We start from the raw sequence: 57,671 nt of genomic DNA, 5'->3' as shown, positions 1-57,671 counted from the left end.
GCTTCAACTCGGTCCGCAAACACATCAAGGTGGAACCCGACCGGTGGTTCTACTGGGCGGACAAGCTGGGCTTGATGGTGTGGCAGGACATGCCGTCGACGAGCGCGGGACGCACACCGGACACCGCCGCGCGAGCCCAGTTCGAGCGCGAGATGAAGCAGATGATCGACGAGCACTCCAACAGCCCGTCCATCGTCATGTGGGTCACCTTCAACGAGGGCTGGGGCCAGTACGACATGGGCCGCATCGCCGAGCAGGCCAAGGCCTGGGACCCGACACGCCTGGTCAACGGCATGTCCGGGCTCAACCTCGGGGCCGACGGCGGCAAGGGCGACCTCATGGACGAACACGGCTATCCGAGCCCCGCGCTGCCGCCGTCACCGGACGGCAGACGGGCGCTGATCAACGGCGAGTACGGCGGCCTCGGGCTCGCCGTGCCCGGCCACGCCTGGTCCGTCCAGCAGAGCTACGTCGACGTGGACCCGGCCAAGTACACCGAGGAGTACCTCACCAAGCTGCGCGAGGTGCGCGCCCTCGCCTGCAAGGGCGGCAACGGCGCCGTGTACACCCAGATCTCCGATGTGGAAGGGGAGTTGAACGGACTGCTCACCTATGACCGCGCGGTCGTCAAGCCCGATGTGCCGCGGCTGCGCGCCGCGCACGAGTCCCTGATCAAGGACGCTTCGCAGGCGCCTGTGCAGGGTTGTCCCTGATGGTGTGACCTCCTGCGGCCCGGTGGCCTGACGGATTGATGCGCTCCGGTTCGCTCCCTGACGGGCGGGCCGGGGCGCGTCGTCGTGGCCGTGTCCGGCGCGGGCCGGGGAGGCGCAACCCTTGATACGACCCTTGACGAGTACACGCGGCCGCCCGAAGAATGGGCGCGCCCGATGCAGTGACAACGTTGTCCAAGGAGGCGTACCCACCCATGAGATGGAACCGACGGCTGCGCGGCGCGGGGACGGCTGCCGTGGCGGCCGCGCTCCTCGGCGGGGCCCTCGCCGTCCCGTCGGCCGACGCCGCCCCGCGCGGCGAGCGCCTGACCGACCTGGTCAACCCGTTCATCGGCACCGAGAACGAGGGCAACACCTATCCGGGCGCCGCGGTGCCCTTCGGCATGGTGCAGCTCTCGCCCGACACCGGCCACAACACCGGCTACGACCACTCCGACACGCACATCCGCGGCTTCTCCGCCGTGCATCTGTCCGGTGTGGGCTGCGGCCTTGGCGGGGACCTGCCGGTCCTGCCGACGACCGGGGACGTGGCGGAGACGGACTACGCGAAGTACGCGGCGGAGTTCAGCCACGACACGGAGAAGGCGCGCCCCGGCTATTACAAGGTGGGCCTGAAGTCCGGCGTCGACGCCGAGCTGACCGCGACCGAGCGCACCGGCGTACAGCGCTACACCTTTCCGGCCACGGACAAGGCCAACGTCCTGATCAACGCGGGCCAGTCGCTGCACAAGTCGGTCCGCACCGAGGTCGAGATCCTCGACCGCCGCACCGTCCGCACGAAGATCACCGGTAGCGGCTTCTGCCAGGACACCAAGCCGTACACCCTCTACACCGTCACCCGCTTCGACCGGCCGTTCAGCTCCTCCGGGACCTGGAAGGGCGGGACCGTCACCGCGGGCTCCGCGAAGTCCTCGGCGGACGGCGAGCGCAATGGCGCGTACGTCCGCTTCGACACGGCGAAGGACCGCACCGTCGAGGCGACGACCGCGCTCTCGTACGTCGACGCCAGGGGCGCGGCGCTCAACCTCCGTGCGGAGGGCGGGCGTTCCTTCGGCCGCGTCGAGCACGCGGCGCGCGCGAAGTGGGAGGACCGGCTCGACGACGTACGGGCGCAGGGCGGCGGGGAGACGCTGCGGCGCACCTTCTACTCGTCCCTCTACCGCTCGTTCCTCGCGCCGAACATCGGCAGCGACGTGGACGGCCGCTACACCGGCTGGGACCAGAAGACCCACCGCACTGCTGATCACGGGGGATTCACCTACTACCAGAACTGGTCGTTGTGGGACACCTACCGCACCCAGGCCCAGCTTCTCGCCCTGCTCGCGCCGCGCGAGTCCCGCGACATGGCGCTGTCCGTCCTCAGAATCGACGCCGAGAGCGGCTGGCTGCCCAAGTGGGGCTACGGCACCGTCGAGACGAACATCATGACCGGCGACCCGGTCACGCCGTTCCTCACCAACGCCTACCAGCAGGGCCTGTTGAAGGGGACTCCCGGCCTTGAGGAGAAGGCGTACCGCGCGCTGAAGAAGAACGCCGACGGCGTGCCGCCGGCCGACTCCGCGCCGGTGGGCCGCGAGGCCAACAAGGAGTACATCGCCGAAGGTTTCGCGCCCTACATCAAGGGCCGCCCGCACGCCAAGCCGGGCGACTCCGACTACGACCACGGCGCCTCGGCCACGCTGGAGTACGCCCTGTCGGACGCGATGCTCGGGCAGATGGCGCGCGAGCTGGGGCATGAGAGGGACGCGGCCCGCTATGCGGCGCGCGCCCAGAACTACCGGAAGATCTTCGACAGTTCGACCGGGTTCTTCCGCGCCAGGGACAAGGTGGGCGCCTTCACAGGACCGGCCGATCCGGCCAAGAGCGAGGGCTTCCACGAGGGCACGTCCTGGCAGTACCAGTGGCTGGTGCCGCAGGACCTGCCGGGCATGGTGGACCTCATCGGCGGCAAGCAGGCCACGAACGCCCGCCTCGACTCCTTCTTCGCGTACGAGCAGCTCCTGAAGGACCCGGCGAAGACGGCCCGCGAGGTGTGGGTCAACGGCCCGTACGACTACTACAACGCGGACAAGTACAACCCGCAGAACGAGCCCGACCTGATCGCCCCGTACACGTACCTCTCCACCGGCCAGCCGTGGAAGACGACCGACGTGGTGCACGCCGCGCTCACGCTCTTCACGGACACCCCGACCGGCATGACCGGCAACGACGACCTCGGCACCATGTCCGCCTGGAACGTCCTGTCGTCCATCGGGATCTTCCCGGTGCAGCCGGGCACGGACACCTGGGGCCTGTCGACGCCCGTCTTCGAGCGCGTCGACCTCAGCCTGGACCGCCGCTACTACCCGCGCGGACGGCTCACGGTGAAGGCGCCGGGTACGTCGCCGGAGCGGCGGTACGTGCAGTCTGTGAGCGCCGACGGGGCGGACTACGGGCGGACGTATCTGCGTACGGACGACATCCGTGGGATGCGGGAGCTGTCGTTCGCCGTGGGGGACGAGCCGTCGGAGTGGGGAACGTCACCCGAAGCGGCGCCGCCCGTGGTCAGGTGACGGGGCAGCGGTCGTGAGGTGACCTCAGGCGTCCCGTGAGGCCCGCCCTTCCCGGCGATTTCGGGGGAGGGCGGGCCTTAATCTGTTGTTAACTGTACGTAGCTAGATCGTACTTGACCGTAATTATCGGCGAGTGATTGGCTGCTGGCTCCCGTTGCCGAGCGCACGACTGCCCAGCACGCAACTGCCCAGCGCACGACTGCCGATCGCCGACTGCCGACACGAGAGCGAGTCATGACCTCTGAGAGCTCGGACCTGCTCGCCCCGCTCGATCTCGCCTTCTGGAGCATCGAGTCCGCCGCACACCCCATGCACCTGGGGGCCCTGGGCGTCTTCGCCGCGGACTCGCCGTCCGCCGCCGGGCACGCCGCCGACCTGCTCGCCGCCCGCGCCCCCGCCGTCCCGGGCCTGCGCATGCGGATACGGCACGTGCTGCTGCCTCCCGGCGGCGCCGAGCGGCAGCCCGCGCCCGGCTTCGACCCGCTGGACCACGTGCACCTCGCCCCGCCCGCGGCCGACTTCCACGCGGCGGCGGGCGCGCTCATGGAGCGGCCCCTCGACCGGGACCGGCCGCCGTGGGAGGCGCACGTGCTGCCCGCCGCCGACGGGGATTCGTTCGCCGTCCTGTTCAAGTTCCACCACGCCCTCGCCGACGGGCTGCGCGCCCTCACCCTGGCCGCCGGGGTCATGGACCCGGTGGAACTCCCGCCCGCGCGCGAACCCCGCCCCGCCCCCGAGGCGCCGTGGTGGCACGCCCTCGACCCGAGGCGGCTGCCCGGCACCGTCGGCTCCGCCCTCTCCGGGGCCCGCTCCGCCGCCACCGACGTCGGCCGTGCGCTCGACATCGGCGCGTCCGTGGCGCGGGCGACCTGGGGCGTGCGGTCCTGCGACGCCCTCACCTCCCGGCCCACCGGCAGCCGCCGCACCGCGGGCATCGCCCTTGACCTGGACGACGTGCACCGCGTGCGCAAGACGGCCGGCGGCACCGTCAACGACGTACTGATCGCCGTGGTCGCCGGGGCGCTGCGGCGCTGGCTCGACGAACGCGGCGACAGCAGCGACGGCGTCGCCCCGCGCGCCCTCGTCCCCGTCTCGCGGCGCCGCCCGCGCACCGCCCACCCGCAGGGCAACAGCCTCTCCGGCTATCTGGTCCGGCTGCCCGTCGACGACGCCGACCCGCTCGCCCGGCTGCGCGCCGTGCGCGGCGCCATGGACCGCAACAAGGACGCGGGCCCCACGCGCGGCGCCGGCGCCGTCGCACTGCTCGCCGACCACGTGCCCCCGCTCGGCCACCGCTTCGGCGGCCCCGCCGTCGCACACGCGGCCCGGCTGCTCTTCGACATCCTCGTGACCAGCGTGCCGCTGCCCAGCCTCGGCCTGCGCCTGGCAGGACACCCGCTCACGGAGGTCTACCCCTTCGCCCCGCTGGCCCGCGGGCAGGCGCTCGCGGTCGCCGTCTCCACGTACCGCGGCCGCGTCCACTACGGCCTGGTCGCGGACGCCGCCGCGGTGCCGGACCTGGACCTTCTCGCGCGCTGCGTACGGGTGGAGCTGGCCGCTCTGGTGGCGGCGTGCGAGGACGCGCGACGGGTGGCGGTCGACCGTTCGGGTTTGGTACCGGGCGCCCGGGCTACGTAAAGTTGCGCTTTTGGAGCATCCGCGGTCACCCCAGACGAGCCGCGGCACTAGCGCGGTGAGGGACGACAGCGGCGATGACCGTGACAGAGGACAGCCAGGAAGGCGCCGTTTCGTACGGTCCGGGCACTGACGCCGAAGCAGTCTCGTACGGATCGGACGTCAACGCCGACGCCGACGCCGTCTCGTACGGACCGGGCATCGACCCCGAGCGGCTCGCCGTCTGCCTCAGCGTGCTCGACGAGCTGGACGAACTCGACGTCGACCACCCCGACGCGATCACCGTGCGCCGCGCCACCGCCGGGATCTACCGGACCGTGAAGCAGCGCCGCCGCCAGGACCGCAGGGCCGCCAAGACCGCCCACGACAAGGCGGTCACCGAAGCCACGGCCACCGGCTCCGCGCAGCGCATCGACGACGAGACCGAGGGCATCCTGCCCTCGTCGGCGACGGCCAAGGGCGAGATCGCGGGGATACTCCAGCGCCCCCGCTCCTGCTACACCTGCAAGGCGCGGTACGTCGAGGTCGACTACTTCTACCACCAGCTCTGCCAGGAGTGCGCCGCCGAGAACCGGTCCCGGCGTGACGCGAGCGCCGACCTCACCGGCAAGCGCGCGCTGCTCACCGGCGGCCGCGCCAAGATCGGCATGTACATCGCGCTGCGGCTGCTCCGCGACGGCGCGCACACCACCATCACCACGCGCTTCCCCAAGGACGCCATCCGCCGCTTCAAGGCCATGGACGACTCGGCGGACTGGCTGCACCGCCTTGAGGTCGTCGGCATCGACCTGCGCGACCCCGGCCAGGTCGTCGGCCTCGCCGAGCAGGTCGCCGAGCAGGGTCCGCTGGACATCCTCATCAACAACGCGACGCAGACCGTGCGCCGGCTGCCCGCCGCCTACGCCGCGCTCGTCGAGGGCGAGAGCGCCCCGCTGCCCGCCGGGGAACTGCCCGCCCACCACGTGATCGGCGCCTTCAACTCCGGCGCGGTGGACCGCCTCGCCGCGCTGCCCGTCGGCGTCAGCGGCCTGGACGCGCAGCAGGTCGCCGAGCTCGCCCTGGTCGCGGGCCACGCCAGCGTCGAGCGGCACCGCGACGGCAGCGCCATCGACGCGGGCGGCCTGATGCCCGACGTGGTGGACAGCAACACCTGGGTGCAGACCATCGAGCAGATCTCCCCGGTGGAGCTGCTCGAGACCCAACTGTGCAACTACACCGCGCCGTTCATGCTGATCAGCCATTTGCGGCCGATGATGGCCGAGGCCGCGAAGAAGGCGGAGAGCGGGCGCGCCTACGTCGTCAACGTCTCCGCGATGGAAGGCGTCTTCGGCCGTGGCTACAAGGGCGCCGGGCACCCGAACACCAACGCCGCGAAGGCCGCGATGAACATGGTGACGCGGACCAGCGCCCAGGAGATGTTCCAGACCGACGGCATCCTCATGACCTCGGTCGACACCGGCTGGATCACCGACGAGCGCCCCCACTTCGACAAGCTGCGCCTGGCCGAGGAGGGCTTCCACGCCCCGCTCGACCTCGTCGACGGAGCGGCCCGCGTGTACGACCCGGTCGTGCGCGGCGAGGCGGGCGAGGACCTGTACGGGGTGTTCCTGAAGGACTACAAGCCCGGCAAGTGGTGACTCGCACCCAGTGAGTGCGGGCATGTCCGGATTCCTCCCTTTGGGGGAGCGCCATCGAGCAGACCCGCGCTCATTTGGTTAACCTAGTGCGAACGGACGGCCACAAGGCGCACACCGGCGCCCCTCCACCGTCCCGGGACAGGCTGAGACCCACGGCCGCGATCCCGCCAGCAGACGGCGCCACCGCGACCGAGCAGCGCATTGCAAGCGCGACCCTTGTTCTTTCGTTTCGCGACACGAAGGAGTGCGCGGTGACACCAGATCTGACCAAGCAGGAGAAGCGGTCGGCCGAGCGTGGCGGTGAGCGGGCCGGACGGCCCCAGAAGCTCCGCAACCTGGAGGCGTGGGCCCACGCGGCACCGATCCGGCTCGCCGGATACGAGGACGACCTCGCGGAGCCGCACATCCTCCCCGGCATCGACTGACTCCCTGCACGCGTGCGCCCTGCGCCCCTCGTCGCGATCTCGCGGCGGGGGGCGCGGCATGTCCGGGTGGTGCGGATCATGCGGTGACGGCGAAGGCCGAGAGGAGCGTCGCGGCGGTGAGGCTGCCCCAGAGCGCGGCCGGGCCGTGGGGCGCGAGCGCGGTGATCACCGCCGGGGAGACGGCCAGGCCGAAGCCGGTGGAGAGCTCGAAGCGGGCGAGGGTGCGCCCCAGGACCCCGGGCGGGGCCAGGGCGGTGACGAGCGCGGTGGCGCTGCCCGCGTAGATGATCTCGCCGATCGTGCAGACGACGGACACCGCGGCGACGGCCGGGGCGCCCAAGGCGTGGCCCAGCGAGGTGGCCGCGAGGAAGCCGAGGTAGGACACGGCGAGTACGACGCCGGAGAAGGCGAGGACGGTCCGCCGGGGGAAGCGGGACAGCGCGACGGTGACCGGAACCTGCAGCGTGACCACCAGCACCGTGTTGGCCACGAAGATGGCCGCCGACCACACCGGGGACGCGTGCAACTGGGTCACCAGGACCAGGGGGAGCGCGATTTCGGGGACGTTGAGGCAGAAGACGTAGATCACGTTGGCGGCGAGCAGGGCGGGCATCCGGGGTGCGGGCTCGTCGGCCTTGCCCTTGGCGCTGTCCTTGCCGCTCTCCTCGGCCTTGTCCTCGGCGCCGCCGTCCTTGCCGCTCTCCTCGGCGCCGTCCCCGGTCGGGGCGGCGGCCGGACGCGCGTGCAGCCGCACCGACCACGCCAACGCCGCCGCGGCGAGATAGGCGAGCCCGGTGACGGCCGCCAGCGCCTGCAACGCCGTGGTGCCGCCCGCCAGGCACACGGTGGCGATGAGCGCGCCCACGCCCAGGCCCGCGTTGCGCAGGGCGCGGCTCGCAGCGAGAGCGGCGTCGCGTTCCCGGCCGTGGGCGACCGTGGCCACGAGAGCCGCGTGGGCGGCCGGCCAGGCCTGATTGCCGATGCCGAGGAACAGCGCCGCCGCCCCGAACAGCCAGACGTGCCCCGCGGGGGTGGCGAGAAGCAGCGCCACGCCGAACACCCGCACCAGCATCGACGCCGCCACGACCGTGCTGCGCGCGCCCCGGTCCAGCCATCGCCCCACCGCGGGCATGCACACCAGACCCACGACGATGCCGACCGTCATGGCGACACCGGTGGCCGGCGCCGAAAGCCGCAGCACCGTCACTCCGTACAGCAGCAGAAAGGGCCGCAGCAGGCCCGTGCCGAGCGCGTCCACGGCCAGGGCGACGGCATAGCGGGGGCCTCCGGAGGCGCGCACGAGGGCGCGGGGCCGGATCTTGGTGGTGGTTGCCATGGCGACAACGGTGCGGTCGGCCGCCGGGACGGCCGCGTCGCTTGACGGACACCGTCAAGCGACGCCGTCGCAGGCCGTCCGGCCAGCGATGATGTGCGGATGACGCTGCGCATCGACATCAGCGGACTGCCGTCCGAGCGACTGCGGTTCGCCGCATCCCCGCTGGCCGAACTGACCGCGATGCTGCACGTACTCGCCGAACCCGGGCACCATCCGCAGTTCGACGACTGGGCCGCCGACGTCTGGGCCGCGCTGCCGCCGGAGCCGGCCGAGCGGCTGCGGGAGGCGGAGTTCCTCTGGCGCTCCTCGCAGGCCGACTTCCTGTTCCCCGCCCGGCCCCGGCCCACCCTCGCCGAGGAGCTGGACGACGTGGACCGGATCGACGACGAGACGTACGTGACCGCCGCGCTCGTCACCACGTGCGGCGGCGGCCGGACCCGGCTCGCCGCGCCGTCGCCGCTCACCGACGCGACCGCGCGCGAGCGGGCCCTGGACCTGGCCCAGGCACGCGGCGCGCGTCAAGAGGCCTTCGCGGAACGGCTGCTCGCCGACCCGGCCGCCGTGCGGGCACGGGTGCGCCACACCCTCGAACAGTGCGCCGAGGCCTTCTTCGACGCCGCCTGGACCGGCGTCGCCGCACGGCTCGCCGCCGACCTGCGCCTGAAGAACGACCTGCTCAAGCGCCAGGGCGTCGGGGCGGCACTCGCCTCGGTCTCCGGCGCCGTCGCCCTGGCACCGGACGGCGACTGCATCGTCGTGGACAAGCTCCAGGACAAGGCCACCGCCGCCCACGGCACGGGGGTCACCTTCATCCCCAGCGTCTACGGCAGCCCGCATCTCGTCGTGGTCCACGCGCCCGGATGGCAGCCGGTGGTGCAGTACCCCGTGGCCGAGCCGGGCCCGGCGGAGCCGGTCTCCCTGGAGACGGTCACGCTGCGCCTCGAGGCACTCGCGCATCCCGTGCGGCTACGCCTCCTTCGCACCCTGGCCCGCGGCCCGCACACCACCGGCGAGCTGGCCCACGCCTGGGAACTCTCGCTCCCGGAGGTGTCCCGCCACCTCGCGGTGCTGCGCCGCGCGGGCCTGCTCACGGCCCGGCGGCACGGGCGCTACGTACGCCACACCCTCAATGTGCCCGAGCTGACGGCGCTGGGGAGCGATCTGGTGGCGGCGGTGCTGCGCTGAGCCCAGTTTCCCAAAGAAATTCTGCAAAAGTACTTTTGCTAAGTGTGCCGACCGTCCTACGCTCGCGGTATGGCAGACGAAGAACGCCCCCAGAACGGGACCGGAGAAGACGTAGCCGGGACCGGAGAAGAGCGGATCCTCCTCGGGGAGTCGCGGCTGCGGCGGCTCGACCCCGAGCGGGAGCCCGCCGCCATCAAGGCGCTCACGCACCCGCTGCGGATCCGGCTGCTGGGCCTGCTGCGCATGGACGGGCCCGCCACCGCGAGCGAGCTCGCGGTGAGCACGGGGGAGTCGTCCGCCTCCACCAGCTACCACCTGCGGGTCCTCGCGAAGTACGCCTTCGTCGCCGAGGCGGAGCACCGCGACGGCCGCGAGCGCCGCTGGCGCGCCGTGCACGCGGTGACCACCTGGGACCACTCGGCGATGGACGCCTCGCCGGTCGGCCGCGACTTCGAGGGCATCATGGCCCGGCGCCAGATCGAGAATTTCGGGGCGACCCTGGCACGGCACGAGTCGGACATCGCCGACGGGCGGCTCGGGCGCGAATGGCTCGACCACGCCGGGATCACGGACCTGATGCCGCGCCTGACGCCCGAGTCCCTGGGCGAGCTGAAGCAGGCGTACGAGGACAAGCTGGAGGAGCTCGCGGCCCGCGACGCGGGGGACGCGCGGTCCGAGCAGGTGATGGTGTTCTACGGGATGCTGCCGGTCGCGGGGCGGGCGGATGCCTCTGCGGCGGCGGACAGTTCCCCGAGGCCCGACAGCCCTCCGAGCGCTCACGCCGCCGCGGAAGCCGAGCCCGCGAAAGCCCACGACCCCGTGAACGCGAACGCCGCCCCCAGACGCCTGACGGGCTACACCCATGACTGACCCCCTGGACCCCCGCACCGCCCGCCGCCGCTACGTCGTCGTCAGCGCCCTGTTCTGGCTGCCCCTGGGCCTGGCCATCGCCCCGATGGTGGCGCTCATGACCGAGCGCGGGCTCGCGCTCGCGGCCGTCGCGGGCTGCGTCGCCGCGCACTCCCTCACCGCCGCCGCCCTCGAACTGCCCACCGGGGGACTGTCCGACGTGCTCGGGCGCCGCGCGGTCCTCGCCGCCGCCGGGGCCTTCGACCTTGTCGCGCTGATCCTGCACGCGCTCGGCACCACGGCGTGGGTCCTGGCCCTCGGCATGGCCCTCAAGGGCGCCGGGCGCGCCCTGTCCAGCGGCCCTGCCGAGGCCTGGTACGTCGACACGGTGCACGCGAGCGCGGGCCCCGACGCCGAGCTGCGCACAGGCCTGGCCCGGGGCAGCGCCGCGACGTCCGCGGCGCTCGCGGCCGGGGTCCTCATCGGCGGCGCCCTGCCCTGGCTCCTCGGCCTCGGCCCGGACCTCGGCGGCCGCCTGCGCGAGGCCACGTCCGGTCTCGTCATCCCGCTCTCCGCGCCCGCGCTGCTCGGCGCGGCGATCGAGGTCGTCTTCCTCGTGTACGTCCTGACCGCGCTGCCCGAGCCGCCCCGGCCGCGCGCCACCTTGCGCGGAGTGCTGCGCGGCGTCCCGGCCACCGTCGTCGCCGGGGTGCGCCTCGGCGGGCAGGACGCGATGGTGCGGCGGATCATCCTCAGCGCGGCGGCCGCGGGCAGCGCGCTGGTCACCGTGGAGATCCTGACGCCGGGCCGGGCCGCCGACCTGATGGGCTCCCCGGAGTCCGGGGCGGTGCTCTTCGCGGGCCTCGCCTGCGCCGGATTCCTCTGCTCGATGGCGGGCAGCAACTTCGCGCCGCTGCTTGCCCGGCGTGCGGGCGGCAGCGAACGGGCCGTCCTCGTCGGCCTGGGCGCCTCGGCCGCCGGACTGCTGCTGCTCGGCGCCACGGCGCTGACGAGCCTGTCGGCCAAGCCGGTCCCGGTCGCCCTCGCCGTCCTCGGCTACGCGCTCGTGTACGTCGGGCTCGGCGCCGCGGGCCCCAGCGAGAACGACCTCCTGCACCGGCGCGTCGGCAGCGCGGGCCGCGCCACCGCCCTGTCCGTGCAGTCCCTCTCCCTCCAACTGGTCGGCGCCACCACGGGGTTGGTCCTCGGCCACCTCCCGGCGGGCCCGCCGCGCTGGCTGCTCGGCGGCGCGATCCTGCTCGCGGGCGCCCTGTTGTGGACGCGCCGCCCCGGTGTGGCGAAGGAGGCGGAAGTGCCACAGCAGGCGTCCTCCCTCTTGAGCACCGGATCGCGTACCGAAGCGAGTACGCCGAGGGAAGGCACCCCCTGATGCGCACCATCCACGTCATCACCCACCCGGAGGCGACCCACCACGTCGAGAAGGTGGTCGGCGGCTGGCACGACTCGGACCTCACACCGGCCGGGAAGGACGCGGCGGGCGCCATCGCGCGGGCGCTGCGGGCCGACATCCCCGCCGGCGCCGACGTCGAGCTGATCTCGTCGGACCTGCGCCGCACCGTGCGGACGGCCGAAGCGGTGGGCGAACTCCTCGGCGTGCAGCCGATCCTGGACCGGCGGCTGCGGGAGAAGTCCTACGGCGAGGCGGAGGGCGGCCCGCAGGAGTGGCTGGACCGGCGCTTCGTGCCGCCGCCGGCGGACGGGGACCGCATGGGGCACCACGAGGGAGTGCCGGGCGCCGAGACCTGCGGGGAGTGCGCGCGCCGCGTCTACGCAGCCATGGACGAGCTGCTGCGCCGCCCCCGCGAGCACCAGATCGTCGTGACGCACGGGTTCGCCCTCACGTTCGTGGTGGCGGCCTGGATCAAGATGCCCTTGGAGTCGGTGGGCTCCGTCAGCTTCCCCGCGCCCTCCGGCAGCATCACCTTGCTGCGCGAGGACGACTTCTTCCACAACCGCCAGGTCGTCGCCGTGGGGGACGCCCGCCACCTCACCCGTCCGTAATTCATCCGATGGGTAAGGGGAGTTGGTTCTCCTCCGTCGCGTCAGGGGCATTGACATGGCCCCGTCGCGCTTCAATCATCGGACCTCATGACTGTGTTTCCCGAGCAACCTGAGCTTCCTGAGTCTTCTGAACCTGCCCGGCGTCATGCACTCGGAGTCATAGGAGCCGCGGCCGGCGCGGCCGCCGTCGCCGCCCTCGTCCCGTCCTCCCCGGCGGCCGCGGCCCCCGCCGCCCCGCCGTCCGGCCCCTCGGAACAGCGCGCCCCCGACCGCGCGGACGACGACGGCTGGGGCACGGTCCCCGCTCCCGTCCCCGTCGCCCTGGAGCGGTGGTTCGACAACGACGGCATCGACACGGCGTCGGCGCGCGGCGGTGACTTCGACGGCTCGGGCCACACCTTCCCCGGCGAGGAACTGCCCGCGGGGCACGTCGAGGTCGACGGCGTGCCGTACCGGTTCCCGTCCTCCGGCGCCGGAGCCAAGAACAACGTCGTCGCCCTAGGGCAGCGCGTCGACCTGCCCAAGGGCCGCTACCTCTCGGCCCTGTTCCTGACGGCGGCCAGCTACGGCAACGCCGCGGGCCCGGTCACCGCGCACTACGCGGACGGCTCCACGTCGAAGGCGACGCTCGGCGGTTCCGACTGGTACGCGGGCAGCGGCGCGCTGTCGGCGACGTACCGCATCAAGCCCGACGGCACGAAGGACGAGCACACCGTGTCGATCGGCACCTCCGAGGTGTGGCTGGACCCGCGCCGCGAGGCCGTCGCGCTCACCCTGCCCACCACGAACCCCGCCGAGGCGAACAAGCCGTCCCTGCACGTCTTCGCGCTGTCGCTGCAACCGGTCGCCGAGGGGCGGGCGTTGGTGCTGCGCGACGCGCACTCCACCGTGTCGCTCCTGGAGTCGAACGGCGCGCAGAGCGTCGAGGCGACCGTCGTCAACGCGGGCACGGTCCCCGTGCTCGCCGCCGACCGGCTCGCCGTCCGCGTCGACGTGGACGGCGCCCGCACGGTCGCGCCCGCGCCCGTGACCCGGCTCGACCCGGGCGAGCAGGCCCGCGTACGCGTCGGCATCCGCAACCGCACGGGCGTGCAGCCGGGCACCCGGCGCGACGGCGAGATCGTCGCCGCCGGACGCGGCGGCCAGGCCGCCGGCGCCCGCAGACCGCTCACCCTCGGCGTGCCCGACTACCGCCCGACGGCCGACTCGCTGGCCACGCACCAGGCCCCGTACTGGTTCCACACCGCCAAGTTCGGCATCTTCATCCACTGGGGCGTCTATTCGGTCCCGGCCTGGGCGCCCGTCGGCAAGCAGTACGCCGAGTGGTACTGGCGTCACATGCAGGACAAGAACAACGCCACCCACGCCCACCACCGCGACACCTACGGCGAGGACTTCGCGTACGACGACTTCATCCCGATGTTCAAGGCGGAGAAGTTCGACCCGCGCGCCTGGGTGGAGCTGTTCCGGGACTCGGGCGCCCGCTACCACGTGCTGACCTCCAAGCACCACGAGGGCTTCGCGCTGTGGGACACCAAGGTCAGCGACCGCAACTCGGTGAAGATGGGCCCCGAGCGGGACCTCGTCAAGGAACTCTTCGACGCGTCGCGCCGCCACACTCCCGAACTCCACCGCGCCCTGTACTTCTCCATGCCGGAGTGGTTCAACCCGGACCAGCCGTGGATGGGCGAGCTGTGGCCGCCGCGCAATCCGTACACCCTCGAACCCGTCCCGTACACGGGATACGTCTCCGGCAAGGACTACGTGAAGGGATACCAGGCAGCGCAGATACGGGAGTTGATCCAGGGCTACGACCCCGAGATGCTGTGGTGCGACATCGGCGGCCCCAACGACAGCCTCAACGTCGTCGCCGAGTACTTCAACCACGGCAAGAACCGCCCGCGGCCCCGCGAGGTCGCCGTCAACAACCGCTCCGGGATCTCCTTCCACGACTTCACGACGCCCGAGTACGAGACGTACGAGAACACGGTCGTCGCCAAGTGGGAGTCCAGCCGGGGCCTCGACCCGTTCTCGTACGGCTACAACAAGGCGACCCCCGACGACCGTTACATGACCACCGAGGAGGTCGTGCACAGCCTCGTCGACATCGTCTCCAAGAACGGCAACTTCCTCCTCGACATCGGCCCGCGCGCCGACGGCACCATCCCGGAGATCATGCAGACCCGGCTTCGCGAGACCGGCCGCTGGCTGAAGGTCAACGGCGAGGCGATCTACGACACCACGTACTGGTCACGGATGGCGCAGCTCGGCGAGGACCTGCGCTTCACCGTCCGCCAGAACAAGGCGTTCTACATCCACTCCCTGGCCGAGCCGGGCGCCAGGCTCACGGTCGAGGCGCCGGTGCCGATCCGGCCCGGCGACAAGGTGACGATGCTCGGCCACGGCCGGCCGCTCACCTGGCGGACGACGGGCGGCTCCCTGGTGATCGACGTGCCCCGGGCGGCGCGCGCGGCCGGGCGGCACGTGTGGGTGTTCAAGGTGGAGTGGAGCCGGTGACGGCCCGTCAGCGGTGGCGCGGTCTTACCGGTGTCGCGGCGGCTCTGCTGCTGCTCGCCACGCCGGTCGTTCCGTCCGCCGCGTCGGAGCAGGGCGCGGATCCAGGTCCGCCTCGCACGCTTCCGGCTCTCACCAACTGGACGGCGGAGAGCGGTAGTTACGTGTACGAGGACGGGGTGCGGCTCGTCGCGCGGGATGCCGCCGCCCGGCGCGTCGCCTCCACCCTCGCGGACGATCTGCGGGCGTCGGGGCGCGGGAGGGTGCCGGTCACGTCCGGTGCGGCGCGCCCCGGCGACGTACTGATCGACGTCGAGAAGCAGCGGAAGTCCCTGGGCGCCGAGGGGTACGAACTGCGGGCGGGTGAGCGCCTGGAGATCACCGGTGGCACCGAGGCGGGCGCCTTCTACGGCACGCGCACCTTCCTCCAGCTCCTCGCGCAGGGCGACCGCATCCCGGCCGGACGCACTGTCGACGTGCCCCAGTACAAGGAGCGCGGCGTCGGCGTCTGCGCCTGCTACATCAACATCTCCATGCCCTGGCTGGAGAATCTGATCCGCGACATGGCGTACCGCAAACAGAACCAGCTCCTGCTCGAACTGAAGGTGAAGAGCGAACGCCACCCCGACGCCAACTCCTGGGGCTACTACACCAAGAGCGACATCCGCCGCCTGGTCGCGCTCGCCGCCAAGTACCACATCACCGTCATCCCGGAGATCAACTCGCCCGGCCATATGGACCCTTGGCTGGAGCACCGCCCCGACCTGCAACTCACCGACACCGACGGCAGGAAGCAGCCCTCGCGCCTGGACGTCACCAAGGACGAGGCCTTCACCTACTACACCAGCCTTGTCGACGAGTACGCGGACGTCTTCCCCGCGAAGTCCTGGCACATGGGCGCCGACGAGTACATGCTCGGCTCCGACTTCGCGAAGTACCCGCACATCCTGGACTACGCCCGCCGGAAGTACGGCGAACGGGCCACGCCCCAGGACGCGTTCGTCGACTTCGTGAACCGAGTGGAGGCGTACGCGGCGGGCAAGGGCAAGCGGCTGCGCATCTGGAACGACGGCCTGACGGGCGACAACACCGTGCCCGTGGCGGCCGGGACGACGGTCGAGCACTGGCTCGCCGTGCGGACAAAGCCCAGCGAACTCATCGCGCAGGGACACCCGTTGATGAACGCCGCCTACTCGCTGTACCTGGTGCGCGGCGGCTTCCACAGCGACACCCGCAAGCTGTACGAGCAGCGCTGGGACCCGCGTGTCTTCGAGGGCGAGACGCTCACCTCGCGCGAGGGTGTCACCGGCGCGAAGATCAGCCTGTGGCCCGACAACGGGCGCGGCGAGACGGAGAACGAGGTCGCGGCGTCCATGCGACTGCCCCTGAGCCATGTGGCGCAGGTGACGTGGGGCAGCCCGCACCCGGACGCGACGTACGCCGACTTCACGGCGCGCGACACGGCCGTGGGGCACGCCCCCGGCCGGCGCGACCTGACGAAGCCGCCGGTGCCCGACGGCACGTACACCCTCCGCGACACCGAGGGCGGTGTGCCGCCCGCCGACTACGAGATCCGCCGCACCCCGGACGGCTACGTCACCCTGAAATCCGCCCGCACCGGCGCCTGCCTGGAGACACGCAGCGGCAAGCTCACGCTCAACGTGCCGCTGGATCCCGGCAGTTCGGTCACCCAGGAGACGTGCGACGCGAGGAACACGCTCCAGCGCTGGCAGCTCACGCCCGTCCGTGGCGGCCACCGCCTCACGAACGCGATCACGCGCATGGCCGCGCACGTGACGGACGACGGGCGCCTCGTGCAGTACCCCACGGACCAACAGCCACCATCCACCTGGCAGTTGACGCCCTCGAGCTGAAGGGAACACCCGCACATGACCGTCAGCAGACGACTCTTCATGGCCGCGTCCGTCGGTACGGCGGTGGCGGCGTCGAGCGCCTCGCTCGCCGCCGCGGCGTCCCGCACCCCGGAGGCCGGGCGCGCCGTATCGGCCGGACCCCAGCCCCCGTACCGCATCGCCATCAGCGCCACCGACACCCCCGACGAGGTGGTCGCCAAGGCGGCCCGGGTCCGGCCGACGCGGCGGCAGGTGGCCTGGCAGCGCCTGGAGCGGACCGCGTTCCTGCACTTCGGCGTGAACACCTTCACCGGCCTGGAGTGGGGCACGGGCGACGAGGACCCGGACGTCTTCCAGCCCGCGGGCCTCGACACCGACCAGTGGGCGCGCGCCCTGCGCGACGGCGGCTTCGAACTGGCGATCCTCACGGTGAAACACCACGACGGCTTCGTGCTCTACCCCTCGCGCCACACCAAGCACTCGGTGGCGAGCAGCAGTTGGCGCGGCGGCAAGGGTGACGTCCTGCGTGACTTCACCGCCTCCCTGCGCAAATACGGGCTCAAGGTGGGCGTGTACGTCTCGCCCGCCGACGAGAACCAGTACCTGCACGGCGTGTACGCCAACGGCAGCGCGCGCTCGCCCCGCACCGTCCCGACACCGGTGCCCGGCGACGACCGGCCCGCCGCCGACACCTTCACGCTGGACGCGACGGACTACGGCGCGTACATGCTCAACCAGCTCCACGAGGTCCTCACCGAGTACGGACCCGTCGACGAGGTGTGGTTCGACGGCGCGCAGGGCCGCATCCCGCCGGAGAAGGTCGAACGCTACGACTGGGACAGCTGGTACGCCCTGATCCGCGCCCTCGCGCCGGACGCCGTGATCGCCGTGCGCGGGCCCGATGTGCGCTGGGTCGGCAACGAGGGCGGGCTCGCCCGCGAGGACGAGTGGAGCGTGGTGCCGGTCAAGGACTCCGGCAACGGCAGCGTCGACTACGCGCTGCCCTACGACGCCCCCGACCAGGGCAGCCGCGCGGCACTCGCCGAGGCGCGCGCCGTGGCCCAGTACGTGCAGTGGTGGCCGGCCGAGTGCGACGTGTCGATCCGGCCCGGCTGGTTCTTCCACGAGGACGAACGGCCCAAGTCCGTGGAGCAGTTGACGGACATCTGGTTCCGGTCGGTGGGCCGCAACGCCGTACTGCTCCTGAACATCCCGCCGGACAAGCGTGGCCTGCTGCCCGACGCCGACGTGGCGCGGCTGCGGGAGTTCCGGCAGCGGATCGACGCGGAACTGCCCGCCGACCTCGCCGCCGCCCCGGGCGCGCGGGTGGTGCGGCGCGGCGGCGTGGTCACCGTCGACCTCGGCCGCGAACGGGAGGCCGACCGCGTACGCCTCGCGGAGGACGTGCCGCGGGCCGGGCAGCAGATCGAGTCGTTCGTGGTCGAGGCCCGGTCCGGCGACGGCACGTGGACGAAGGTCGCCGGGGCGGGCACGGTCGGCGCGAGCCGGGTCCTTGTCCTCGCGGCCCCGGTGCGGGCGCGGCACTGGCGGGTGCGGGTGACCGGGGCGCGGGGGAGGGTGCGGTTCGGGGAGGTGGGGCTGTACCGGTCCGAGGCCGGCTAAATAGAACGATCGATTTAGAGCGGACAGTAAAGGGCGGCGGTGGTCCGCCCGCTCCGGATAGCTTCGCCCGCATGGCTGATGAACACTTCCAGGACCCGCGCCTCGCCGCGCTCTACGACCCGCTGGATCCCGACCGCGGCGACCTCGACCCGTATCTGCGTCTCGCGGAGGAGTTCGGCGCGCGCCGGGTCCTGGACATCGGCTGCGGCACCGGGGTGTTCGCGCTGCTGCTCGCCGAGCGCGGGATCGACGTCGTCGGAGTCGATCCCGCCCTTGCCTCCCTCGACGTGGCCCGGGGCAAGCCGGGCGGTGAGCGGGTGCGGTGGATCCACGGCGATGCGACGGAGCTGCCGCCGCTGCGGGTGGACCTCGCGACGATGACGGCGAACGTCGCCCAGGCGATCACCGACCCCGGGGCGTGGCGGGCGACGCTGAAGGGCGCCCACGAAGCGCTGCGTCCGGGCGGGCATCTCGTGTTCGAGACGCGGGATCCGTCCCGGCGGGCCTGGGAGACGTGGAACCGGGAGGCTTCCCATGGGGTGACCGAGGTCGCGGGCGTGGGGGCCGTCGAGAGCTGGGTGGACCTGGTCGAGGTGGACGGGCCGTTGGTGAGGTTCCGCTGGAGCTATGTGTTCGCCGCGGACGGGCAGGTGCTCACCTCGGAGTCGACGCTGCGGTTCCGGGAGCGGCAGGAGGTCGAGGGGGACCTGCTCGCTCAGGGGTTCGTCGTGGACGACGTGCGGGACGCGCCGGACCGGCCGGGCCGGGAGCTGGTGTTCGTGGCGCGGCGGCCGGAGGGGTGAGCCGGGGTGGCACCGGCGCCGCCGAGCGGGGCGGCGGTGGCCAATAGGCTCTGCTGTGACACCAGTACACGCTGTGTCCGAACGAACGGGGAACCGCATGCCCGCTTACGCCGTCGTCAACGTCGATGTGCTCGACGAGGAGGCCGGCTTGGCCTACGCACGCGTGGCCCAGAGGTCCATCCTCAGCCACGGCGGCCGTTACCTGGTCGCGGGCCCCACGCCCAAGCCCGTCGAAGGCACCTGGGACTCCTCCCGGTTCATAGTCATCGAGTTTCCCGACATGGACCGGATCCGCGAGTGGTACGACTCCCCCGACTACCGGCGGGCCCGGGAGATCCGGGAGGGCAAGGTCCGGGTCGGGATGCTGTTCGTCGAGGGCGCACCGCCCGAGGGCTTCTCCCTCCCGGACTGAGAAGGGATCATGCTCGGCCGGCTCGATAGTCTGTGTGGATGAAGAGTGAGTCAGTGACCGAGCTGCCGCAGGCCGAGTACCGAAGCGTCTGGAACCGCTTCGACGCGGAGTTCGCATTCCAGCCGAGCATGAACCCGGCCGAGTGGCCTGCCATCAAGGAGCCGGCCGATTCCGTCACATGGAGCCTGGCGGCGCTGGACGAAGATCCGGGCGATGTGCGCCTGGACCGCTTCGTCGCGGTGGTCAAGCAGGGGCTGACCGCGTGCGTCGAGCCGGAGGACAGGCTGTACGCGCTCGACTGGCAGCACACGTCCTACTCCTTCGCGCCCCATCGCGTCAGCGGCCGTGGAGAGAATTCGTGGCCGCTGAGTCCTTACCCCAACGGCGACTACTACATCTACCTCTCGCAGGACTTCCGGCTCGGCAGCTTCGGGCACCCCTGGGAGTCGTCGGTGTGCCTGTTCGGGCAGAAGCTGCTGGATGCGGTGGCCGCCGAACTCGACGATGTCCTGGGACCCCCGTTGCGCGGGGGCCCATCGCTCACGTAAAGGGCCGCTCCACCCACCGCCGGATCACCCCCGCTGCCGCGTCCGCGACCTCGTGCCCCGTCGGCCGGGTCACCAGGTCGCTGAGGGCGAACATGTCGAGGACGCGGCCCAGGTACTCCCAGTCCTCGTCGGGGAGTGCCCGTCCGTCACGGAACCCGTGGCGGAAGCCGTCGAGGAAACCGTCGGGGTACGTGTCGCCGAACCGCAGCATGTTCGCCGCGTCGCCGTACGGGCAGCCGGAGTAGCTGAACTCCCAGTCGAGGACGGCGTCCACGCGCCAGTCGGCGTCGTCGGCGCGGGAGACGAGGATGTTCTTGGGGTTGATGTCGGCGTGCACCAGGCGGGCCTGGTCGTCGATGGCGGCCAGCGCGGGCGCGTGGGCCTCGCACAGCTTCACCCAGGCCCGCCGCGTGGCGAGGTCGAGCCGCGAGGCGGGCACCGCGGCCACGCACGCCTCGGCGACCTCCGGCAACTGCCGTGACCACGGTTGTTCGTCCCGCCCCACGGTGAGCCGTGCGTCGGTGAAGAAGCCGGGCCGGTCGAAGGTCACGGTCCCGATCCGGGCGACGACACGGCCGACTTCGGCGCCGAGCGCGGCGAGGGAGCGGCGGTCCACGCCACCTCCGTCGAGTACGTGACTGAGCGGTGTCCCCGGCACGTACTCCAGGACCATCGCGGCGCGGGCCTCGTCCGGTTCGACCACGGCGGGCAGCACACGCAGCACCTCGGGCACGGGCACACGCGTCCGGCCCGCCGCCATCACCGCGGCCTCCACGGCGGGAGCGGCACCGCCGAGCCGCGCGACCGCACGCCCGCCGCCGGCGAGGCTCAGCAGCGACGTCTCGTGGGAGAACCCTCCCGCCAGCGGCCGCGCCCCGACCACCGCGCGGCCCAGCGCCTCGCCGATCCGCAGCGTCTCCGTCAGCTCCATCGCCCCAGTGTCCCCGACGCGACGGACGCACCGGGCCGCCGGGCCGCCGGGCCCCGACCTCACCCGGGCGTCGGGCCCCGCACCGTCCCCGTGCTCTCCCGCTCGATCAGCCGGGGCAACGGCACCTGTACCGTCCCCGACGGCCCGTCGTCGAGGAGCCCGAGCAGCTCCCGCGCCGCCGTCCGCCCGAAGGACACCGTGTCGCGGGACAGCGCCGTGAGCCACGGGTGCACCATCCGGCACAGCGCCGAGTCCTCCCAGGCCACCACGGACACCTCGTCCGGCACCGCGAAGCCGAGGGACGCCGCCGCGGCCACCCCGGCCACGGCCATCACGTCGTTGTCGTACACGAGAGCCGTCGGCGGCGACTCGGCGCTCAGCACGCGGCGCGTGACCGCCGCGCCCTCCGCGTCCGAGTAGTCCGTGGTGACCGACCGCACCTCGGTGAGCCCGCGCCGGTCGGCCTCCGCGCGCAGGGTGCGGATGCGGCGCTCGGTGTGCGCGAGACCGGGCAGCCCGGCGATGTGTACGACACGGCGGTGGCCGAGCGTGTGCAGGTGGCCCACGACGGACTCCATCGCGCCCGCGTCGTCGGCCCAGACGGTGGACTGGCCGGGGCGCAAGGGCCGTTCGGGATCGGGCACGCCGCCGGTGACGACCGCGGGCAGGCCGAGCTCCTCCAGGAGCGCGGGCCGCGGGTCGTCCGTGCGCGGGTCCACGACGAGGACGCCGTCGACGCGGTGCTCGGCCCACCACCGCCGGTACACCGCGCACTCCGCGGCGACGTCCTCCACCACCTGGAACAGCAGGCCCAGTTGGCGCTCGGCCAGGACCTCCTGGACGCCCGAGATGAGCTGAAGGAAGAACGAGTCGACGCCGAGCGTGGCGGCCGGCCGGGCCACCACCAGGCCGACCGTCGCCGCGCCCTCGCCCGACAGAGCGCGCGCCGCCGTGCTGGGCCGCCAGCCCAACTGCTCGGCGACCCTGCGCACCCGGTCACGGGTGATGTCGGAGACCCCGGGGCGGTCGTTGAGCGCGAAGGACACGGCGCTCTCGGACACCCCGGCGCGGCGCGCGATGTCCTTCATGGTCGGCCGGCGAGCCGGTGACCGTTTGCCTTGCACGCGTTGCCTCCTCGGCGACGTACGTACTAATGCGCTTGAGCCGGATCAGCCTAAAGCGCATTAGTCATCTCTGGCAAGGTATTCAACAAACCTCTCTGACCAGGGAGTTCGTACCCGCGAACGCCAGCGATCCCAGCAAATTGTCACCAATCCATTGACTTTTTACTTCCGCTCCATGCAGGGTCTGCCTCGGTGCGATGCGACGCGGCCGATGCCGCCGCCGTCCCCTCGCAGCCGCCCCCGCCGGGCCGAGCAAAGGAGCCGTTCACCGTGCGTGTTTACCAGAGTTCCCGGATTTCCCGGAGTTCGCGGATATCCCGCAGTTCCCGCAGTCCCCGCAGGGCGGTCACCGCCGCCGCCCTCGCCGCCGCCCTGCTCGGCCTGAGCGCCTGCGGCGGCGGTGACGACAGCGGCTCGGCGGACGCCTCCGGCAAGGTCGAGGGCGAGATCACCTTCCAGACCTGGAACCTGAAGGCCAACTTCAAGTCGTACTTCGAGGGCCTGGTCGACGACTTCGAGAAGAAGTACCCCGACGCGAAGGTGAAGTGGGTCGACCAGCCCGGCGAGGGCTACGCCGACAAGATCAGCGCCGACGCCGCGGGCGGCACACTGCCCGACGTCGTGAACGTCTCGCCCGACCTGGTGGCCCCGCTCGCCAAGGCCGGACTCGCGCTCGACCTGGACAAGTCGGCCGGGAAGTACGAGAAGGAGTACCTGCCGGGCGCCTGGAAGAGCCACCAGGTGCCGGGCATGGAGGGGACGTACGCCTTCCCCTGGTACCTGAACACCGGGCCGCTGTTCTACAACAAGCGCCTGTTCAAGGACGCGGGCCTGGACGCGAACAAGCCGCCGAAGACGTACGACGAGCTGTTCACCGACGCCGAGGCGCTGGCGAAGAAGAGCAAGGGCGACGTCGCCACCCTCGCCAACGTCCCGACGATCGAGGACTTCGGGCGCTACGGCGTGCCCCTGATGAACAAGGAAGGCACCGGCTTCACCTTCAACGGCGCCAAGGGCGTCGAACTCCTCACCAAGTACAAGGAGTTGTACGACGCCAAGGCGCTGGACGGCCAGGCGCTCACGGCGACGCCCGAGTCGACCGGCAAGAAGTTCCTCACCGAGGCCGTCGCCATGAACCCGGGCAGCGCCCTCGACCTGGAGAAGTTCAAGAAGGACGCGCCGCGGCTCTACGAGAACATCGGCATCACGCCGCAGATCAGCAACACCGGCAAGGACAACATGTACGTGATGGGCGTGATGGTGAACACGCGCACCAAGCGCACGCCCGCCGCCGTCGCCTTCGCGCACTTCGTCACCGACGCGCAGCGCCAGATGTCCTTCGCCAAGAAGGTCGCCATCTTCCCGAGCACCAAGGGCTCCCTGGACGACCCGTACTTCACCAAGGCGGACGGCACGGACGAGACCCGGGTGCGGATCGCCGCGGCCAAGTCCCTGAAGACGGCGGTGAATTACACGCCCGTGCTGTTCAGCGAGCAGATGAAGGTGGAGCTGCGCAACGCCGTCGCCCGCGCGCTGCAGGGCAAGCAGAGCCCCGAGGAAGCGCTTGACAACGCTGTCAAGGCCTGCGACCGGCTGCTGAAGCAGAGCTGAGCCCCGCGCACATGAAGAGCACAGCAGCAGCATCCGCATCGGCCACCGCGGGCCCTCCGGGGCCACCGGTCAAGGCCCGCCCCTCCGGGACACCGAAAGCCGCCGCCCCGCAGGGGCGCCGCATCCGCCGTCAACTGGTCACGAGCCCCTGGCTGTTCGCCGCCCCGGGCCTCGCGATCGTCGGCATCTTCATCCTCTATCCGTTCGTCAGCACGGTCATCAACTCCTTCACGGACAAACGGCAGTTGATCGAGGGCAAGTACGTCGGGCTCGCCAACTTCCGCGAGCTGCTGCACGACGACATGTTCTGGATCGGCCTGCGCAACAGCACGCTGTACGTCCTCGTGGTGGTGCCCGCGCTCGTCGTGCTGCCGCTGCTGCTCGCGCTGCTGGTGCAGAAGCAGATCCCCGGCATCACGTTCTTCCGGTCGGCGTTCTACACGCCGGTGGTCGCCTCCATCGTCGTGGTCGGCCTGATCTGGGTGTGGATGCTCGACGAACGCGGCCTGGTGAACGCCGTCCTGGAGGCGGTGGGCGCGGGCAAGGTCGGCTTCCTCAGCGACCAGTGGCTGCTGCTGTTCTCCGCCATGGGCGTCACGGTCTGGAAGGGCCTCGGCTACTACATGATCATTTATCTCGCGGCGCTTGCGAACGTGCCCCGTGAGCTGCACGAGGCCGCCGCCGTGGACGGCGCCGGGCCGGTGCGCCGCTTCATCTCCGTCACCGTCCCGGCCGTGCGCTCCACCATGGTGCTCGTCGCCGCGCTGTCCTCGGTGGCCGCGTTCAAGGTCTTCTCCGAGGTGTATCTGATGGCGGGTCCCGCGGGCGGTCCCGCGGGCGAGGACACCACCCTCGTGATGCTCGTGCAGCGCACCGGCACCGGCCTGACCGGCCGCGTCGGCTACGCCTCCGCGATCTCCGTGGTCATCTTCGTCGTCACCGTCGCGCTGATGCTGCTCGTGCTGCGCGCGGACCGGAAGGAGGACAAGTGATGCCCGCGCCGACGACCACCACCAAGGACGCCCCCGAACCCGGGGCGGACGCGGCCGAGTCCACGCCGCGTGCGCGCAGGCGGCGCCGGCGGGTCACGGACGAGAACGGGCGGCGCATGCCCATGTGGGAACTGCTGCTGCGGTACGCCCTGCTGCTCGTCGTCCTCGCCGTGATGATCGGCCCGTTCCTGTGGCAGCTCTCGACCTCGCTGAAGGGCCCGCACGAGAACATCTTCAGCTCCCCGCCGAGCTTCCTGCCCTCCGACCCGACCCTGCACAACTACGAGCGCGTCGCCGACACGATCCCCGTCTGGGACTACGCCCTCAACTCCCTGAAGGTCGCCGCCGCGAACGTCTTCACCAACTGCGTGGGCGCCGCCCTCGCCGGCTACGCCCTGGCCCGGCTTCGCTACCGCGGCCGCAAGGCTGCCACGCTCGTGTTCATCCTGGCCATGCTGGTGCCCGTCGAGGGCATCATCATCGCCCAGTTCACGACGATGCGGGACCTCGACCTGAACAACACCCTCATCGGCGTGCTGCTGCCCGGCTGCATCTCCGCCCTCAACGTGCTCCTGATGCGCAACGCCTTCCTCAATCTGCCCTACGAGGTGGAGGAGGCCGCGTTCGTCGACGGGGCCAACGTGTGGCAGCGGTTCTTCCGCATCGCCCTGCCCGCCGTGAAGGGGACCCTCGCCGTCGTGGCGATCTTCGCCTTCATGGGCGCCTGGGACGACTTCCTGTGGCCGCTCATCGTGCTCAGCGACCCCGACAAGTTCACCCTCACCATCGGCCTCAACTACCTGCACGGCACCTTCGCCAACGACGAACGCCTTGTCGCCGCGGGCACCGTGATCGCGGTGCTGCCACTGATCGTGCTCTTCGCCTGCCTGCAGCGGTACTTCTTCCGAGGCGTCGGCGAGGGCGCGGTCAAGGGCTGACCCCCGTACCCCCCAGCTCCCAGAACCAGGATCCGCATTGACCTCTGACGACCTGCCCGGCGCGGCGCCCGCCGCCGCGCCCCGCTTCGGCGCCAACTACACCCCCAGCCAGGGGTGGTTCCACCACTGGCTCGACTTCGACCTCGACGCCGTACGCCGCGACCTCGACGCCGTCGCCGCGCTCGGGCTCGACCACGTCCGGGTCTTCCCCATCTGGCCGTACTTCCAGCCCAACCGCACCCTGATCCGGCCGCGCGCCGTCGAGCAGCTCGTCGCGCTCGCCGACGCCGCCGCCGAGCGCGGGCTCGACGTGAACGTCGACGGGCTCCAGGGGCATCTGTCGAGCTTCGACTTCCTGCCCGCGTGGACGCAGACCTGGCACCGGCGCAACCTCTTCACCGACCCCGACGTGATCTCCGGGCAGCGCGCGTACCTGCGTACGCTCGCCGCCGCGCTCGCCGACCGGCCGAACTTCATCGGCATGACCATCGGCAACGAGATCAACCAGTTCGCGGCCGGGCCGCACCCCGACCCCGACCGCATCACGCAGGAGCAGGCCGAGGCGTGGCTGCGCGAGGTCCTGTCCGCCTGCGAGGAGGGCGCGCCGGGGCGGCTGCATCTGCACGCCGAGTACGACGCCGCCTGGTACCAGGACGACCAGCCGTTCACACCCGCGCAGGCCGCGCGGCTCGGGGGTGCCACGGCCGTGCACTCCTGGGTGTTCAACGGGACCGCGCAGCGGCACGGGCGGGACGGCGTGGCCACCGGGCAGCATGCCGCGTACATGATCGAGCTGTCCAAGGCGTGGGCCCTTGAGCCGGGGCGGCCCGTGTGGCTCCAGGAGGTCGGGGCGCCCGCCCCCCTCATCCCGGCCGCGGACGCCGCCGCCTTCACCGAGGCCACGGTTTCCGCTGCGCTCGACTGCGCGGATGTGTGGGGGGTGACGTGGTGGTGCTCCCACGACGTGTCGCGCTCCCTCTCCGATTTCCCCGAACTCGAGTACAGCCTCGGGCTGTTGACGAACGACGGGCGGGTGAAGCCCGCGGGTGCCGCGCTGGCCCGGCTGGCGAAGGAGTGGCGGGGCGGGGCGTACGCGCCCGCGCCCCGGACGACGGGGCTCGTCGTCGACGTGGGTGCCGATCTCGGGCGGCGGTCCGTGTGTGCGCCCGGTGGGGCGGTGTTCGAGGCGTTCGCCCGGCTGGTGGCCGACGGGGTGCGGCCCGCCCTTGTCCTCTCGGAGCGGGCGGACGACGGTGCGCACCTCGCTGCGCGGGGCATCCGGGAGGTGGTGCGCCCGCCCGAAGTCCTGGGCTGAGGTCCCTGGGGGCTCCGCCCCCAGACCCCCATTTCCCACCCACCCGCCTTTACCTGTCCTACCGGACGCAGTCGGCACGACCTGGGCACATTCCAGCCCGTCCGGCGTTTGAGGACGAGGCCGTCCAAGCCGATACGGGGGTCCAGGGGGCGGAGCCCCCTGCCCGCGGCGGAGCCGCCGATCGATGCAGCGGAACGGGGCGGGACTGGGGCGCACCCCGCGAGGCCACCGAACCCCACCCACCGAACGTAGCGAAACCGGAGAACGCCACATGCACGACGACCGTCGCCTCGTCGAGGGGCGCCTCAAGCGCGTCCTCGACGAGCGCATCCGCCCCGCCGTCTACCCCCACTCCGTCCCCCTGGACATCGCCGTCTGGAACGCCCCGGGCGAACCGGTCCCCGTGGCCGAAGGCCTGGCGGCCGAGACCGAGCCCATAGCGGCGGGCACCCGCTGGGGCGCCCCCTGGGGCACGAGCTGGTTCCGGGTCACGGGCACCGTCCCGCCCGAGTGGGCGGGCAAGACGGTCGAGGCCATCCTGGACCTCGGCTTCGACGAGAACATGCCGGGCTTCCAGTGCGAGGGCCTCGTATACCGCCCGGACGGCACTCCGGTCAAGGGCCTCAACCCTCGCAATCAGTGGGTGCGCATCGCGACGCCCGCCGAGGGCGGCGAGAGCGTCCACCTGCACATCGAGGCCGCCTCCAACCCGGTCATCCTGGACTACCACCCCTTCCTGCCCACCCAACTGGGCGACAAGGAGACGGCGGGCACGGAACCCCAGTACCGCCTGGAACGCATGGACCTCGCCGTCTTCGACGAGGCGGTGTGGCAGCTCGCCATAGACCTGGAGGTGCTCGGTGAGCTGATGCAGGAACTTCCCGAGGACTCGGGCCGCCGCCACGAGATCCTGCGGGCCGTCGACCGCGCCCTGGACGCCGTCGACCTCCAGGACGTGAACGGCACGGCGGCCGCGGCACGGGCCGAGCTGGAAGGCGTGCTCGCGGCCCCCGCGCACGACTCCGCGCACCGCGTCAGCGCCGTCGGCCACGCCCACATCGACTCCGCCTGGCTCTGGCCGCTGCGTGAGACGGTCCGCAAGGTGGCGCGTACGACGTCCAACATGACGGCGCTGCTCGAGGACGAGCCGGACTTCGTGTTCGCGATGTCGCAGGCGCAGCAGTGGGCGTGGATCAAGGAGCACCGGCCCGAGGTGTGGGCGAAGGTGAAGAAGGCCGTCGCGGACGGCCGCTTCGTGCCGACGGGCGGCATGTGGGTCGAGTCGGACACGAACATGCCGGGCTCGGAGGCGATGGCCCGTCAGTTCGTGCACGGCAAGCGGTTCTTCCTCGACGAGTTCGGTGTCGAGAACGACGAGGCGTGGCTGCCGGACACCTTCGGCTTCGCGGCCGGGCTGCCGCAGATCATCAAGGCGGCGGGCGCCAAGTGGCTGCTCACGCAGAAGATCTCGTGGTCGCAGACCAACAAGTTCCCGCACCACACCTTCAACTGGGAGGGCATCGACGGCACCCGGATCTTCACGCACTTCCCGCCCGTCGACACGTACAACTGCGCCATGAAGGGCAGCGAGATCGCCCACGCGGCACGGAACTTCAAGGACAAGGGTGTCGCCCGGCACTCGCTCGCGCCCACCGGCTGGGGCGACGGCGGCGGTGGCACGACCCGCGAGATGATCGCGAAGGCGGGACGGCTGCGGGACCTGGAGGGTTCGGCGACCGTCCAGTGGGAGACCCCGGCCGCGTTCTTCGAGAAGGCCGAGGCCGAGTACCCGAACGCGCCGGTGTGGGTCGGCGAGCTGTACCTGGAGCTGCACCGCGCCACCCTCACCAGCCAGGCCGGCACCAAGCAGGGCAACCGCCGCAGCGAGCACCTCCTGCGGGAGGCCGAGCTGTGGGCGGCGACGGCCACGGTCAGGGCCGGATTCCCGTACCCGTACAAGGAGTTGGACCGGATCTGGAAGACGGTGCTGCTGCACCAGTTCCACGACATCCTGCCCGGCTCGTCGATCGCCTGGGTGCACCGCGAGGCCCGCGCGACGTACGCGGCGGTGGCGGCCGACCTGAACGGCATCATCGACGCCGCGCAGAAGGCCCTCGCGGGCGACGGCAGCCGGGGCCTCGTCTTCAACTCCGCGCCGCACACCCGTGACGGCGTCGCGGCGGGCGGCGCGGCGATGCCCGTCGCCGCGGGCCAGTCGGCGATCGCCGCGCGCGCCGACGGCGGCTTCGTGCTCGACAACGGTCTGCTGCGCGTCGAGATCGACGCCCGCGGCCTCGTCGTGTCGGCGTACGACATTGACGCCGGACGCGAGACCGTCGCCCCCGGCCACGCCGCGAACCTGCCCCAACTGCACGCCGACTTCCCGAACATGTGGGACGCGTGGGACGTCGACGAGTTCTACCGCAACTCCGTCACCGACCTGACCGAGGCGGAGGAGGTCGTGCCGGGTGACGGCGCCTCGGTGCGGGTCGTGCGCCGCTTCGGCGCCTCGCGCATGACCCAGGTCCTGACCCTCGCGGCGGGCGAGCGGCGGCTCGACATCGACACCGAGGTCGACTGGCACGAGACGGAGAAGTTCCTCAAGCTGGCGTTCCCGCTCGACGTGCACGCCGAGCGGTACGCGTCGGAGACCCAGTTCGGCCACTTCCACCGGCCCACGCACACCAACACGAGCTGGGAGGCCGCCAAGTTCGAGGCGTGCAACCACCGCTTCGTGCACGTCGAGGAGCCCGGCTGGGGCGTCGCCCTCGTCAACGACTCGACGTACGGCCACGACGTCACCCGCGCCGTGCGGGACACCGACGCCGGTACCACCACGACGGTGCGGGTGTCGCTGCTGCGGGCCCCGCGGTTCCCCGACCCGGAGACCGACCAGGGCCTGCACCGCTTCCGGCACGCGCTGGCGCCCGGCGCCGACGTGCTGGACGCCGTGCGCGAGGGCTACCGGATCAACCTGCCCGAGCGGCGGGTCACCGGCAGTGGCGCGGAGGTCGCGCCGCTGGTGGCCGTCGACGACGACGCGGTGGTCGTGACGGCGGTGAAGCTCGCGGACGACGGGAGCGGCGACGTGATCGTCCGCTTCCACGAGGCCCGCGGCGGACGCGCCCGCACCCGGCTCACCTTCGGCTTCGACGTGGGTTCCCTCGCCGTGACCGACCTGCTGGAGCGGCCGCTCGACGGAGTGTCGGCTCCGCAGCGGGACGGCGCGGAGGTGTCCGTGACGCTGCGGCCGTTCGAGCTGGTGACGTTGCGGGCGGGCAGGATCTGACCGGATCGGGAGGGTGTGGGCCGGCGTCGCGCGGGTGACCGTGGGACGCCGGCCGCGCTCGCGGGCTCATCGTGTCGGCGTACGGCCGAGCGAGGCCAGGAGCGCCCGCGTGCGCTCCGCCTCCGCGTCGCGGCGCTGGTCGCGGTAGAGGGCCAAGGCCTGGCTCCGGGCGCGGCGCGCCTCGGCAGGGCGGCCGAGAGACTGGTAGACGTCGCCGAGGCAGGCCAGGGCATCGGCTTCCTCGTAGGCGTCGCCCAGCTCACGGCGCAGGGCGAGTGCCTGGCGGTAGTGGTCCAGAGCCGCCGCGTACCGCCCGCTGTGGTGGGCGATGTAGCCGAGGCTGTCCAGGGTGAAGGCCTCACCCTCCAGGAAGTGGTCCCGGCGGCACAGCGTCAGGGCCCGCTCGCAGAACGCGCGGCCCTCCTGATGGTGCCCCAGGCGGGCGTGGTACCAGCCCACCGCGTTGAGTGCCTCGGCTTCCCTCGGAGGACTGTCGAGCGTTTCGCGGATGCGCAGGTTCTGGAGGGCGTGCATCAACGCCTGTGCGTCGTCGCGCTGTTGCTCCCAGGCCAGTGCGAGGTTGAGATGGGTCTGTGCCGTCCCCGCGGCGTCCTCGGCCTCCTCGAACAGGGTGAGGGCCTGCCGCAGTCGCGCCAAGGCCTCGTCGTGCCGGCCGAGGGCCACGTGGGTGCGGCCGAGGAGCCGCCGCGCCAGTGCGCGCGTGGCCGGCTCCTCGCCGGCCGCGTCGAGGGCGGCGAGTGTCGCTCCCAGCATCGTCATGCGGTCCGGCAGGAGACCGCGGCGCCAGTGAAAGGTGTCCAGTGCCCAGGCCAACCGCCACGCCTGGCCGGGCAGGCCGCGTTCCAGCGCGAAGTGGTGCGCGGCGAGCAGACAGTGGTGCTCGGCCTCGAACCACGCCATGGCCGCCGTCGCGTCCCCGAGCAAGGAGCGGGCACCCGCGGCCTCGGACGGGCTCGGTTCGATCGGTGTGAGCTGTGGGGAGAGCAGCCGGTCGCCGTCGTACGCGGTGTGGGCGTAGAAGTCGGCCAGGCGGAGCGAGGCCGCGTCCCCGATGTCGCCGGGTCGGTCCTGGCCGCGTTCGGTGGCGTAGAGGCGGACCAGGTTGTGCATGCGGTAGCGGCCCGGGGTGTGCTGCTGGACCAGGTGGGCGGCCTCCAGGGCGCGGAGTACGGCGCGGGTGCGCGCGAGGGGTGTCCCGAGGAGAGCGGCGGCGGAGTGCAGGCCGATGTCCGGTCCGGGGGCCGGGCCGAGGAACGCGAAGGCCTGGGCGGTGGGGGCGTCGAGGGCCCGGCAGGAGGTCTCGAAGACAGCTCTCAGGTCAGTGGCCAGGTCGCCGACCGTCAGGGCGTCGAGCCTGCCGGTGGCGTCGTCGAGCTCCTCGGCCAGTTCGGCGAGCGGGAAGTGGGGCTGCGCCGCCGCGCGGGCGGCCACGATGCCGAGGGCCAGCGGCAGTCCCGCACACCGCCGCAGCAGGGCGCCCACCGCGTCGGGTTCGGCCGCCAGCCGGTCGTGTCCCAGGGCGCGCGTGAGGACCTCGCGGGCCTCGGGGTCGGGGAGCGTGTCGAGCGTGAGGTGCGGGGAGCCGTGTGTGGTGGTGAGGCCGGCGAGGTGGCTGCGGCTGGTGACCAGGACCAGGCAGGTGGCGCCGCCGGGCAGCAGCGGACGGATCTGGTCGGCGTCGCGGGCGTTGTCCAGCAGGATCAGCATGCGGCGGTCGGCGACCAGGGACCGGTAGAGGCCCGCCCTGGCCTCCGCGTCGGCGGGTACCTCCTGGGGAGGGGTGCCCAGGGCGTCGAGGAAGCCGCGCAACACCCTGTCCGGCGGCTCCGGTTCGCCGGCCGGGTCGAAACCGTACAGAGCGGCGTACAACTGCCCGTCGGGGAACCGGTCGAGGTGCTGATGGGCCCAGTGCAGTGCCAGCCAGGACTTTCCGACGCCGCCCGTACCGCCGATCGTGAAGATCGTCGGTCTGCCGCCGCCTTCGGCGGGCTCCTTGAACAGGCCGTCGAGGGCGGCCAGTTCACGGTCCCGGCCGACGAACGTCGCAGGCCACGGGGGAAGTTGCCGCGGCACCGGCCGGGAGGCACGGGGTGGGCGTGAGGTGGCGGGTGTGATCGGGGCGGGGTGGAGCGCCGGGTCGGCGGCGAGGATCTGCTGATGCAGGCGTCGTAGCGGCGCGCCGGGGTCGATGCCCAGCTCCGTGGCCAGGTCCCGCCGGAGGCGTTCGTGACACGCCAGTGCCTCGGCCTGCCGCCCGCACCGGTACAGCGCCAGCATCAGATGCCCCGCCACCCGCTCGTCCAGCGGATGCGCCTCGGCCCGGCCCGACAGCTCGGTCAGCACCAGGGCGTGCTTCGCGAGGCGCAGCCGCACCTCGGTCAGATCCAACTGGGCGGCGAACCGCTCGCCGTCGAGCACGTCGCGTTGCGCGTTGAACCACGGGGTGTCCGCCCCGGCGAACGCCTCCCCGCGCCACGAGCCGAGAGCCGCCTCCAACAGGGCCTCGGCCTCCTCGTCGGCGGGCGCCGCGCGGCCCTGTTCCAGCAGGTGGTGAAACCGGTGCAGGTCGACGGCCTGGGGGCTGACCCGCAGCCGGTAGCCGCTGCCCTCCTCCCGCGTGAGGGACACGTCGTGCCCCTCCAACGCCCGGCGCAGCCGGGAGATGTACCCGTACAGGGCCCGTACGCCACTGCGCGGCCCGGCCGTCCCCCAGGCCCGGTCCACCAGCGCGTCGGCCGACACCAGTTGGTTGGCGTCCACGAGCAGCGCCGCGAGCACCCGCCGCTGCAGCGCGGGCCCGGCGTTCACCGGGACTCCGTCACGCCACACCTCGATGGGACCCAGAACTCCGAACGACACGGCCATCCCCCCTCTTGGCCCTCGCCACCATCTCCGGTGCCGACCAGGGCGTTCAAGGCGCAGTCAAGCTTTCGTGACGTTTTACGGAAGTCGGGGTCCCCGCTACCCCGCTACCCCTCCAATTGTCCCCGCAGCCAGTCCTCCACTTCGCCCACATGCGCGGCCGCCGCCGCCCGCGCCGCCTCCGGGTCCCGTGCGACCAGCGCGCGGTGGATGCGGGCGTGCTCGCGCCGGGTGCGCTCGAAGGCGCCCTCCTCCTGGTAGCCGCGCCACACGCGGGCGCGGAAGGTGCGCGAGGACAGGCCCTCCAGGATCGCCGCCATCGTGTCGTTGCCCGCCGCGAGCGCGATCGCGCGGTGGAAGGCGAGGTCGTGGGAGAGGATCTCCTCGGGGTCGTCGGTGGCGTTCATGGCCGCCAAGTGCTTCTCCACGTCGGCCAGTTGGTCCGGCGTGATGCGGGCCGCGGCGAGCGCGGTCGCGGTGGACTCCAGGACCCGGCGCACCTCCAGGAGTTCCACCAGGCGCGGGCCGCGCGACAGGTCGGCGACGACGCCGAACGTCTCCAGGAGGTCCCCGGCCTCCAGTTGCGTCACGTAGATGCCCGAGCCGTGCCGCGCCTCCAGGACGCCGAGGACCGTCAGGGCGCGGATCGCCTCCCGCATGGAGCTGCGCGAGATGCCGAGCTGGGTCGCCAGGTCCCGTTCGGTGGGCAGGCGTTGGCCCGGCTCCAGGAGTCCCTCGCCGATCATCGCCTTGATCTGCTCGATGGCCCGCTGGGTCACGGTGCCCTTCTGCGCGGGCACGGCGCCTTTCGGTACGGGGGTGGCCTGTACGGGCACGGTCTGCGCGGGCGGGGCGCTCTGCTCGCTCTGGTCCACGGGGAACGCTCCTTCACTTGCCGGTGTCGCGCAGTGTAGCCAGAGATGTGGTCCGACCACTACGGCCGGAAAGCGGGAAAAGTTGGCGACGAGGGGTGTTGTGGGCGCCAAGTGGTCTGATAAATATTCGCCCATCGGTCGCTCGACCCCTACCTGAGTCGCCCCTGTTTCCCCCCTGAATCCCCCTGAGTCCCCCTTGATCACGCTCGATGAGGAGCCGTCAGATGGTCGGCAGTAGTGTGCGGAACAGCCCCCGGAGGATGCGGAGTTCGCAGCCGGTCCGAGCCGTCGCCATGGCGGCCTGCGCCGCCCTCGCGCTCACCGCCTGCGGCAGCACGAAGGACACCGGGGGATCCGGTGGCAAGGCCGGCGGCGAGGGCAAGGTCGGCGTGGTCCTGCCGCTGCTCACCTCGCCGTTCTGGCAGTCGTACAACGACTACGTACCGAAGATGGCGAAGTCCGAGGACGTCGACGCGCTCAAGACCGTCAACTCCAACAGCGACCCCACGCAGCAGATCACCGACATCAACAACCAGCTCAACCAGGGCGTCAAGGGCCTGGTGGTGGCCCCGCTCGACAGCGCCGCCATCTCCGCCGGGCTCGACCAGGCCGAGCGCAAGGGCGTGCCCGTGGTCGCCGTCGACGTCGCGCCCGAGAAGGGCAAGGTCGCGATGGTGGTCCGCGCGAACAACGTCGCGTACGGACAGAAGGCCTGTGACTACCTGGGCAAGCAGGTCAAGAGCGGAAAGGTCGTCCAGATCATGGGGGACCTCGCGTCGGTCAACGGGCGGGAGCGCTCCGAGGCCTTCCGCGACTGCGTCAAGGACAAGTACCCGAAGCTGAAGGTCCTGGAGATCCCCGCGAAGTGGGAGTCGGACACGGCCGCGTCCAAGCTCGACACCCTGCTCAACTCCCACTCCGACCTCAAGGGCATCTACATGCAGGCGGGCGGCGTCTACCTCGCGCCCACCCTGCAGACCCTCAAGTCCAAGGGCATGCTCAAGAAGGCGGGCGAGAAGGGGCACATCACGATCGTGTCCAACGACGGCATCCCGCAGGAGTTCGACGCCATCCGCAAGGGCCAGATCGACGCGACCGTCTCGCAGCCCGCCGACTCGTACGCGAAGTACGGCATGTACTACATCAAGGCCGCGATGAACGGGAAGAAGTTCAAGCCGGGGCCGACCGACCACGACTCCACCATCGTGAAGCTGCCGAGCGGCATCCTCGAGGACCAGTTGCCTGCGCCGCTCGTCACGAAGGGGAACGTGGACGACGCCGAGCTGTGGGGCAACTCGGTCAAATGAAGTCGCCGACCCCACCGAACTCCGCGACCCCACCGAGCCCCGCGGCGCCCCCGCCCCTCGTCGAGGCGTCCGGCATCGTCAAGCGGTACGGACCCACCGTGGCCCTCCAGGACGGCCGCCTCACCGTCAGGCCCGGCGAGTCCCACGCGCTCGTCGGCCGCAACGGCGCGGGCAAGTCCACCCTCGTCACCATCCTCACCGGCCTGCAGGCCCCGGACGCGGGCACCGTCCTGTTCGACGGCGAGGGCGCGCCGCCGCTCGCCGACCGCGACGCCTGGCGCCGCAAGGTCGCCTGCGTGTACCAGCGGCCCACGGTCGTGCCCGAACTGACCGTCGCCGAGAACCTCTTCATCAACCGTCAGCCGCGGGGCCGCGGCGGATTCATCAGCTGGCGCCGCCTCAAGGCGGAGGCCGCCGAGGTCCTGCGCACCTGGGACGTGCGCGTCGACCCCGAGGCGCGCACCGCCGACCTCAAGGTCGAGGACCGCCAAATGGTGGAGATCGCACGGGCGTTGAGCTTCGGTGCGCGCTTCATCGTCCTCGACGAGCCCACCGCGCAGCTCGACAACCGCGAGATCGAGCGCCTCTTCACGCGCATGCGGACGCTGCAGGACTCCGGCGTCACGTTCCTGTTCATCTCGCACCACCTGCAAGAGGTGTACGAGGTCTGCCAGACCGTCACGGTCCTGCGCGACGCCCGCTGGATCACCACGGCCCCCGTCGCGGACCTGCCCCGCGCCGCCCTCGTGGAGGCCATGGCGGGCGAGGCGCTCACCGAGAGCAAGGCCCGCGCCAGGGCCGAGGTGCCCGCCGCCGCGCCCGTGCTGCTCGACGTGCGCGGTCTGAGCAGTCCCTCGTACGCCGACGTCGACCTCACCGTGCGCCGGGGCGAGGTCGTCGGGCTCGCCGGGTCCAGCGGCAGCGGGAAGATCAACCTCGCGGAGTCGTTCACCGGGCTGCACACGCCGACCTCGGGCACCGCCCTCCTCGACGGCGAGCCCTTGAAGTTCGGCGACGTGCCCGCCGCGCTGCGGGCCGGAGTCGGCTGCGTACCGCGCGACCGGCACGGCGAGGGCCTGGTGTTCTCCATGTCCATCGGGGACAACGCGACCATGAGCGTCCTCGGCCGGCTCGGCCGGTACGGCTTCGTCGGCTCCGACCGCAAGCGCGCCTTCGCGGGCGAGCTCATCGAGCGGCTCGACATCCACGCCGAAGGACCGGACCAGCCCGTGTCCGACCTCTCCGGAGGCAACGCGCAGAAGGTCGTGATGGCGCGCGCCCTCGCCTCCGAGCCGCGCCTGCTCGTCCTCATCAACCCCACCGCGGGCGTCGACGTGAAGTCCAAGGAGTCGCTGCTCGCCCGCGTCGACCACGCCCGCGAGGACGGCACCGCCGTGCTCGTCGTGTCCGACGAACTCGACGATCTGCGCCGCTGCGACCGCGTACTCGTCCTCTTCCACGGCCGCGTCGTCGCGGAACACGCGGCGGGGTGGCACGACCACGAGCTGATCGCGTCCATCGAGGGCGTCACGGAAACAGCGCAAGCAGCGGGACCAGCAGAAGCTGAAGGAGTGGAACAGCGTGGCTGACACCAAGGCCCCGTCGGCCTCGCCCACCGCGGCGGACATCGGCAAGAGCACCGCACCCGCGCGTTCGCAGACCCGGGCCGTGCTGCTGCGGCGCGCACGCGAACTCGCCCTCGTCCCCGCCCTGTTGCTCCTCATGGTCCTCGGCACCTTCGTCAACGACTCGTTCCTGACGGAACGCAACCTCATCTCCATCCTCGGCGCCTCCGCCGCCCTGGCGATGGTCGTCCTCGCCGAGTCGCTCGTGCTGATCACCGGCAAGTTCGACCTCTCGCTGGAGTCGGTGGTCGGCATCGCGCCCGCCATCGGCGCGCTGCTCGTGCTGCCCGCCGCCCAGGCGGGATTCGGCACCGACATGCCCGCGGCCGTGGGCATGCTCGCGATCGTGCTGGTCGGCGCGGTGATCGGCGGCTTCAACGGCATCCTCGTGGTGAAGCTGAAGCTCAACGCCTTCATCGTCACGCTCGCCATGCTGATCGTGCTGCGCGGCGTCCTCGTCGGCGCGACCAAGGGCAAGACGCTGTTCGGCATGCCCGAGTCGTTCTTCACGCTCGCTACCTCCACATTCCTGACCGTGCCGCTGTCGGTGTGGATCGCGGCGGCGGCCTTCGGCCTCACCGGGCTCGTCCTGAAGTACCACCGGGTGGGCCGCGCCCTGTACGCGATCGGCGGCAACGCGGACGCCGCGCGGGCCGCGGGCATCCGGGTGGAGCGGGTCTTGCTCTGCGTGTTCGTCGTCGCCGGGACGCTCGCCGCCGTCGGTGGACTGATGCAGACCGGCTACGTCGGCGCCATCAACGCCAACCAGGGCACGAACATGATCTTCACGGTGTTCGCGGCCGCGGTCATCGGAGGCATCAGCCTCGACGGCGGCAAGGGCACCATGTTCGGCGCGCTCACCGGCGTCCTGCTGCTCGGCGTCGTACAGAACCTGCTCACGCTCGCGCAGGTGCCGTCCTTCTGGATCCAGGCCATCTACGGCGGCATCATCCTGGTCGCCCTGATGATCGCGCGCGTCACCACGGGCCGTGCCCAGGACTGACCCCCCCTGCCCGCCCACGGCTCCCTGTTCCTTTCCGGAAAGGCCTCCTGTGTCCCCAACTCCCGGCCGCGTCACGGCGGTCGACACCTACGACATCCGGTTCCCGACCTCGCGGGAGCTCGACGGGTCCGACGCGATGAACCCGGACCCGGACTACTCGGCGGCCTATGTGGTGCTGCGCACCGACGCCGAGGACGGACTCGAAGGGCACGGCTTCACCTTCACCATCGGGCGCGGCAACGAGGTGCAGGTCGCCGCGATCGACTCGCTCAGGCACCATGTCGTCGGCCGCTCCGTCGACGAGCTGTGCGGGGACCCGGGCACGCTCAACCGCGACCTGATCGGCGACAGCCAGCTGCGCTGGCTCGGACCCGAGAAGGGCGTGATGCACATGGCGATCGGCGCCGTCGTCAACGCCGTCTGGGACCTGGCCGCCAAGCGCGCCCGCACCCCGCTGTGGAAGCTCCTCGCCGACGCGGAGCCCGAATGGCTGGTCTCCCAGGTCGACTTCCGCTACATAGCCGACGCGCTCACGCCCGAGCAGGCGCTCGCGCTGCTGCGGTCGGGCCGCGCGGGCGCGGACGGCCGCGAGGCACACCTGCGCGAGCGCGGCTTCCCCGGCTACACCACCTCACCCGGCTGGCTCGGCTACAGCGACGAGAAGCTCACCCGCCTCGCCCGCCAGGCCGTCGCCGACGGCTTCACCCAGATCAAGCTGAAGGTCGGCGCGGACCTCGCCGACGACGTACGCCGCTGCCGCACCGCCCGCGAGGCCATCGGCCCGCACATCCGCATGGCGATCGACGCCAACCAGCGCTGGAACGTCGACGAGGCCGTGCGCTGGACGCGCGCGCTCGCCGAGTTCGACCCGTACTGGGTGGAGGAGCCCACCAGCCCCGACGACGTCCTCGCGCACGCCACCATCCGCGACGCCGTCGCCCCCGTGAAGGTCGCCACCGGCGAACACGTGCAGAACCGCATCGTGTTCAAGCAGCTCCTCCAGGCCGGCGCCATCGACGTCCTGCAGATCGACGCGGCCCGCGTCGGCGGCGTCAACGAGAACCTGGCGATCCTGCTGCTCGCCGCCCGCTTCGGCGTGCCGGTCTGCCCGCACGCGGGCGGCGTCGGGCTGTGCGAACTCGTCCAGCACCTGTCGATGTTCGACTACGTCGCGCTGTCCGGCACCACCGAGAACCGCGTCATCGAGTACGTCGACCATCTGCACGAACACTTCGTGGACCCCGTCGCGATCCGCGACGGCCACTATCTCGCACCCTCCGCGCCCGGTTTCTCGGCGACCATGCGCCCCGAATCCCTCGCGGAGTTCACGTTCCCCGGCGGCGCCTTCTGGGCGGCCGACCTCGCGCACCAGGCGGAACTCGCGGCCAGGACGGCGAACACAGGTAACGCGGGAACCACCGGAACCACGGCAACCACAGCCAAGAAGGCAAAGAAGGGGGCAGCGGCATGACGGACTTCACCGGCCTCACGGCCCTGGTGACCGGCGGCGCTTCGGGCATCGGCCGGGCCACGGCGGAACTCCTGGCCGCCCGGGGAGCCCAGGTGGCGGTGCTCGACCTCGACCCGAGCGGAGTGGAGAAGCCGCTGCGCGGATACGTCGCCGACGTCACCGACGACACGGCGGTGCGGGCAGCCGTCGCGGCGGCGGTGGCCGACCTCGGCGGGCTCGACATCCTGGTCAACAACGCGGGCATCGGCGCGCAGGGCACCGTCGAGGACAACGACGACGACCGGTGGCACGCCGTCCTCGACGTCAACGTCCTCGGCGTCGTCCGCACCACCCGCGCCGCGCTCCCGCACCTGCGGGCCTCCGCGCACGCGGCGATCGTCAACACCTGTTCCATCGCGGCGACCGCGGGCCTGCCGCAGCGCGCCCTGTACTCGGCCTCCAAGGGCGCGGTCCTCTCGCTGACCCTCGCGATGGCCGCCGACCACGTACGCGATGGCGTGCGCGTGAACTGCGTCAACCCCGGCACCGTGGACACCCCCTGGGTCGGCCGCCTCCTGGACGCCGCCCCCGACCCGGCCGCCGAGCGCGCCGCCCTCGCGGCCCGCCAGCCCACCGGCCGCCTGGTCACCGCCGACGAGGTCGCGGGCGCCATCGCCTACCTGGCGAGCCCGCTGTCCGGCGCCACCACCGGCACCGCGCTCGCCGTCGACGGCGGCATGCAGGGCCTGCGGCTGCGGCCGGTGACCCGGTGAGCGGCATACGGACGCGGCAACTCGGCCGCGGCGCCGTCCGGGTCAGCGAGCTGTCGTACGGCGGCGCCGGCATCGGCAACCTCTACTCGCCCGTCACCGACGAGGACGCCACCGTCGCGCTCAACTCCGCCTGGGACGCGGGCATGCGCTACTTCGACACCGCGCCGCACTACGGCCTCGGCCTGTCCGAGCGCAGGATCGGCGCGGCACTGCGCGGACGCCCCCGGGACGCGTACACCGTCTCCACGAAGGTGGGGCGGATCCTGGAACCGGTCACCGGGCCCGTCAGCGGCGACGACCTGGCCGACGGCGGCTTCGCCGTGCCCGCCGACCACCGGCGCCGGTGGGACTTCAGCGCGGACGGCGTGCGCCGCTCGATCGAGTCCAGCCTGGAACGCCTCGGCATCGACCGCGTCGACATCGTCTACCTCCACGACCCGGACGACCACGGCGAAGAGGCCTTCCGCGAGGGCTATCCCGCCCTGGAACGGCTGCGCTCCGAAGGCGTCGTGGGCGCCATCGGCGCGGGCATGAACCAGGCCGAGATGCTGACCCGCTTCGTCCGCGACACCGACGTCGACGCCGTGCTGTGCGCGGGCCGCTACACACTCCTCGACCACCAGGCCCTCACCGAGCTGCTGCCCGCCGCGAGCGCGCGCGGAGCCTCGATCGTCATCGGCGGCGTCTTCAACTCCGGCCTCCTCGCCGACCCGAAGGACGGAGCGCGCTTCGACTACACGGAGGCCCCCGACGAACTCCTCGACCGGGCGCGGTCGTTGCAGGGTCTCGCCGCCCGGCACGGTACGACGCTGCGAGCCGCCGCGCTCGCCTTCCCCTTCGGCCACCGGGCCGTGGCGAGCGTCCTCGTCGGCATCCACGCTCCGGGTCAAGTCGCCGACGCGGCAGAGCAGTTCGCGACCGAGGTGCCCGGCGACTTCTGGAAGGAGGCGCGGGCGGAGGGCCTGCTGCCGCCGGAGGTGCCCGTACCGGGAGAGAACGACCCCGGGGTGGTGGCCGGGCCGTGAGAGTCGCCCTGCACACCAAGGTCCGTGCCGACCGCGTCGAGGAGTACGAGGCCGCGCACCGCGAAGTCCCCGCCGAGCTGACCGCCGCGATCCGCGCGGCGGGCGCCACGTCGTGGACGATCTGGCGCAGCGGCACCGACCTTTTTCACGTCCTGGAGTGCGACGACTACGCCCGCCTCCTCGCCGAGCTGGAGAAGCTGCCCGTGAACGTCGCGTGGCAGGCGCGCATGGCGGAGCTGCTCGACGTGGTGCACGACTACTCGGGCGACGGGGCGGACGCGGGCCTGCCCGTGGTCTGGGAGCTGCCGTGATCATCGACGCCCACCACCACGTGTGGGACCTCGGCGTGCGCGACCAGGAGTGGATCACCGGCCCCGAGATGGCCCCGATCCGCCGGACCTTCACGGCCGACGACCTCGCCCCGCACGCCCGCGCCGCCGGAGTCGTCGCCACCGTCCTCGTCCAGACCGTCACCGTCGCGGAGGAGACCCCGGAGTTCCTCGCCCTCGCGGCGGACAGCGACCTGATCGCCGGAGTCGTCGGCTGGACCGACCTCACCCGCCCCGGCATCGCCGACACCCTGGCCGCACTCACCGAACTGCCGGGCGGGAAGCACCTGGTGGGCATCCGCCACCAGGTGCAGGCCGAGCCCGACCCTCAGTGGTTGCTGCGCCCGGACGTATGCCGCGGCCTCGCCGCCGTGGCGGACGCGGGGCTCGCGTACGACCTCGTGGTGCGGCCCGACCAGCTCCCCATGTGCGCCGAGGCGGCCGCACGGCTGCCCCAACTCACCTTCGTGCTCGACCACTTGGGTAAGCCGCCCATCGCGTCCGGGGACCTGGAACCCTGGGCTTCGTCCCTGCGCGCGTTCGCGTCGCTGCCGAACACCGTGGCCAAGCAGTCGGGTCTGGTCACCGAGGCCGACTGGGCGTCCTGGACCGTGGCTGGGCTGCGGCCTTACGCGGACACCGCGCTGGAGGCGTTCGGTCCCGCTCGGCTGATGTTCGGCTCGGACTGGCCGGTGTCCGGCCTCGCCGCCACGTACCGTGAAGTCGTGGACGCGGCAAGGGCGTTGACGTCGGCGCTGAGCGACACCGAGCGCGCGCAGGTGTTCGCGGGGACGGCGGGGCGCGTGTACGGGCTCGCGGACCCGGGCGGAATCCCTACGACCCCACCGGCCCGGCCGGACCTGCTTTGACGTAGGCCCCCTCCGCCGCACGTCCCGTGATCCAAAGCGGCATGAAGTGTGCGAACCGGGATCCGTTGACCCAGCTTCACCCGAAGCCGTACCTTCTGGTCATCTGCGCGGTCTACGGGGGACGCGCTCCATCGCGGATACACAGGGGGACGCGATGCACTGGTACGTGGACGTACTCAAGAAATACACCGTGTTCAACGGGCGGGCGCGACGCGCCGAATACTGGATGTTCACACTGTTCAACCTCGTCATCAGCCTCGTGCTCGCGCTGATCGACATGGCGACCGGCCTCACGCCGATCCTCGAAGTGATCTACACCCTGGCGGTCCTGCTGCCCGGCCTCGCCGTCGGCGCGCGCCGCCTGCACGACACCGGCCGCACCGGCTGGTGGCAGCTGCTCTTCCTGCTCCCGGTGATCGGCCTGATCATCCTCATCGTGATGCTCTGCACCGACAGCAAGCCGGCGAACCAGTACGGCCCGAACCCCAAGGAGGCCGCGCCGACACCGGCTTGGTGAGTCACGGTTCCGGCGCCTGGTCCAACCGGGTCGGCGGCAGGAACTCGCGTACGTACGTGCGCTCCCAGCACGCGCCCGTCTCCCGCAGCTCACGCCACGTCGTGCAGCGATAGCGGTAGAGGCGGGCGCGGACGTATCGCGGCGGCCGGTCGGGGAACGGGCAGTGGCGCAGCAGCCGCAGCGTGTCCCGGTCGCCTTCGAGGAGCCGTTCCACGAGCGGCCCGAACCACGGGTTCGCGTACGCGGGCGAAAGCCCGGCGAACCACATCATCCAGTCGAGCCGCAGATGGTACGGCGCGAACTGCCGCGGCCACCTCCGTACGTCGCCGGGCTTGCCCTTGAACTCGTACTCCAGCCACGCGGAGTCCGTCCGGGGCACCGCGTCCGCCGTGCCCTCGATCACGACCTCCTGCCGCACCCTGCTGACGCTGCCGAACGCGCCGTAGGCGTTGACCAGGTGCAGCGGGTCGAAGGAGCAGTTCATGACCTGCCGCCGTGAGACCAGGTTGCGCGCCGGACGGTAGCTCAGGGCGAGCAGACCCGCGGCGACGGCGATGACGAGGATCTCGTACCAGAGCGGGGGAGCGGCGAGATCCGCGGGCGGGGCCGCCGCGTCGCCGAACAGCCGCCGGAAGTCGACGGCGCTGAGCGCGAGTGCGATCGTCAGCCAGTTCAGCCAGGAGAAGTTGCCGGAGAGGACGAGCCACAGCTGGGTGGCGGCCATCAGCAGGGCCGCGCCCGTGGCGACGGGCTGCGGGGTGAACAGGAGGAAGGGGACGGCGAGTTGGGTGACGTGGTTGGCCGCCGCCTCGGCGCGGTGCAGCGGCCGCGGCAGCCGGTGGAAGAACCAGCTCAGCGGGCCCGGCATCGGCTGCGTCTCATGGTGGAAGTACAGGCACGTCAGCTTGCGCCAGCACGCGTCGCCGCGCATCTTGATCAGCCCGGCGCCGAACTCGACCCGGAACAGCACCCAGCGCAGCAGGAACAGCACGAGCACCGGCGGCCCGACGTCGTCGCCCGCGAGCAGCACCGCCAGGAAGCCGACTTCGAGAAGGAGTGACTCCCAGCCGAAGCCGTACCAGGTCTGCCCCACGTTCACGATCGACAGATACAGCGCCCACGGCACCAGCCACAGCAGCATCGCGCCCCACAGCGGAAGCAGCCCGTCCACGCCCGCGAGCAGCGCCACGGCCACCGCGCAGCCGCTCCACGCCCACAGCGCGAAGAAGCGGTCCGAGTAGTGGAAGTGGAAGACGCTGGGGGAGCGCCGGAACGGCACCCGCGCCACGTACCGGGGCACGGGCTGCATGCCGCGCTCCCCGATGAGCGCGCGGAACTGCAGCGCGGCGCCGAGGAAGGCGACGAGATAGATCGCGGCAAGCACGCGCTGGAAGACGAGTCGGCCGACCCAGTAGGAGTCCGCCGTGAACCACTCCACTCCTCCATTGTGACGGAGAGTGAGCGCTGGGTCCTGTGGGCGGGCGAGGAACAGCGTGGTGCTGCCCGGACGCGCCCCCGGGGCCCCGGAGCTCCGGGCGGGGCTCAGCGGGGCGGCGCCACCAGGCCCGTCTCGTACGCGATGATCACGAGCTGCACCCGGTCCCGCGCGTCCAGCTTCGAAAGCAGGCGCGTGACGTACGTCTTCGCGGTGGCGACGCTGATGGTCAGCCGCTCGGCGATCTCGGAGTTGGACAGGCCGCCGCCGACCAGCGTGAGGACCTCGCGCTCGCGCTCCGTGATGCCCGAGACGTCCCTGGGCGGCGGGGCGGCCGCGGGACGGTCCGCGAACTCCTTGATCAGGCGGCCGGTCACGCTCGGCGCGATCAGGCCGTCCCCGGCCGCGACGACACGCACCGCGGCGAGGATCTCGTCGAGCGCCATGTCCTTGACCAGGAACCCGGACGCGCCGGCGCGCAACGCCCCGTACACGTAGTCGTCGTCGTCGAACGTCGTCAGGACGACGATGCGGGTGGCGTCCGTGGCCCGCGTGATCAGGCGGGTGGCCTCGATGCCGTCCGTGCCGGGCATGCGGATGTCCATGACCACGACATCGGGCTTCAGGTCGGCGGCGAGGCGGACGGCCTCCTCGCCGTTCCCGGCCTCGCCGACGACTTCCAGGTCGTCGGCCTCGGTGATGACCATCTGGAGGGCGGCGCGCACGAGGGGCTGGTCGTCGGCCAGGACGACGCGCACGGGCCGCCGGTCGTCGGCCGGGGCGGCGGGCGCGGTCATCGCACACCCGCAGGAACGGGCAGGCGCGCCGCCACGCGGAAGCCGCCCTCGGGCCGCGGTTGCGCGCTGAACTCGCCGTGCAGCAGGCCGACCCGCTCGCGCATGCCGAGCAGTCCGTATCCGGTGCCGTCGACGGCCGCGCTCCGGCCGGTCCCGTCGTCGAGCACCTCGATCGCCAGCTCGTCGTCGCGGCTGTCGACGGTCACCCGGCAGGAGCGGGTGCCCGCGTGCCGGACCACGTTGGTGACCGCCTCCTGGATGATGCGGTACGCCGACACGTCGATCTCCGGCGGCACCGGCCTGAGCTCGCCGAGCCAGCGCACGTCGACGCGGACGCCCGCGGCCGTGGTGGTCTTCGCGAGCCGGTCCACGTCGGCGAGGCCGAGGCCCGGGTCGAGCGGGGCCGTCTCCTGGGCCTTGCCCGGTTCCGCGGTGCGCAGCGCGCCGAGCATGCGGCGCAGGCCGGAGAGCGTCTCGCGGCTCGCCGTCTCGATCTCGCCGAGGGCGCCGCGGGCCCGCTCGGGCTGGGTGCCGATGACGCGGCGCGCGGCGCCGGACTGCAGGGCGATGATGCCGATGCTGTGCGCGACCATGTCGTGCAACTCGCGGGCGATGCGCAGCCGTTCGGCCGTCACGGCCTGGGCGGCGGCCTGCTCGCGGAGCTGCTCGGCGTGGCGCCGTGACTGGTGCGCCGCGTCACCGAGGAGCCAGGCGACGACGGCCGTCAGCGCGACGGTCAGCTCCGCGGAGGTCCCGACGACCCAGCCGAAGGCCAGGCGCGTCAGCAGATATCCGGTGAGTGTGCCGAGCGCCATGGCGAGCGCGGCGAGGCCGGTCCTGCGCGGCCGGGCCGCGGCGATGACGTACACCGCGACATCGGCCGCGACGAACTGAAGGAGCGGGATCTCGCCCACGCTCAGCGCCGTCGACGCGCCCGCCGAGGCCAGCAGGATCAGACAGAGCCCGGCGAGAGGGCTGCGGCGCAGGCGCTGGCCGCCCGCGAAGGCCACCGCGGTGGCCAGGGCCAGCATCGCCAGACCGTCCCACCGGAAGAAGAGGACCCCCTGCTGCGCGGGTTGGGCCTCACCCGGCAGCCGGAACCGGAAGAGGAACGTCAGCGCCGACCCCACCAACCAGGCCAGCGCCGTCCACGTATGCGGCGGCACGCGCTTGAACGAGGGCTGCGGTGGTGGTGTCACGGACATGTCGACATCGTAAGCGCGTGCTCAGCGGCGGGAATCGGCCCACGGGTGTACAACCGGGGTCGACACCCGGCGGCCCGGATTGTCGGCGGCGGTCCGATGCCGAAGGGACCCCGCCCCCGCCACCGTTGACACATGATCGAAGTCAAGGACCTGACGAAGCGCTACGGCGCGACGACGGCCGTGAAGGACCTCACCTTCACGGTGCGACCCGGATACGTCACGGGATTCCTCGGGCCGAACGGCGCGGGCAAGTCCACCACCCTGCGCATGATCCTCGGCCTGAACGAGCCCACGGGCGGCACCGTCACCGTCGGCGGCCACCGCTTCCGCGACCGGCCGCGCGGCCTGCGCCACGTGGGCGGGCTGCTCGACGCGGGCGACGTGCACGGCGGCCGCAGCGCCGTCGCGCACCTGGCCGTGCTCGCCCGCAGCAACCGCATCCCGCGCCGCCGGGTGGACGAGGTCCTCGCGGAGGTCGGGCTCGCCGGAGCGGCGGGACGGCGCCGCATCGCGGGGTTCTCGCTCGGCATGCGCCAGCGCCTCGGCATCGCCGCCGCGCTGCTCGGCGACCCGCCGGTACTCCTCTTCGACGAGCCGCTCAACGGCCTCGACCCGGAAGGCGTGCTGTGGGTGCGCGGCCTGTTCCGGCGCCTTGCCGCGGAGGGCCGCACCGTCTTCGTGTCCAGCCATCTGATGTCGGAGATGGAGAACACGGCCGACGAACTGGTCGTCATCGGACGCGGCGAGCTGATCGCTGCCGAGAGCCTGACCCGGTTCGCGGCCCGGGGCACCGGGGCGGGCGTCACCGTGCGCACCCCGCGCGCCGCCGACCTGGCGGACCTGCTGACCGCCGAGGGCGCCGCGGTGAACCAGGACGGGCCGCTGCTCACCGTCACCGGCCTGGACGCCGCCCGCATCGGCGACCTCGCCTGCCGCCACGCCCTGCCGCTGCACGAACTGGCCCCGCGCGCGGCGTCCTTGGAGGAGGCCTTCATGGAACTCACGGCCGACAGCGTCGAATACCTCGCGGGAGAAGCACGATGACCACAGGGACTGCCACACACGCCCCCCTGTACGCGGCCGGGTCCGAGCCCGCCGCCCGCTTCCGCGACCTCCTCGCCGCGGAGTGGCTGAAGCTCTGGTCGCTGCGGTCCACGCCGTGGGCGTACCTGGTCACCGCGCTCGCCGTGATCGGCTTCAACGTGGGCCAGGCGTACGACACCTACCGCTACTGGTCGACGGAGGCGGCGGGCGACCGGGACAAGTTCATCCGCGACGGCATCCCCCTCGCCGAGGCCTTCACGTCCAACGCCGTGCTGATCCACGTCCTCGCGGCCGGGGCGATCGGCGCGGTGACGGTCGTGGGGGAGTACGGCAGCGGGCTCATCCGGACGACGTTCGCGGCCGTGCCCGCCCGCCGTTCGGTGATGGCGGCCAAGGTGGTCGTCGTCGCCGCGGTGACCACGGTGTTCGGCGCGCTGGTCGCCCTGGTGTCCTTCTTCTCGACGCAGGCCATCCTGAACGGCCGGGACATCGGGGTCTCCCTCGACCACCCCGGTGCCCTGCGCGTGGTCGTCGCGTCCGCGCTGATCACGCCCGTCGCCGCGCTGGTGGGCATGGCGATCGGCACGCTCCTGCGCCACATGGGCAGCACCATGATCGTCACTGTCGCGACGCTCCTGGTGCTGCCCATGGTCGTCAGCCCCGACCGCCACTGGTCGGCGCTCATCGCCCACGCCCTGCCGTTCCCCGCGTGGCGGCGGCTGACCGAGCCCGGCGGACACCTCGCGGCCTACCCGTGGTCAGAGGGCGGGGCCTGGACCGTGTACGCGGTGTGGGCGCTGGCCGCCGCTGCGGTCACCGTGTGCAGCGTGCACCGACGGGACCAGTGAGGGGACGTCTCGCGGGTGCGGGTGGGCACCCGCGAGGCGCCGTCAGTTCGTGTTGAGCGTCAGGCCGTAGTGCCGCAGCGTGTCGTCCAGCGGCTGGAAGTAGGACGAGCCCTGGTCGTTCACGCCGCCGCAGGACTGGTCCGTCGGGCCGCCCGAGGTCATTCCCTGGGCCTGGTTGCCCGAGATGTACGCCCCGCCGCTGTCGCCGCCCTCGACGCAGACCGTGGACCGGCCCAGGCCGGTGACCACGGTGTCCGGGCCGCCGTTGCGGTCGGTGTACGTGACGGTGACGCCGTACGCGTTGACCTTGCCGCACGTCCAGCCGGTCGTCGAGCCGGACTTGCACAGGGTCGCGCCGACCGCCGCGCGCTGGCTGCCGCGCACCGCGACCGAGGCGCCGTTGCCCCAGGTGCCGACCGACGTCGTGATCGAGGAGCCCGCGTCGACCGTCGCCAGGCCCATGTCCACGCTGTTGCGGCCGAGCGCGAAGCGGGTCGTCGAGCCGGACGCGAACTTCGAGCCGTTGAAGTAGAGGCCCGGATTGCCGGTCACGCAGTGGCCCGCGGTGACGAGGTACTGCCGGCCCGCGGAGTTCTTCGCCCCGAAGCCGACCGAACACCACGAACCGGCATTGTTGTTGATGTTCATCCGGCTGCCCGGAGCGACCGCCGCCTTCGCCTGGAGCTCGCGGTCGCTCTTGACTATTCGCACGGCGTCGCCGTGCCTGCGGGCCTCCTTGAGGAAGGCGCGCGCGGCCGGGGTGGCGGAGTCGGTCACGGTGACCTTGACGGTGTCGGAGGCCAGGTCGGCCTCCCAGGACGCGATGCCGCTCGGGACCCGCTTCGCCGCGGCCGTGTCGAGTGCGGTGGTGACGCGGGTCAGTTCGGCCTCGCCCCGGCTCGGTATGCGGGCGGTGAGGCCGGTGGCCTTCACCTTCTTCGCCTCGCGGGCGGCGCCGACGTTCACCGTCAGCGTGCCCTTCGCGTCGAAGAACGCGCCGTCCGTACGGACGCCGTCCTGGCGCAGCCGGTCCAGTCTCCGCTGCTGGTCGGCCTGTTCGTCGAGGTGTCTCACGGCGGCGGAGTCGCTGACGCCGAGGGTGTCCGCCAGGGCCTCGATCATCCGCGGCTCGTAGCGCGGTGCCGGGGGGGCGTCGGCCTGTGCGACGGTGGCACCGGTCGAGGCCACCAGGGCTCCCGCCGCCGCGGCGGCGAGGATGTAATGACGGGCATGCGCCATCTGAATGCCTTTCAACTGTGTGGGGGCTCATGGAAGTTCGGTGCACCGGGGTGGGGTCATTCGGTGCACCGAACGTCCATCGGCGTGGTGCGCGGGATTTCCCGGACCGTGCCGTGGGCGAAACCCTCCCGTCGGTCCGGGCGGTCACACAAGGCATGGCGGAGCGCGGGGTTTTAAGGCGAAAGACGTAAACACTTAATGCGCGAACTCGGGGAATGCGATGGTGTCGGAGAGCGACGCCGACGCAACGATCAGTGCTCGTCCAGGGGTTGACGCGGGCAAAGAGTGAGGCGCAAGCGGCGTTCCGGATATTGACGTACAAGGCCCCGACGGGGTTTGGTAGCGGAGCCGTGGGTCGTCATCTGTCATGCCGGGAGGCGGAAATTCGTGACGGATACATCCGGGCTGACGCCGAACGAGCCGAACACCCGGGAAACCGATACTGAATCGGTCCTTTCGTCGGGTCTTTCACCGGCTCTTGCGCCGGACCCTGCGTCGGACCTCGCGTCGGCCCTTTCGGCGGAACGCCCCGCTCCGTTCGCCGTCGCCCTGCGCGAGGCGGTACGCCGGCGCGGGCTCCCCCTGGACCGCATCTGCGAGCGGCTGACCGCCCGCGGCATCCGGCTCACCCCCGCGACCCTCAGCTACTGGCAGCGCGACCGCACCCGGCCCGAGCGCTCCGACTCACTGCGCGCCGTGGTCGCCCTGGAAAGCATCCTCGACCTGCCGCCCGGCGGTCTCTCCGCACTCCTTCCGCCCCAACGCCCGCGCGGGCGACGCGTCGCGCGCACCGACGAGCACGCGACCCGCCGTCTCTACGGCCAGTCGTCCTGGCAGGAGCAGGCGCTCGGGGACTCCTTCGCGGACTTCAACCGGGACATCGTCGTGCTCCTGACCCGCGAGGTCCTGCACCTGGACCGGCGCGGCTGCGTACGCCGTCTGATCGTGAATCACCTGGTCCGCGCCGTAGCCGACGGACCGGAACAGATGATGAACCTGCACTTTCTGGACGATCCCGACGGCGCGCTGCCCGAAGCGACCGTGCGCTGCGGACAATTGGAGTCGCTGCGGCAGGACGCGGCCTCGGGCGGGGTCATGCTCCAGATCGGCTTCGGCCGTCCGCTGACGGTGGGCGAGACCATGTCCGTCGACTACGAGATCCGTACCGCCCCCTACGAGAACCCGACGGGATTCCACGAGCGCGGCATCCGCGGCAACCAGGACGCCTACCTCCTGCACGTGTACTTCCCCCACGACCGCCTCCCGGCGATCTGCCACTCGTACTACCGCGAGAACTCCTCAGCGCAGCAGCGGAAGGTACGACCCCTGCCCGTGGACACCTCCGGCACGGCTCATCTGTACGCCGCGCAGTGCCGGCAAGGCATCTACGGCATGAGCTGGCAGTGGCCGGACGACGGCTGAGCCCCGCCTCCGTTTGCGGGGCCCCGCTCCGCCCGCCAGACAATGAGGGACGAATGCCCCGGCAACAGGCGGGAGACCCCCCGTGCGCACCTCCACCAGGACGTGGGCGACGGCCCTCGGGATATCCGCGGCGCTGACCGTCGCGGGATGCTCAGGCTCCGACAGCGACGGCCAGGAGAAGAAGCAGAACGCGGACAGCGGACGCGAGCTGTTCCTGCAACCCGTCGCCGCGCAGGGCCCGGACCCCTTCACGGACTCCACCGCCAGGGACACCGGGAGCCCGCCACCCGTCACCCGTTCGCAGCAACCGTCGCCCAGCGACTCGTCCCCGCCCGCCGACCAGGGCCTGCGCTCCCTGGCGGGCGGCACACCCGGCCTCTACGGCGGCACGCAGCGCGTCGGCAGCTGCGACGTGGGCCTCCAGATCCGCTTCCTGACCGCCGAACCCGCCCGCGCCCGCGCCTTCGCCGGCGCGGCTGGCATCGCCCAGGACGGCATCCCCGCCTACCTGCGCGGCCTCACCCCCGTCGTCCTGCGCGCCGACACCCGCGTCACCAACCACGGCTACCGCGACGGGCGGGCCACCGCCTACCAGTCCGTGCTCCAGGCGGGCACCGCCGTCCTCGTCGACGACCGCGGCCTGCCCCGGGTGCGCTGCGCGTGCGGCAACCCGCTGAAGCCCCCGGTCGCCTTCCGGGACACCCCGAGCCACAGCGGACAGCCGTGGAGCGGCTACCGGCCCACGAAGGTGATCGTCGTGACGCCCGCGCCACGGCCGATCAACGTCATCATCATCGTGAACATCGTCAACAACACCTGGATCGAGCGGAAGACCGGCGACCATCACGGCGAGGACGACCACACCGTGCCGCCCCCGGACCCGACGTCCACCCCGCCCACCGACTCCGCAGACCCGGACGAGAGCGGCGACCCGAGCGACTCCACGGACCCGACCGACCCCAGCGACTCCGCGGACCCGTTCGACTCCTCCGACCCGTCGGACCCGGCGGATCCCTCGGACCCCTCGGACCCCTCCGACCGTGACCTTGTCCCCGGCACCCCCGACGAGGACGGCACCCCGACCGACTGCCCCACCCCGGGAACCGGCACGGACGACCCCCTGGACGCCACCCCGGCCCCGCTCCCGCCCGGCTGCCCCACCCCGCCGCAGGACCCCGGAGTGCAGCCGCCCGGCCCCCAGGACCGCACGCCCGACGGCGTCACCTCCACGGTCTTCGGCCCCGACCCCGGCTCCTTCGACAGCTGAGCGCCCCGGCGCGCCAAGGGCGGCCGCCGTCCACATGCGGCCGTCCGAGGGTGCGCCTAGCGTTGGCCCATGGACGCGGGCACGGGAGGTGTCGAGGCAGCGATGCGGCGCTGCAGCGGCAGCTCCGCATCCCCTCCGGCCTGCTGTTTTCTCGACGCCTACGGTCCCGGTCTGGAGATGGGCGGCTTCGAGTGGGACCTGCGGAGCGGGGAGCTGCTCCTGGACGACGCGGTCCTCGCCCTCTTCGACCTGCGGCCCGACGAGTTCGACAACCGGCCGCAGAGCCTCGCCGTCCGGGTGCCGCCCGGCGAGGCCCACCGCCTCGACACCCAGGTCTCACAGGCCCTGAAGAACGGCGACGCCGGCTACGGCGCGTACTTCCGGGTGCGCCTGCGCGACGGCGGCCTGCGCTGGCGGCACACCCAGGGCCACGTCCTGCGCGACGGATCCCGGCGCCCGCAGCGCATCGTGGGCATCGTGCGCGACGCGACCCGCGAGCTCAGCGACAGCACCGCGCACCGCGAGCGCGTGGAGGAGGAGGCGGACCGGCGCCGCCGCACCAGCGTCGTCCAGGGCACCACGGCGGCCCTGGCCCACGCCCGTACCGTCGCCGACGTCATCGACGTCCTCAGCGACGCCCAGGGCCTCGCCCACCTCGGCGCCTCGCACCTGGTCATGGGCCTCGTCGAGGCCGGCCGGATCCGGCTCGTCGCGGAAGGGCCGCCGGAGGGCTACGTCCCCGGCACCCGCCTCACCCGCGTCGACGAGCCCTACCCCATGGGCGAGGTCGTGCGCACGCTCTCGCCGCGCTACATCGAGACGCCCGAGGAGTTCGCCGCCTCCTACCCCAAGCTGTGGCCGCACATCGAGCACCTCGGCATCACCTCGGCCGCCTATCTGCCGCTGATCGCCCAGGCCAAGCCGATCGCCGTGCTCGGCCTGCTCTACCAGGACCGCACCGGGTTCACGCAGGAGGAACGCACCGTCCTGGTGGCGCTCAGCAGCAGCATCGCGCAGAGCCTGCAGCGCGCCATGTTCTACGAACAGGAGAAGGACCTCGCGGAGGGCCTGCAGCAGGCGATGCTGCCCCGCCACATCCCCGGCGTCCTCGGCGCCGACATCGCCGTGCGCTACCGCAGCGCGGCGCTCGGCCGCGACATCGGCGGCGACTGGTACGACGTGATCCCGCTGCCCGGCGGCCGCGTCGGCGCCGTCATCGGCGACGTACAGGGCCACGACACCCACGCCGCCGCCGTCATGGGCCAACTGCGCATCGTGCTGCGCGCGTACGCCGCCGAGGGCCACACGCCCGCCACCGTCATGGCCCGCGCCTCCGGCTTCCTGCACGAACTCGACACCGAGCGCTTCGCGACCTGCCTGTACGCGGAGACCGACCTCAGCACCGGCGTGGTGCAACTCGTGCGCGCCGGGCACATCGACCCGCTCCTTCGGCTCACCGACGGCACCTGCCGCCGCGTGCCCGTCGACGGCGGCCTTCCGCTCGGCCTCTCCGCCGAGTTCGGGAATCTCGACTACCCCGTGACCACCGTCGAACTCGACCCCGGCCAGACCCTGTTGCTCTACACCGACGGCCTCGTCGAGGAGCCCGGCGCCGACCTCGACGACGGCACCCAGGCGCTCGCCGAGCTCGTCACCGTCGGCCCGCAGGACCTGGAGGAGCTGGCCGACCTGCTGTGCGGCCGGGTCGACGACGGCCGGGGCGACGACGACGCCGCGCTGCTCCTGATGCGCCGCCGCATGGTCGACGCGCCCCGCTCCGGCGGCCGCCTCCAGCAGCACGTCGCGCCGGGCGACCCGGAGGCACTCGCCGAGGCCCGGCACATGATCCGGGCCGCCGTGCGCGCGTGGGGCGCGCGCGACCGCGCCGACGAGATCGAGCTGGCCGCCGACGAGCTGATCACCAACGCGCTGATGCACACCGACGGGCCCGCCATCGTCACGCTGCGCGTCGTGTCCGGCGCCGACCGGCGCCTTCGCGTCGACGTCGAGGACTCCTCCAGCGCGCTGCCCCGGCTGCGCGAGGCCTCCGACGACGGGGTGTCCGGGCGCGGCCTGCTGCTCGTGGACCGGCTCGCGGACGTGTGGGGTGTGGACTCGCGGGGCGGTGGTAAATGCACGTGGTGCGAGTTCATCGTGCCCGCGCGCGACGCGGTGGACGAAGGGTGAGGCGGCCATGCCGGAACTGCCGGAAGTCGAGGCGCTGCGGGAGTTCCTCGCCGACGCGCTGACCGGGCACGAGATCGTCCGGGTGCTGCCGGTGGCGATCAGCGTCCTCAAGACGTACGACCCGCCGGTGACCGCGCTCGAAGGCCGCGAGGTCACCGGGGTCGCCCGCCACGGCAAGTTCCTCGCCGTCGACGCGGGCGGCCTGCACCTCGTCACGCACCTCGCCCGCGCGGGCTGGCTCCAGTGGAAGGACCCGCTCCCGAGCGGCGCCCCACGGCCCGGCAAGGGCCCCCTCGCGCTGCGCGTGGCGCTGGAGACCGGTGCGGGCTTCGACCTCACCGAGGCCGGTACACAGAAGCGCCTCGCCGTGTACGTCACCGACGACCCCGCCGCGCTCCCCGGCATCGCCCGCCTCGGCCCCGACCCGCTGGCCGCGGACTTCACCCCGGAGCGGTTCGCGGAGCTCCTGGACGGTGAACGGCGGCGCCTCAAGGGCGCGTTGCGCGACCAGAGCCTCATCGCCGGCATCGGCAACGCCTACAGCGACGAGATCCTGCACGCCGCGCGCATGTCGCCCTACAAGCTCGCCGGGAGCCTGTCCGCCGCGGAGACGCAGCATTTGTACGAGGCGCTGCGCGCGACGCTCACGCAGGCCGTGGAGCGCTCGCACGGGCTTGCCGCCGCGCGGCTCAAGTCCGAGAAGAAGTCCGGGCTCCGCGTGCACGGACGCGCCGGACTTCCCTGCCCCGTCTGCGGCGACACCGTCCGCGAGGTGTCCTTCGCGGACTCGTCCCTGCAGTACTGCCCCACCTGCCAGACGGGCGGCAAGCCACTGGCCGACCGCCGCATGTCCCGGCTCCTGAAGTAGCCCGCTCTCCAGGGAAGCTCTTCCGGGAGCCGGACGGGCGGTGCCTCAGACCGTCGCCCCGATCTCGGCGCGGTGGCGCGCAAGCCAGCCGTCCAGGGACTCCAGACGCGGGTTGAGGCGGCGCACCAGGTCCAGGTCGCGCGCGCCCGTGAAGTAGGCGGCCGCCTCGGCGTAGAACTCGTACATGTTCCCCACCTCCACCGCGCTCGGGTAACCGGCGGCGCGCGCCTGCTCGTAGCTCTGCGGCCGGTACGTCACCTGCTCGCCGAGGAGCGCGGTGAACCTGGCCGCGAGTTCCTCGCCCGTGGCGTGCTCGCCCGCGATGGAGACGGTGCGGCCGACGTACTCCACACCCCGGCTCAGCACGCCCAGTGCGGTGCGGCCGATGTCCTCGGCGGCGATCATGGCCAGCGGGCGGTCCGCCATGGGGAGGCTCAGGACGAGCTTGCCGTCGGCGTCGCGGTGCGGGCCCTGTCCCTGGGTGAACGCCTCGTAGAAGAAGGTGGTCTGCAGGAAGGTCGTCGGCACGCCGAGGCTCGTGAAGGCCGCGTTGGCCTCCGCCTTGGCGTCGAAGTGCGGCACCGCGTACGTGCCGAGCGGCGTCGGGACCGTGCGGCCGAGGTGGGCGAAGTACGGCCGGGTGTCCTCCAGGGTGGACCACACCACGTGCCGCAGGCCGTTCGCGTGCGCGGCGCGTGCGGCGATGTGGGCCTGGTCGATCTCCATCCGGGCACGGTCCCTGGCCGCTTCCTGCTCCGGTGTGAGCGGCGCCCAGAAGTTGGTCACCACGAACGCGCCGTACGCGCCCGCGAAGCCGCGGTGCACCGAGGCCTCGTCGTCGAGGTCGGCCTCGACCACCTCCGCGCCGCGCCCGGCCAGCGCGAGCGCCCGCGGGGACTCGGCGTCCCGCGTGAGGACCCGGGCCGTGAACCCGCTGTCGGGGGCGTCGAGGATCGCCCGCACCAGGCCACCGCCCTGCGATCCGGTCGCGCCGACCACTGCAATCGTCTTGTGTTCGGTCATGCCTCCACGCTGCCACCGCCGTCTCCCGCGCGCGTGCCCCTGCGGTGGGTACCCACGGCGTGGGGTGGCAGCGCCCCGGTGTACGGCACGACAATGAATCCATGGCTGCTGCTGAGGAGTTGGGCGAGTTCCTGCGGGCCCACCGCGCCGCGCTGACCCCCGCGGAGAGCGGCGTGCCGGTGTACGCCACCCCGCGCCGGGTGCCGGGCCTGCGCCGCGACGAGGTGGCCCACCTGGCTGGGATCAGCGTGAACTACTACACGCGCCTGGAACAGGGCGAGAGCCACCAGATGTCGGACTCCGTGCTCCAAGCCCTGGGCACCGCACTCCAGTTGACCGTGGACGAGCGGGCCCACCTGCTGCGCCTCGCCCGGCCCGCCCAGGCACGCCAGACCCGCCGCCCCTACGGCACCGAGCGACTGCGCCCGTCCGTCCGCGCCCTGGTGGAGAGCAGTGTCGACCAGGCGGCGATGGTCGTGGGCCGCTACTTCGACCTGCTCGGCGCGAACCGGCTCGGGTACGCGCTCTTCGGCGTGGCCCCCGGCCAACCCGTCAACCTGGCACGGCTGATGTTCCTCGACCCGGCCATGCGCGAGCTGTTCCCGGACTGGCAGGCCGACGCGGTCCGCACCGCGGCCTTCCTGCGGATGGCGACCGGCGACATGCCCGACGATCCCGCGCTCGCCGACCTCATCGGCGAACTCAGCATCAAGAGCCCTGAGTTCGCCCGCATCTGGGCCATCCAGCCCGTCGCCGAGTGCGGCCACTCCACGCGCCGCTACCACCACCCCCTTGTCGGGCCCCTGGAACTCCAGGAGGAGAGCATGAGGGTGTCCGGCGACCCCGGCCAGCGGATCATCTTCCAGGGCGCCGAACCCGGAACCGACTCGGCGGACAGGCTCCGCCTCCTGGACACGATCAGCCCGGACTCGACCGCTCCCTGACCCGGCCGACCCTCGGCGCGGCGCGGCTCGGCGCCTAACGCGGGCGCAGGGTGAGCAGGCGTTCGCCCCCGGCGGTGGACCGGACCTCGAAGCGGTCGATGCGGTCCGGCCGCAGCCCGGTGCCGCCGGTGGTCTCCATCTCCCGGCCGGGGCCCCGCCACGTCGTCACGACGTCCCGGGAACCGTCCGTCCCGACGGCGACCAGCTCGCAGGCCTGCCCCCGGCCCGCGTCCCGGACCTGGAGGTCGACCTCCGTCCCCCACGCCCGCTCCCGGGCCGTCAGGACGGCAGCCATCCCGCTGCGCCCGTCGTGCGCGGCGACCCGCAGCGCGCCGTCGCCCCCGCCCGCGCTCATGACGGCCGCCGCGGGGCCGACGACGGCGAGCACCACCCCCGCGGCCACCGCCGCGG

46 protein-coding genes and 1 pseudogene (1 of these 47 cut by a window edge) are annotated in these 57,671 nt (G+C 72.2%); 36 read left to right on the top strand and 11 right to left on the bottom strand.

Annotated elements, in window-relative coordinates:
• From IEY91_RS38785 to IEY91_RS38765, 5 genes are all read left to right on the top strand, one after another.
• On the top strand, positions 1-713 hold the 3' end of the coding sequence (locus IEY91_RS38785; RefSeq protein ID WP_189177494.1) for a PA14 domain-containing protein. It extends 1,945 nt beyond the left edge of the window; 713 of the gene's 2,658 nt are visible here — the last part of the coding sequence; its start codon lies beyond the left edge, outside the window; the stop codon is at positions 711-713.
• 212 nt (positions 714-925) lie between these two features.
• Positions 926-3,283: a GH92 family glycosyl hydrolase gene (locus IEY91_RS38780; RefSeq protein ID WP_189177493.1), complete on the top strand. Its 2,358-nt coding sequence runs from the start codon at positions 926-928 to the stop codon at positions 3,281-3,283.
• 234 nt (positions 3,284-3,517) lie between these two features.
• Positions 3,518-4,921 (top strand): wax ester/triacylglycerol synthase family O-acyltransferase, encoded by a 1,404-nt coding sequence (locus IEY91_RS38775; RefSeq protein WP_189177492.1) that lies wholly within the window; start codon positions 3,518-3,520, stop codon positions 4,919-4,921.
• 74 nt (positions 4,922-4,995) lie between these two features.
• Entirely contained in the window at positions 4,996-6,555 is a 1,560-nt protein-coding gene (locus tag IEY91_RS38770) for an SDR family NAD(P)-dependent oxidoreductase (protein WP_229697620.1), read from the top strand.
• A 251-nt stretch (positions 6,556-6,806) separates the two neighbouring features.
• Positions 6,807-6,980, top strand: coding sequence for a hypothetical protein (locus tag IEY91_RS38765; protein WP_189177491.1), 174 nt, complete (start codon positions 6,807-6,809; stop codon positions 6,978-6,980).
• A 76-nt stretch (positions 6,981-7,056) separates the two neighbouring features.
• On the opposite strand, the gene IEY91_RS38760 is transcribed toward IEY91_RS38765, so the two are convergent.
• Positions 7,057-8,316: an MFS transporter gene (locus IEY91_RS38760; RefSeq protein ID WP_189177490.1), complete on the bottom strand. Its 1,260-nt coding sequence runs from the start codon at positions 8,314-8,316 to the stop codon at positions 7,057-7,059.
• Between the two features lie 99 nt (positions 8,317-8,415).
• Here IEY91_RS38760 and IEY91_RS38755 point away from each other — a divergent pair, with 99 nt between their 5' ends.
• The 10 genes from IEY91_RS38755 to IEY91_RS38710 all read left to right on the top strand — a co-directional run bounded on the left by IEY91_RS38755 (position 8,416) and on the right by IEY91_RS38710 (position 20,125).
• A complete protein-coding gene (locus IEY91_RS38755) occupies positions 8,416-9,501 on the top strand; it encodes a DUF5937 family protein (protein ID WP_189177489.1) in 1,086 nt (361 codons plus the stop codon).
• A gap of 69 nt (positions 9,502-9,570) precedes the next feature.
• Positions 9,571-10,371 (top strand): winged helix-turn-helix domain-containing protein, encoded by an 801-nt coding sequence (locus IEY91_RS38750; protein WP_189177488.1) that lies wholly within the window; start codon positions 9,571-9,573, stop codon positions 10,369-10,371.
• Complete coding sequence (locus tag IEY91_RS38745; protein WP_189177487.1) at positions 10,364-11,740, top strand: MFS transporter; 1,377 nt, start codon at positions 10,364-10,366, stop codon at positions 11,738-11,740. Before IEY91_RS38750 ends, IEY91_RS38745 begins: the two co-directional genes overlap by 8 nt.
• Positions 11,740-12,372 carry a histidine phosphatase family protein gene (locus IEY91_RS38740; RefSeq protein WP_189177486.1) on the top strand — a complete coding sequence of 211 codons (633 nt, stop codon included), beginning with the start codon at positions 11,740-11,742 and terminating at the stop codon, positions 12,370-12,372. Before IEY91_RS38745 ends, IEY91_RS38740 begins: the two co-directional genes overlap by 1 nt.
• Positions 12,373-12,459: 87 nt before the next feature.
• The gene (locus IEY91_RS38735) at positions 12,460-14,889 is read left to right on the top strand and encodes an alpha-L-fucosidase (protein WP_189177485.1); all 2,430 of its coding nucleotides are present in this window, start codon (positions 12,460-12,462) and stop codon (positions 14,887-14,889) included.
• Entirely contained in the window at positions 14,886-16,760 is a 1,875-nt protein-coding gene (locus tag IEY91_RS38730; protein ID WP_189177484.1) for a family 20 glycosylhydrolase, read from the top strand. The genes IEY91_RS38735 and IEY91_RS38730 overlap by 4 nt, the downstream gene beginning before the upstream one ends.
• A gap of 15 nt (positions 16,761-16,775) precedes the next feature.
• A complete protein-coding gene (locus IEY91_RS38725; RefSeq protein WP_189177483.1) occupies positions 16,776-18,362 on the top strand; it encodes an alpha-L-fucosidase in 1,587 nt (528 codons plus the stop codon).
• A 71-nt stretch (positions 18,363-18,433) separates the two neighbouring features.
• Positions 18,434-19,165, top strand: coding sequence for a class I SAM-dependent methyltransferase (locus IEY91_RS38720; protein ID WP_189177482.1), 732 nt, complete (start codon positions 18,434-18,436; stop codon positions 19,163-19,165).
• Positions 19,166-19,262: 97 nt separating this feature from the next.
• Entirely contained in the window at positions 19,263-19,577 is a 315-nt protein-coding gene (locus IEY91_RS38715) for a DUF1330 domain-containing protein (protein ID WP_189177481.1), read from the top strand.
• 53 nt (positions 19,578-19,630) lie between these two features.
• Positions 19,631-20,125 (top strand): DUF2716 domain-containing protein, encoded by a 495-nt coding sequence (locus IEY91_RS38710; protein ID WP_229697618.1) that lies wholly within the window; start codon positions 19,631-19,633, stop codon positions 20,123-20,125.
• Here the strand turns inward: IEY91_RS38710 and IEY91_RS38705 are convergent.
• Together IEY91_RS38705 and IEY91_RS38700 are read right to left on the bottom strand one after the other, a co-directional pair.
• Positions 20,118-21,056: a phosphotransferase gene (locus IEY91_RS38705; RefSeq protein WP_189177480.1), complete on the bottom strand. Its 939-nt coding sequence runs from the start codon at positions 21,054-21,056 to the stop codon at positions 20,118-20,120. The two genes, IEY91_RS38710 and IEY91_RS38705, sit on opposite strands and share 8 nt — an antisense overlap.
• Before the next feature lie 59 nt (positions 21,057-21,115).
• Positions 21,116-22,144, bottom strand: a complete 1,029-nt coding sequence (locus IEY91_RS38700) for a LacI family DNA-binding transcriptional regulator (protein ID WP_229697616.1) — start codon at positions 22,142-22,144, stop codon at positions 21,116-21,118.
• A 348-nt stretch (positions 22,145-22,492) separates the two neighbouring features.
• Here IEY91_RS38700 and IEY91_RS38695 point away from each other — a divergent pair, with 348 nt between their 5' ends.
• The 5 genes from IEY91_RS38695 (at position 22,493) to IEY91_RS38675 (ending at position 30,325) form a co-directional block, all read left to right on the top strand.
• On the top strand, positions 22,493-23,791 hold the full coding sequence (locus tag IEY91_RS38695) for an extracellular solute-binding protein (RefSeq protein ID WP_189177512.1): 1,299 nt from the start codon (positions 22,493-22,495) through the stop codon (positions 23,789-23,791).
• 11 nt (positions 23,792-23,802) lie between these two features.
• Positions 23,803-24,783: a carbohydrate ABC transporter permease gene (locus IEY91_RS38690; RefSeq protein ID WP_164317971.1), complete on the top strand. Its 981-nt coding sequence runs from the start codon at positions 23,803-23,805 to the stop codon at positions 24,781-24,783.
• A 116-nt stretch (positions 24,784-24,899) separates the two neighbouring features.
• Entirely contained in the window at positions 24,900-25,721 is an 822-nt protein-coding gene (locus tag IEY91_RS38685) for a carbohydrate ABC transporter permease (RefSeq protein WP_189177511.1), read from the top strand.
• 37 nt (positions 25,722-25,758) lie between these two features.
• The gene (locus IEY91_RS38680; protein WP_189177478.1) at positions 25,759-27,036 is read left to right on the top strand and encodes a glycoside hydrolase 5 family protein; all 1,278 of its coding nucleotides are present in this window, start codon (positions 25,759-25,761) and stop codon (positions 27,034-27,036) included.
• A gap of 271 nt (positions 27,037-27,307) precedes the next feature.
• Complete coding sequence (locus IEY91_RS38675) at positions 27,308-30,325, top strand: alpha-mannosidase (protein ID WP_189177477.1); 3,018 nt, start codon at positions 27,308-27,310, stop codon at positions 30,323-30,325.
• 66 nt (positions 30,326-30,391) lie between these two features.
• Here the strand turns inward: IEY91_RS38675 and IEY91_RS38670 are convergent, their stop codons facing one another.
• Both IEY91_RS38670 and IEY91_RS38665 read right to left on the bottom strand, forming a co-directional pair.
• Positions 30,392-33,211, bottom strand: coding sequence for an AfsR/SARP family transcriptional regulator (locus tag IEY91_RS38670; RefSeq protein ID WP_189177476.1), 2,820 nt, complete (start codon positions 33,209-33,211; stop codon positions 30,392-30,394).
• A 104-nt stretch (positions 33,212-33,315) separates the two neighbouring features.
• A complete protein-coding gene (locus IEY91_RS38665; protein ID WP_373288118.1) occupies positions 33,316-34,044 on the bottom strand; it encodes a FadR/GntR family transcriptional regulator in 729 nt (242 codons plus the stop codon).
• 263 nt (positions 34,045-34,307) lie between these two features.
• On the opposite strand from IEY91_RS38665, the gene IEY91_RS38660 reads away from it, so the two are divergent.
• From IEY91_RS38660 to IEY91_RS38620, 9 genes are all read left to right on the top strand, one after another.
• Positions 34,308-35,390 (top strand): sugar ABC transporter substrate-binding protein, encoded by a 1,083-nt coding sequence (locus tag IEY91_RS38660; protein ID WP_189177475.1) that lies wholly within the window; start codon positions 34,308-34,310, stop codon positions 35,388-35,390.
• Entirely contained in the window at positions 35,387-36,979 is a 1,593-nt protein-coding gene (locus IEY91_RS38655) for a sugar ABC transporter ATP-binding protein (protein ID WP_189177474.1), read from the top strand. Before IEY91_RS38660 ends, IEY91_RS38655 begins: the two co-directional genes overlap by 4 nt.
• Positions 36,972-38,018 carry an ABC transporter permease gene (locus tag IEY91_RS38650; RefSeq protein WP_229697614.1) on the top strand — a complete coding sequence of 349 codons (1,047 nt, stop codon included), beginning with the start codon at positions 36,972-36,974 and terminating at the stop codon, positions 38,016-38,018. Before IEY91_RS38655 ends, IEY91_RS38650 begins: the two co-directional genes overlap by 8 nt.
• Positions 38,019-38,067: 49 nt before the next feature.
• On the top strand, positions 38,068-39,489 hold the full coding sequence (locus IEY91_RS38645) for an L-fuconate dehydratase (protein WP_229697613.1): 1,422 nt from the start codon (positions 38,068-38,070) through the stop codon (positions 39,487-39,489).
• Complete coding sequence (locus tag IEY91_RS38640; RefSeq protein WP_189177473.1) at positions 39,486-40,241, top strand: SDR family NAD(P)-dependent oxidoreductase; 756 nt, start codon at positions 39,486-39,488, stop codon at positions 40,239-40,241. Before IEY91_RS38645 ends, IEY91_RS38640 begins: the two co-directional genes overlap by 4 nt.
• The gene (locus IEY91_RS38635) at positions 40,238-41,266 is read left to right on the top strand and encodes an aldo/keto reductase (RefSeq protein WP_189177472.1); all 1,029 of its coding nucleotides are present in this window, start codon (positions 40,238-40,240) and stop codon (positions 41,264-41,266) included. The genes IEY91_RS38640 and IEY91_RS38635 overlap by 4 nt, the downstream gene beginning before the upstream one ends.
• Positions 41,263-41,577: an L-rhamnose mutarotase gene (locus IEY91_RS38630; protein ID WP_189177471.1), complete on the top strand. Its 315-nt coding sequence runs from the start codon at positions 41,263-41,265 to the stop codon at positions 41,575-41,577. The genes IEY91_RS38635 and IEY91_RS38630 overlap by 4 nt, the downstream gene beginning before the upstream one ends.
• Positions 41,574-42,464, top strand: a complete 891-nt coding sequence (locus IEY91_RS38625; protein WP_189177470.1) for an amidohydrolase family protein — start codon at positions 41,574-41,576, stop codon at positions 42,462-42,464. Before IEY91_RS38630 ends, IEY91_RS38625 begins: the two co-directional genes overlap by 4 nt.
• 154 nt (positions 42,465-42,618) lie before the next feature.
• Positions 42,619-42,981 (top strand): DUF805 domain-containing protein, encoded by a 363-nt coding sequence (locus IEY91_RS38620; RefSeq protein ID WP_189177469.1) that lies wholly within the window; start codon positions 42,619-42,621, stop codon positions 42,979-42,981.
• Position 42,982: 1 nt separating this feature from the next.
• On the opposite strand, the gene IEY91_RS38615 is transcribed toward IEY91_RS38620, so the two are convergent.
• The 3 genes from IEY91_RS38615 to IEY91_RS38605 all read right to left on the bottom strand — a co-directional run bounded on the left by IEY91_RS38615 (position 42,983) and on the right by IEY91_RS38605 (position 46,418).
• Positions 42,983-44,419: a lipase maturation factor family protein gene (locus tag IEY91_RS38615; RefSeq protein WP_189177468.1), complete on the bottom strand. Its 1,437-nt coding sequence runs from the start codon at positions 44,417-44,419 to the stop codon at positions 42,983-42,985.
• A gap of 104 nt (positions 44,420-44,523) precedes the next feature.
• Entirely contained in the window at positions 44,524-45,213 is a 690-nt protein-coding gene (locus IEY91_RS38610; RefSeq protein ID WP_189177467.1) for a response regulator, read from the bottom strand.
• Positions 45,210-46,418, bottom strand: coding sequence for a sensor histidine kinase (locus tag IEY91_RS38605; RefSeq protein WP_164317943.1), 1,209 nt, complete (start codon positions 46,416-46,418; stop codon positions 45,210-45,212). Before IEY91_RS38605 ends, IEY91_RS38610 begins: the two co-directional genes overlap by 4 nt.
• A gap of 132 nt (positions 46,419-46,550) precedes the next feature.
• Between IEY91_RS38605 and IEY91_RS38600 the strand changes: the two genes are divergently transcribed.
• Together IEY91_RS38600 and IEY91_RS38595 are read left to right on the top strand one after the other, a co-directional pair.
• Entirely contained in the window at positions 46,551-47,462 is a 912-nt protein-coding gene (locus IEY91_RS38600) for an ABC transporter ATP-binding protein (RefSeq protein WP_164317941.1), read from the top strand.
• Positions 47,459-48,310, top strand: a complete 852-nt coding sequence (locus IEY91_RS38595; RefSeq protein WP_189177466.1) for an ABC transporter permease — start codon at positions 47,459-47,461, stop codon at positions 48,308-48,310. Before IEY91_RS38600 ends, IEY91_RS38595 begins: the two co-directional genes overlap by 4 nt.
• 42 nt (positions 48,311-48,352) lie before the next feature.
• On the opposite strand, the gene IEY91_RS38590 is transcribed toward IEY91_RS38595, so the two are convergent.
• Complete coding sequence (locus IEY91_RS38590) at positions 48,353-49,549, bottom strand: S1 family peptidase (RefSeq protein ID WP_189177465.1); 1,197 nt, start codon at positions 49,547-49,549, stop codon at positions 48,353-48,355.
• 387 nt (positions 49,550-49,936) lie between these two features.
• On the opposite strand from IEY91_RS38590, the gene IEY91_RS38585 reads away from it, so the two are divergent.
• The 4 genes from IEY91_RS38585 (at position 49,937) to IEY91_RS38570 (ending at position 55,293) form a co-directional block, all read left to right on the top strand.
• Entirely contained in the window at positions 49,937-50,971 is a 1,035-nt protein-coding gene (locus IEY91_RS38585) for a hypothetical protein (protein ID WP_189177464.1), read from the top strand.
• An 82-nt stretch (positions 50,972-51,053) separates the two neighbouring features.
• Positions 51,054-52,238 carry a DUF6777 domain-containing protein gene (locus IEY91_RS38580; protein WP_189177463.1) on the top strand — a complete coding sequence of 395 codons (1,185 nt, stop codon included), beginning with the start codon at positions 51,054-51,056 and terminating at the stop codon, positions 52,236-52,238.
• 69 nt (positions 52,239-52,307) lie between these two features.
• A complete protein-coding gene (locus IEY91_RS38575) occupies positions 52,308-54,425 on the top strand; it encodes a SpoIIE family protein phosphatase (RefSeq protein WP_164317931.1) in 2,118 nt (705 codons plus the stop codon).
• Between the two features lie 7 nt (positions 54,426-54,432).
• A complete protein-coding gene (locus IEY91_RS38570; RefSeq protein WP_164317929.1) occupies positions 54,433-55,293 on the top strand; it encodes an Fpg/Nei family DNA glycosylase in 861 nt (286 codons plus the stop codon).
• Positions 55,294-55,338: 45 nt separating this feature from the next.
• Here IEY91_RS38570 and IEY91_RS38565 read toward each other — a convergent pair whose 3' ends face one another.
• A complete protein-coding gene (locus tag IEY91_RS38565) occupies positions 55,339-56,316 on the bottom strand; it encodes an NmrA/HSCARG family protein (protein WP_189177462.1) in 978 nt (325 codons plus the stop codon).
• A gap of 101 nt (positions 56,317-56,417) precedes the next feature.
• Here IEY91_RS38565 and IEY91_RS38560 point away from each other — a divergent pair, with 101 nt between their 5' ends.
• The gene (locus IEY91_RS38560) at positions 56,418-57,260 is read left to right on the top strand and encodes a helix-turn-helix domain-containing protein (protein ID WP_189177461.1); all 843 of its coding nucleotides are present in this window, start codon (positions 56,418-56,420) and stop codon (positions 57,258-57,260) included.
• Between the two features lie 34 nt (positions 57,261-57,294).
• On the opposite strand, the pseudogene IEY91_RS42170 reads toward IEY91_RS38560, so the two are convergent.
• Positions 57,295-57,671 (bottom strand): annotated as a pseudogene (locus IEY91_RS42170) (hypothetical protein); the annotation flags it as partial.

Origin of the sequence: Streptomyces lasiicapitis (assembly GCF_014646335.1) — a bacterium.
In the GTDB taxonomy this organism is placed as follows: domain Bacteria; phylum Actinomycetota; class Actinomycetes; order Streptomycetales; family Streptomycetaceae; genus Streptomyces; species Streptomyces lasiicapitis.
This window is presented reverse-complemented; position numbering and strand designations above follow the sequence as displayed.

Bases quoted from the DNA above. Each gene is read 5' to 3' on its own strand.
- IEY91_RS38670 (WP_189177476.1), bottom strand. From the start codon at position 33,211: ATGGCCGTGTCGTTCGGAGTTCTGGGTCCCATCGAGGTGTGGCGTGAC.
- IEY91_RS38720 (WP_189177482.1), top strand. From the start codon at position 18,434: ATGGCTGATGAACACTTCCAGGACCCGCGCCTCGCCGCGCTCTACGAC.
- IEY91_RS38570 (WP_164317929.1), top strand. From the start codon at position 54,433: ATGCCGGAACTGCCGGAAGTCGAGGCGCTGCGGGAGTTCCTCGCCGAC.
- IEY91_RS38675 (WP_189177477.1), top strand. From the start codon at position 27,308: ATGCACGACGACCGTCGCCTCGTCGAGGGGCGCCTCAAGCGCGTCCTC.
- IEY91_RS38560 (WP_189177461.1), top strand. From the start codon at position 56,418: ATGGCTGCTGCTGAGGAGTTGGGCGAGTTCCTGCGGGCCCACCGCGCC.
- IEY91_RS38745 (WP_189177487.1), top strand. From the start codon at position 10,364: ATGACTGACCCCCTGGACCCCCGCACCGCCCGCCGCCGCTACGTCGTC.
- IEY91_RS38655 (WP_189177474.1), top strand. From the start codon at position 35,387: ATGAAGTCGCCGACCCCACCGAACTCCGCGACCCCACCGAGCCCCGCG.
- IEY91_RS38705 (WP_189177480.1), bottom strand. From the start codon at position 21,056: ATGGAGCTGACGGAGACGCTGCGGATCGGCGAGGCGCTGGGCCGCGCG.
- IEY91_RS38750 (WP_189177488.1), top strand. From the start codon at position 9,571: ATGGCAGACGAAGAACGCCCCCAGAACGGGACCGGAGAAGACGTAGCC.
- IEY91_RS38740 (WP_189177486.1), top strand. From the start codon at position 11,740: ATGCGCACCATCCACGTCATCACCCACCCGGAGGCGACCCACCACGTC.
- IEY91_RS38565 (WP_189177462.1), bottom strand. From the start codon at position 56,316: ATGACCGAACACAAGACGATTGCAGTGGTCGGCGCGACCGGATCGCAG.
- IEY91_RS38600 (WP_164317941.1), top strand. From the start codon at position 46,551: ATGATCGAAGTCAAGGACCTGACGAAGCGCTACGGCGCGACGACGGCC.
- IEY91_RS38780 (WP_189177493.1), top strand. From the start codon at position 926: ATGAGATGGAACCGACGGCTGCGCGGCGCGGGGACGGCTGCCGTGGCG.
- IEY91_RS38595 (WP_189177466.1), top strand. From the start codon at position 47,459: ATGACCACAGGGACTGCCACACACGCCCCCCTGTACGCGGCCGGGTCC.
- IEY91_RS38575 (WP_164317931.1), top strand. From the start codon at position 52,308: ATGGACGCGGGCACGGGAGGTGTCGAGGCAGCGATGCGGCGCTGCAGC.
- IEY91_RS38690 (WP_164317971.1), top strand. From the start codon at position 23,803: ATGAAGAGCACAGCAGCAGCATCCGCATCGGCCACCGCGGGCCCTCCG.
- IEY91_RS38775 (WP_189177492.1), top strand. From the start codon at position 3,518: ATGACCTCTGAGAGCTCGGACCTGCTCGCCCCGCTCGATCTCGCCTTC.
- IEY91_RS38760 (WP_189177490.1), bottom strand. From the start codon at position 8,316: ATGGCAACCACCACCAAGATCCGGCCCCGCGCCCTCGTGCGCGCCTCC.
- IEY91_RS38700 (WP_229697616.1), bottom strand. From the start codon at position 22,144: ATGAAGGACATCGCGCGCCGCGCCGGGGTGTCCGAGAGCGCCGTGTCC.
- IEY91_RS38715 (WP_189177481.1), top strand. From the start codon at position 19,263: ATGCCCGCTTACGCCGTCGTCAACGTCGATGTGCTCGACGAGGAGGCC.
- IEY91_RS38755 (WP_189177489.1), top strand. From the start codon at position 8,416: ATGACGCTGCGCATCGACATCAGCGGACTGCCGTCCGAGCGACTGCGG.
- IEY91_RS38685 (WP_189177511.1), top strand. From the start codon at position 24,900: ATGCCCATGTGGGAACTGCTGCTGCGGTACGCCCTGCTGCTCGTCGTC.
- IEY91_RS38620 (WP_189177469.1), top strand. From the start codon at position 42,619: ATGCACTGGTACGTGGACGTACTCAAGAAATACACCGTGTTCAACGGG.
- IEY91_RS38660 (WP_189177475.1), top strand. From the start codon at position 34,308: ATGGTCGGCAGTAGTGTGCGGAACAGCCCCCGGAGGATGCGGAGTTCG.
- IEY91_RS38610 (WP_189177467.1), bottom strand. From the start codon at position 45,213: ATGACCGCGCCCGCCGCCCCGGCCGACGACCGGCGGCCCGTGCGCGTC.
- IEY91_RS38770 (WP_229697620.1), top strand. From the start codon at position 4,996: ATGACCGTGACAGAGGACAGCCAGGAAGGCGCCGTTTCGTACGGTCCG.
- IEY91_RS38735 (WP_189177485.1), top strand. From the start codon at position 12,460: ATGACTGTGTTTCCCGAGCAACCTGAGCTTCCTGAGTCTTCTGAACCT.
- IEY91_RS38725 (WP_189177483.1), top strand. From the start codon at position 16,776: ATGACCGTCAGCAGACGACTCTTCATGGCCGCGTCCGTCGGTACGGCG.
- IEY91_RS38605 (WP_164317943.1), bottom strand. From the start codon at position 46,418: ATGTCCGTGACACCACCACCGCAGCCCTCGTTCAAGCGCGTGCCGCCG.
- IEY91_RS38640 (WP_189177473.1), top strand. From the start codon at position 39,486: ATGACGGACTTCACCGGCCTCACGGCCCTGGTGACCGGCGGCGCTTCG.
- IEY91_RS38590 (WP_189177465.1), bottom strand. From the start codon at position 49,549: ATGGCGCATGCCCGTCATTACATCCTCGCCGCCGCGGCGGCGGGAGCC.